Below are 56,750 nucleotides of genomic sequence, written 5' to 3' on the forward strand. Positions count from 1 at the left end.
CCCTCCCCTTCACCGAAGTGCTCCCCCTCTACGGTCGACTGAGCGCGGCCGACCAGCACCGCGTGTTCCGCCCGTCGACGACCGCCGGAACGCGCCGTCGCATCGTTCTCGCGACGAACGTCGCCGAGACGAGCCTCACCGTGCCCGGCATCCGCTACGTGATCGACGCGGGAACCGCGCGCATCTCGCGGTACAGCGTGCGGGCCAAAGTGCAGCGACTGCCGATCGAGGCGATCTCGCAGGCATCCGCCAACCAGCGGTCCGGGCGCTCGGGTCGCACGAGCGACGGCATCGCGATCCGGCTCTACTCCGAGGAGGACTTCGCGTCACGCCCCGAGTTCACCGAGCCCGAGATCCTGCGCACCAACCTCGCGGCGGTCATCCTGCAGATGATCTCGCTCGGGCTCGGAGACATCGCGGCGTTCCCCTTCTTGCAGCCGCCGGACTCCCGCGGCATCAAAGACGGCCTCGACCTGCTCACCGAGCTCGGCGCCGTGACCGCCGCGAAGGGAACGGACGAGCGCCGCATCACAGCGATCGGCAAGCAGCTCGCCCAGTTGCCCATCGACCCGCGACTGGGCCGCATGGTCATCGAGTCGAAGCAGCACGGCACGACACGCGAGGTCATGGCGATCGTCGCGGCGCTGAGCATCCAGGATCCGCGCGAGCGCCCACTCGAGAAGCGCACGCAGGCCGACCAGCAGCACGCGCGCTTCGTCGACCCGACGAGCGACTTCCTCGGCTTCGTCAACCTGTGGAACCACCTGCGCGAGAAGGAGGCCGAGCTCAGTAGCAGCGCCTTCCGGCGCCTGTGCAAAGCCGAATACCTCAACTACCTGCGCGTGCGCGAGTGGAACGACGTCTACCGCCAGCTGCAGAGGATGGCGAAGCCCCTCGGCCTCACGATCGGCGAGCCCCACGTCGACCCCGTCGGCATCCACAAGTCGCTTCTCGCGGGGCTCCTGAGCCAGATCGGAATCAAAGACCGCCAGAAGAAGGACTACGTCGGCGCACGCCAGGTGCGTTTTCTCGTTTTTCCGGGGTCGGCCCTCGCCAAGAAGCAGCCCGACGCGGTGATGAGCGCCGAGCTCGTGGAGACCAGCAGGCTCTTCGCGCGCGTCAACGCCGCGATCGACCCGGCCTGGGCCGAACCCCTCGCGAAAGACCTCGTCAAGCGCAGCTACAGCGAGCCGCGCTGGGAGAAGAAGCAGGGGGCCGTCGTCGCGTGGGAGAAGGTGACCCTCTACGGCGTGCCGATCGTCGAGAAACGACGCACCCAGTTCTGGCGCATCGACCCCTCGTATGCGCGCGACCTCTTCATCCGCAACGCCCTCGTCGAGGGCGACTGGGACATCGACCGCATCGACAAGCGCCTGTCGCAGTTCGATCGCGACAACCGGGTGCTGCGGAAAGAGCTGGCCGAGCTCGAGGAGCGCACGCGGCGCCGCGACATCCTCGTCGACGACGAAACCATCTTCGAGTTCTACCACCGCAGGATTCCCGCCGACATCTACTCGACCCGCGCGTTCGAGTCGTGGTGGCGCACAGCGCGCGCCGAGACGCCCGACCTCCTGACGATGACCGCCGAGAACCTCCTCGACGCCGAAGAGTCCGACGCGGGCATCGACGAGACGCGCTTTCCGAGCGAGTGGCGCCAGGGCGACCAGTCGCTCGGGCTGAGCTACCGGTTCGAGCCCGGAGCCGACGACGACGGCGTCACCGTGAAGGTTCCGCTCGCTCTCGTCGCGCGGCTCTCACCAGCCGGTTTCGACTGGCAGGTGCCGGGGCTGCGCGAAGAACTCGTCACGGCGCTCATCAAAAGCCTGCCGAAAGCGATCCGCCGCAACGTGGTTCCTGCGGCCGACTGGGCCAAGCGCCTACTCGAGAACGCGCACGGGCTCGAGACCGACGAGCTCGAAGAGACGAGCATCGTGGGCTACCTCGCCGAGATGATCCAGCGCAAGACCCACACCCCGGTGGATGTCGACGACTTCGAGCTCGAGAGAGTGCCCGCGCACTTGCGCGTGACGTTCTCCGTCGTCGACGACCGTGGCAGGGTCGTCGCGAGCTCGAAAGACCTCGAATCGCTGCGGCACAAGCTCAAGTCGCGGGCTCGCGACTCAGTCGCTCGCGTCGTCGCGGCCACCCCGCACGCGCTCGAGCGCCGCGGTCTCACATCGTGGGACTTCGAGGAGCTGCCGAAGGTCGTCGACACCCGCCAGGGGGGAACGGTCGTGCGGGGCTACCCCGCGCTCAGCGACGACGGTGCGAGCGTGTCGATCAGGATCATGAGCACACCGGCCGACCAGAGTGCGGCGATGGTGGGCGGCATCCGTCGGCTGCTGCTCCTCGCGATCCCGTCACCCCTCTCGTGGGTGCGCGACCACCTGAGCCAGAACGAGAAGCTCTTGCTCGCGACGAGCCCGTATCAGAACGTCAACGCGCTCTTCGACGACTGCTTGCTCGCGGTCGTCGACGCCGCGCTCCGGGAGCGCACCCCCGACGGACTGTTCTGGACCCGCGGAGAGTTCGACGCGGCGCGCACCGCCATCTCGGCCGGGCTCATCGACGCCCTCTACGAGACGGTGACGGCCGTGACGTCGGTGCTTGCGGCAGCGCGAGACGTCGAGCGCTCGATCAAGGCGACGACGAGCATGGCGCTGCTGCCCGTGCTCGCCGACGTTCGCACCCAGGTGGCCGGGTTGCTGTTCCCCGGTTTCGTGTCGGCGACGGGCGTCGAGCAGTTGCGCCACCTCCCCCGATATCTGCGCGCCATCGTCGCGCGGCTCGAGAGGCTGCCGACCGCGGTCGCGCAAGACCGCGTCGCACAGAACGAGGTGCATGCGGCGATCGGCCGGTTCGAGAACGCGGGAGGGCGCATCCCGCTGCCCGCCGACGCCGAGGCACGACTCACGCGCGTGCGGTGGCTGCTCGAAGAACTGCGGGTGAGCCTCTTCGCGCAGCAGCTGCGCACCGCGGAGCCCGTGTCGATGCAGCGCATCGTCAAGGCGCTCGCGGAGCGCTGACGCTCGCCGCGTACACTCGCGGCATGAACAGCGCTGTCATCGTCGACGCCGTGCGCACCCCGTCGGGCCGGGGCAAACCCGGGGGCACCCTCGCCCACTGGCACCCCGTCGACCTCCTCGCGACCACCCTCCGCGCACTCGTCGATCGCACCGGAATCGACCCGGCCCTCATCGACGACGTCATCGGCGGGTGCCTCGCCCAGGTCGGGTCGCAATCCGTCAACGTCACGCGCAACGCCGTGCTCGCCGCGGGGTTTCCGGAGTCGGTGCCGGGAACGACGATCGACCGGCAGTGCGGGTCGAGCCAGCAAGCGGCGACCTTCGCGGCTCAGGGGGTGATGGCGGGGTCGTACGACGTCGTCATCGCGTGCGGTGTCGAGCTCATGAGCGCGCATCCGATCGGGTCGGCGACCCTCGGAGACGACCCCTACGGGTCGGCCGTCGCCGCGCGATACCCCGAGGGCCTCGTCGGCCAGGGCGTCTCGGCCGAACTCGTCGCCGCGCGATGGAACCTCTCGCGACGCGACCTCGACGAGTTCGCCGCGCGATCGCACCGGCTCGCGGCATCCGCCGACTTCTCTCGGGAGACGATCCCGATCGACGGGCTCACGACCGACGAGACAGTGCGCCCCGGCACGACCGTCGAGGCTCTCGCGAGTCTGTCGCCGGCCTTCGTCGACGACGCGCTCGGCCGCCGCTTCCCCGAGATCGACTGGCGCATCACGGCGGGCAACTCCTCGCCGCTCACCGATGGGGCGTCTGCCGTGCTCATCATAAGCGAAGAACGCGCGGCGCTCCTCGACCTCACCCCCCGAGCCCGGTTCCGCGGGTTCGCCGTCACGGGTTCCGACCCCGTCGAGATGCTCACGGGCATCATGCCCGCCACACGGCGCGTGCTCTCTCGCACGGGCCTCGGGCTCGACGACATCGACGTCGCCGAGGTCAACGAGGCGTTCGCGAGCGTGCCGCTCGCGTGGCAGCGCGAGTTCGACGCCGACCCCGAGCGCATCAACCCGAAGGGCGGCGCGATCGCCCTCGGGCACGCCCTCGGCTCCTCGGGCACGCGACTGCTCACGACGCTGCTCGGCGCCCTCGAGGAGCGAGACGGCACCTTCGGGCTGCAGACGATGTGCGAGGGTGGCGGCATGGCCAACGCGACCGTGATCGAGAGGCTCTGATGGATGTCGCGGGGTCGGTCGCGCTCGTCACCGGCGGCGCCTCGGGGCTCGGGTTCGCCACCGCGCTCGCGCTGCGCGACTCCGGCGCGCGCGTCGTCATCGTCGACCTGGCCTCGTCGAACGGTGCGGACCTCGCGCGCGAGCACGGTCTGACCTGGGCTCCCGCCGATGTCGCCGACGAAGCGGCGGTGCGCGACGCCGTCGCGATCGCCGCGGCGCTCGGCGACCTCCGGCTCGTGGTCAACTGCGCGGGTATCGCGTCGCCGGGGCGGGTGGTCGGGCGCGACGGCCCGCATTCGCTCGAGGCGTTCGAACGAGTCGTCCGCGTCAACCTCGTCGGCACATTCAATGTCATCCGCCTCGCCGGAGCGGCGATGATCGAGGTCGCGATCGCGGGTGAGGAGCGCGGTGTGATCGTGTCGACGGCGTCGGTCGCCGCCTTCGACGGGCAGATCGGTCAGGCGTCGTACTCCGCATCCAAGGCCGGTGTCGCGGCCATGACGCTGCCGATGGCCCGCGAGTTCGCGGCGCACCGCATCCGCGTCATGACGATCGCTCCCGGGCTCTTCGAGACACCCATGCTCGCGGCCCTGCCGCAGAACGTCCGTGACTCGCTCGCCGCCCAGGTGCCTCACCCCGCGAGGCTCGGTGACCCCGCCGAGTTCGCTGCCCTCGTGCTCCACATCGCCGCGAACCCCCTGCTCAACGGCGAGACGATCCGTCTCGACGGCGCGGTGCGCATGGGGCCGAGGTAGCGGATCGCACTGCCCCCTGGCCGCAGACTGCAGGAGATCGCGGCATCCGGGGCACAGAATCTCCTGCGAGGCGCGCGCGATCAACAGCATCTCCGGCAATCCGCAACCGGGAACCCGAAACCCAGACCCCAGACCCCGGACTCCGGACTCCGGACTCCGAACCACAGACCCCGCGACCCTCAGCCCAGGCGCTTCTCGAAGCAGATCGAGTTGGTCACGGGCTTGTACGGGTCGTAGGTGGGGATGAGCTCGTAGCCGATCTTGCCGTACATCGCGACGGCGTCGGGCTGCCGGTCGCCCGTCTGCAGGATGACCGTCTCGGCACCGAGCCTCAGCGCCTCGGCCTCGATCGCCGCCATGAGGGTGAGGCCGACGCCCCGACCGCGCGCGTGCTGGGCGACGACGACGCGTTTGATCTCGAATCGCCCGTCGAGCGTGCGGAGGGCCGCGTGCCCGATGGCCTCACCCGCGTCGTCGAGCGCGAGCACGACGGCGAGGATGTCTGCGGGGTCGACCGCGAAGGCCACCGCGGCTTTCACGGCGAAGTCGGGGTCGTCGTCGTGCCGCCCCGTGTAGCGCTCGGTCATCTCGCGGTCCATCGCCGCGCGCAGCTCGACACCCCGGGCGTCGGCCCAGTCGACGACGACGGTGCGGATCGCGCCGGCGCTGAAGGGGGTGCTGGAGGGGGTACTGAAGGTGTCGCTCGACGTCATTCCTCCGACGATACCGCCACGCGTTGTTCCGGCCCCGCCAACGCCGGAGGGCGCCGACCGTGCGGTCGACGCCCTCCGGGGTGGTGCGGTGGTGCGGTGGTGCGGTGGTGCGGTGGTGCTGTGGTGCTTCGGCTCAGCGCGCCCCGACGGTCGCCGACGCGTTCGACTCGTACGACGTGTTGGTCGACTCGAAGAAGTTGACGAGCTGGAGCGTGTCGTTCGCCGCAGCCATCCACTTCGCCGGGTTCGTGACGTTGTACTCGGCGTCGAAGCCGAGCTCCTCGAGACGACGGTCGGCGAGGTACTTCACGTACTGGTTGATGTAGTTCGAGTTGAGGCCGAGGATGCCGCCGGGGAGGAGGTCGCGGTTGTACTCCTCCTCCATGGCGACGGCGTCGAGGATCATCTGCTTGATCTCGGCGGCGAACTCCTCGGTCTGCAGGTCGGGGTTCTCTTCGAGCACCGTGAGGATGAGGTTGATGCCGAACTTGAGGTGCAGGCTCTCATCGCGCACGACCCAGTCCATGAGCGAACCGAAGTTGCGCAGAAGGTTGCGCTGGCGGAAGCTCAGCGCGACCATGAAGCCCGAGTAGAACCAGATGCCCTCGAGCACGACGTTGTACGCCACGAGGTTGCGCACGAAGTCTTTCTTGCCCTCGGTCGTCGAGATGTCGAGCGTCTGCTCGGTCATCCGCTTGATGTACTTCATCTCGAACTCTTCTTTGCGTGCCATCGACGGGATGTCGACGTGCGAGTTGTACGCCGCCTCCCGGTCGATCGGGAAGGTCTCGAGAACGTACTCGAACGACATGCAGTGGTTCGCTTCCTCCCACATCTGCTTCGCGAGGTAGAGGCTGCACTCGGCCGCCGACACGTAGGGGTAGACGCCGAACGCGAGCGCCTTGTTCACGAGGAGCTCGTTCGGGTTGAAGTAGCTCATGAGGAACGTCACGGCGTGGCGCTCTTCGTCGGTCATCTTCTTGAAGTCGGCGATGTCTTCGCCGAGCTGGATCTCGTTGGGGAACCAGGTGTTGGCGACAGCCTGGTCGTAGAGGTCCATTGCCCACTGGTACTTGATCGGCTTGAGGAGGAGTCCGTCTTGCAAGCCGGTGCCGAGGATGCCCATTGTCTAGCTCTCTTTCGTGTGGTCGTGCGTCGTCGTGTTCGTTGTGGATGCCGCGGTGCCCGGAGGCGTCACTGGCAGCTGTCGCAGTGCAGGTCGTCCATCGGGTCGACCGGAACGTAGTAGTCGAAGCTCGTGTCGTTCTGCTGGGTGTCCATCAGTTGCTCGCCTTTCCGAAGCCGAAGCCCTTCTTGGGTGCCGAGGGAGCGGCGCTCTCGGCGGTCGCGGGAACAGCGGCGGACTCGGCCACCGCCGGTGCGACGGGTTCTGCCGCCGGGTGTGCCGAGACAGATGCCGGCGCCGTTCCTGCCGAGGCGCCGAAGCCCTTGCGGGCTCCCGAACCGATCTGCTCCGACTTGTTGACCTTGACCGTGGACTGCTCCGCGGTGTGGCGAGGCTTCATGTGCAGGTAGTACGTGGTCTTGACGCCACGCTCCCACGCCGACATGTAGATATCCATCATGTCGCCGATGTCGCGGGTCTCGAGGTACATGTTGCGGCTGATGGCCTGGTCGATCCACTTCTGAGCGCGAGCGGCGACCTCGAGGAAGGCGTACGGCGAGAGCTGGAAGCTCGTCTTGTATGTCGCCTTGATCTCGTCGGGGATCGCGTCGATGTTCTGGATGTCTCCCTGGCTGCGCAGGATCGTCTCACGCGTGGTGTCCCAGAGTCCGAGCTTCTGCAGGTCGGTCACGAGGTTGCGGTTGACCTCGAGGAACTTGCCGTTGGATGTCGCGCGGCTGAAGATCTGCGAGAACTGCGGGTCGAGACCGGGGGTCGTTCCCGCGACGAGTCCGATGGACGCCGTGGGCGCGATGGCCATGAGGGTCGCGTTGCGCATTCCGCCTTTGACCTTGGTGCGCAGGGCGTCCCAGTCGAGACGCGTGGTGCGGTTGACCTGGATCTCGCTTCCGCGGTCGGCTTCGGTGAGCGCGATGCTGTCGAGCGGCACGAGGCCCTGCGACCAGCGCGAGCCCTCGAAGTTGGGGTAGGCGCCGCGAACCTGGGCGAGATCGGCGCTCTCGTCGATCGCCGCGTAGGAGACGTGCTCCATGATCTCGTCGATGAGGGCGTAGGACTCTTCGCTCTCGTAGCTGATGCCGAGGCGCTCGATGATGTCGGTGAAGCCCATCACTCCGAGGCCGACCGCACGGTTCTGCTGGTTCGAGAAGTCGGCTTCCTGCACCGACGAGCGCGTGATGTCGATGAGGTTGTCGAGCTGACGCACCGCGAGGCGAGCGCTCTCGGCGATCTTCGCGAAGTCGACTCCGCCGGGGCGGCCGTCGACGTCGGGCAGGAGGTGACGCGAGAGGTTGATCGACGCGAGGTTGCACACCGACACGTTGTCTTCGTCTTGCGGGAGCGTGATCTCGGTGCAGAGGTTCGAGAGGTGGATCGTTCCCGAGTTGTTGTTAAGCGCACGGTTGTTGATCGTGTCTTTGAAGGTGAGCCACGGGTGCGACGTCGTCTGCAGCGAGATGAGGATCGACTTGAACTGCTCGCGCGCCTTGATGCGCTTGTGCATGCGCATCTGGCCGGCGTCGGCGAGGGCGACGTACTCGTTGTAGCGCTCCGAGAACGCCTTGCCGTAGAGCTCGTTGAGGTCGGAGACCTCGAGCGGGTCGAAGAGGTACCAGTCCTGGTCGTGCTGCACGCGCTTCATGAACTCGTCGCTGATCCACACGGCGGTGTTGGCCGTGCGGGTGCGGCGGTAGGGGTCGCCCGAGTTCTGGCGGAGGTCGAGGAACTCCGGGAAGTCGAGGTGCCAGTTCTCCATGTAGAAGCACAGGGCGCCGAACTTCTTGCCGCCCCGGCTCACCGCGCGCAGGATCGAGTCGATCGTGTGCATGAACGGGATCGGTCCCGTCGACGTGGTGTTGTTGGAGCGGATGGGCGAGCCCTGGGCGCGCAGCTTCGAGACCGAGAGGCCGATGCCGCCGGTTCCCTTGGTGAGCCACATGACGTCGCGCGTCGTCTTCGCGATGTGCTCCATGTCGTCTTGCATCTCCATGACGAAGCAGTTCGCGAGCTGCGGGTAGATCGTTCCGGCGTTCACGAGGGTCGAGCCTGCGGCGAGGTACTCGAGTTTCGCCATCTTCTCGTAGAACGCGATGGCCGTGCTCGTGGGGTCGGCCTCGTTGAGCGACAGGCCCATCGCGATGCGCATCCAGAAGTACTGCGGAACCTCGAGGGCGTCGCCGTTGCGGCCCTTGATGCCGTAGCGGTTGTTGAGGGTCACGACGCCGATGTATTTGAGGAGCTCGTCGTGGGCGGGCTCGAGCGCGGCGGCGAGGGTGTCGAGGTCGAACATGTCGACGAGGCGGGGGTCGAGGAGCTTCTCTTCGACGCCGCGCGTGATGTTGGCTCCGAAGTGAGCCGCGTGGAGCTGCTTGAGCTCCTCGGCGGTCGTGTAGTCGCCGAGCACGCGCTTGTAGATGGTCTTGAGCAGAAGCCGGGCGGCCACGGTGTCGAACGCCGGGTCGTCTTTGACGTTCTGCAGCGCCACCTGGATGACGGCTTCGTCGAGCTGCTGCGTCGTGATGCCGTCGAAGAGCGTGATCTCGAGTTCCGACGCGATCTGCGTGACCCACGCGATGTTGTCGTCGAGACCGGCACTCGCGTGCTCGATGGCGAGGTTGATCTTGTTGGCGTCGTATGGCTCCCGCTCGCCGTTGCGCTTAACTACCGTAATCTCCACGAAAATCTCCCTTGCGACCCCACGTTGTGTTGACCCCCGCGCCGCGCGTGATGTTCGCTCGCGGCGTGTGATCCGTCGGCTGGGTTAGATCACCAGCTCGGCGGTGTGATCACTATATAGCGGGCCTCCGACATCGGAAGAACCCTAGATGTAGTGGGCGTGTCATCCACAGATGTGCATAACTCGGCGGACTTCTCCACACCCTGTGGAACCGGATGACCCTGTTTTCGAGGCTGTTTCCCAGGGCTAGGCTGAGCCATTGTGAGTAGGTACGGCGATCTCTTGCGCGCCCCGGGGGTCGCGCGCATCATCAGCGCGCAATTGACCGCGCGTTTCCCCAACGGGATGCTCTCGCTCGCCTATCTGCTGCACATCGAGGGCATCACCGACTCCTACGGTTCCGCCGGGCTCGTGCTCGCGGCGACGAGCGTGGGGCAAGCCGTCGCCGGTCCGCTCACAAGCAGGTGGATGGGCATCTGGGGGATGCGCCGAGTGCTCACCCTCACCCTCATCGTGTGCACCCTCTCGATGGCGGGGATCGCGTTTCTCACCGTGCCCGTGTGGGCGTACATGCTCATTGGCCTCGTGGGCGGCCTCGCGACTCCCCCCGTGCAGCCCGCCGTGCGCACCATCTACCCGAAGATGGTCAACTCGCGGCAGCTGACGCCGCTCTTCTCGCTCGACGCCTCGGCGCAGGAGATCATCTGGATCGCGGCCCCCGTCGTCACGACGTTCATCGCGACCCAGGTGTCGACGGTCGCGGCGATCGTCGTCGCCATGGTCTTCCTCGTGGGCGGCGGGGCGTGGTTCATCGCGTGCCCCGAGGTCGGGCGCGTGCGCATCCCCCGCAGCCGGCGCCGCATGGGCCTCGTGCTCGCCCGGCGCCCCGTCCTGCTCGCGACGATCACCGGATTCCTCCTCGTGGGGGCGTGCGCCGCTGTCGAAGCCGCCGTCGTCTCGAGTTTCGGTGAGGGCTCGGCGCAATCCGGGTTCGTGCTCGCCATCTGGGCCGTCGCCTCGCTCATCGGCGGACTGTCGTTCGGGCACATCCCGGTGGGTCCGTGGGCGCTCGCCCGCCGCATGTTCGTCGTGTTCGTGGGCATGGCGCTCGCGATCTTCGCGTTCGACTTCTGGTCGCTCTCGGCCGCCCTCGTGGTCGCGGGCATCACTCTCGCGCCCGCCCTCGCGGTGATGTTCGCGATCGTGTCGGCGAGCGTGCGCTTCAGCGACACGGCCGAGGCCTACGGCTGGGTCGGCACGGGTCAACTCATCGGCGCCGCGCTCGGCTCCGCGGTCGCCGGGTTCCTCATCGACGCCCAGGGTTCCGTCGGGGGGTTCTGGGCGGCCGCCGCGTTCGCGGGCGTCGGGTTCATCGTGCCGACCGTCTTCCGGCGCTGGCATCCCGACTTGCGCGGGCGCGACGCGAGCCCGATTCCCGACACCGAGCCGATCGCCGTCCAGCCGAGCTGACACCGCAGGATGCGCGCCCCGCTTAGGCTGACGACATGAACTCCTCGAGCGCGAAGAATGCAGCGAAAGACGCTGGAGACAGCACCCAGGACGCCGCCCGCGATGTGAGTCGGAGCCGCGGTTTCCGGCTCGTCGCTCGCTCCGGTTATGCCGTCAACGGGATACTCCACGCCCTCATCGGGGGCATCGCGATCAGCATCGCGCTCGGCGAGGGCGGCAGCGCCGACCAGTCCGGCGCGCTCGCGGGGCTCGCAGCGACGCCCGGCGGGGTCTTCGTGCTGTGGTTCGCCGTCGTCGGGCTCGTCGGGCTCGGGGCGTGGCAGGTCGTGCAGGCGATCATCGTTCCGCCGCAAGACGAGAAACGCAAGTGGGCCGAGCGCGCGAAGGAGTTCGGCAAGGCCGTGGCCTATCTCGCGGTCGCGTCGACGGCCTTCACCTACGCGAGGGGCGGGTCGTCCGACTCGTCGAGCGACTCGACGAGCGTCACGGCGACGCTGCTCGAGTCTCCGGTGGGTGTGGCGCTCGTGGTCGCGCTCGGTCTCGCCGTGATCGCCATCGGGGGCTACTTCGTCTTCAAGGGCGCGACGAAGAAGTTCCACGAGGATGTCGCGATCCCGGGGGGCACCCTCGGGCGCGCCGTCGACGCCGCGGGTGTCGTCGGCTACATCGCCAAGGGGGTCGCCCTCGCGGTCGTCGGGATCCTCTTCATCGTCGCGGGTGTGACGCACGACGCGAGCGAAGCGACGGGCCTCGACGGCGCCCTCAAGTCGCTCACCGAGCTCCCCTTCGGCCAGGTCATCCTCTGGGTGGTCGGCGCCGGTCTCATCGCGTTCGGCGTGTACTGCTTCGCGCGCGCACGCTGGACCAAACTGTGAGACGCGACTCGTGACCGGTGCGTTCTCGCCGCTCCTCCCGCTCAGCGACGGCCACACCATTCCGCAGCTCGGCCTCGGGGTGTACAAGATCGACGACGCCGAGGCCGAGGCCGTCGTCGAGACCGCGATCTCGCTCGGCTACCGGCACATCGACACCGCGACCCTCTACGGCAACGAGCGCGGTGTCGGCGACGGCATGCGAGCGTCGGGGGTCGATCGCGACGACCTCTTCGTCACAACGAAGGTGTGGCAAGACGACCACGGTTTCGACGCGACACTGCGCGCCTTCGCCCGGTCTCTCGAGCGGCTCGCGCTCGACTACGTCGACCTCTACCTCATCCACTGGCCGGCCCCGCGGCAGGACCGCTACGTCGACACGTGGCGCGCGCTCGAACGGCTGAAGGCCGACGGCGTCGTGCGATCGATCGGCGTCTCCAACTTCCACCCTCATCACCTCGAGCGACTCCGGATCGAGACCGAGACCTCCCCCGTGATCAACCAGGTGGAACTGCACCCGTGGTTGCCCCAGCACGAGACGCGACGCTACGGCCGGGAGCACGGCATCCTCACCGAGGCGTGGTCGCCGCTCGCGCGGGGCCGCGTTCTCGACGATCCCGTGCTCGCCGGGCTCGGCGAGAAGCACGGGGTCTCGCCCGCTCGCGTCGTGCTGCGCTGGCACATCCAGCAGGGACTCGTCGTCATCCCCAAGTCGGTGTCGGCCGACCGCATCCGCGACAACGCCGACGTGTTCGGTTTCGAGCTCGACACCGACGACCTCGCCGCTATCGCGTCTCTCGAGAGCGGCGAGCGCACGGGACTCGACCCCGACGACAACGGCTGAGCGGCACCCCGGTTCACCAGCGGGGCGGGACGTCACGACACGTCACCAGCGAGGGTGCACGGCCTCACGGAAGTAGCGGTCGTAGATCTCTTTCACGGCGGCGGTGAACCCGTCGGAGAGAGGCGCGGCCTCACCCGCCGCGGCGTTCGATCGCGCTTGCTCGACCGAGCGCGCTCCGGGGATGACGGTGCTCACGCCGTCGAGCTGGGCGACCCACGCGAGCGCCGCTTGCGACGTCGAGAGGCCCGTGCCCGCAGCGAGTCGCGCGAACTCCTGGGCGGCGGCGACGCCCCGATCGAAGTCGACGCCCGAGAACGTCTCGCCGACGTCGAACGCCGACCCGTCGCGGTTGTAGTTGCGGTGGTCGTTCTCGGCGAACGTGGTCTCGGTCGTGTATTTTCCGCTCAGGAGCCCCGAGGCGAGCGGCACCCGCGCGATGATCCCGACGCCGGCCGCTTTCGCCGCGGGGAGCACCTCGTCGAGAGGCTTGAGCCGGAAGGCGTTGAGGATGATCTGCACCGTCGCGGTTCCGGGGCGCGCGATCGCGGCGAGCGCTTCGTCCGCGGTCTCGACGCTCACGCCGTACGCCGCGATGGCGTCGTTCTGAACGAGGGTGTCGAGGGCGTCGTAGACGGCGTCGGTCGAGAAGACGGCGGTCGGCGGGCAGTGCAACTGCACGAGGTCGAGCGTGTCGACCCCGAGGTTGAGCCTCGAGCGGTCCGTCCACTCGCGGAACCTCGCGAGCGTGAAGTTGGCGGGGTCCTGCGCGTCGCGGCGCCCCATCTTGGTCGCGACCGTGATGCCGTGGCCGGGGTTGTCGGCGAGGTAGGAGCCGATGAACTTCTCGCTGCGCCCGTCTCCGTAGACATCCGCCGTGTCGAAGAGGGTCACTCCCGACGAGACCGCGGTGTCGAGGATGTCGCGGGCCGCCGTGTCGTCGACGTCGCCCCAGTCCGCTCCGAGCTGCCAGGTGCCGAGTCCGATGGCCGAGACGGTGCGGCCCGTGCGTCCGAGTGTTCGAGTATCCATGCTTCGAGCGTACCCGCGCGGTAACGCGCGAAAGGCGGGGAAGGTTGGGTGGTGGCGCGCCGAGGCCCGTCGTTAGCGTGACGACCATGGCGATGACGGGCACGCGAACATCAGGCACAGCGAGATCAGGCACAGCGACGACTCGAGCGCGAGCGGTCGCAGTCGTGGTCGGCATCGTGGTTCTGCTCGCGGGGTGTTCGGCCCGCGACGCGTCCGACGAGCAGACGACGGGCGGGGCATTCAGCTCCGGGTCGAGTTCGGCGGAGGGCGAGGCGTTCGACCCCGCGTTCTCCGGCGGCGACGCGGTCGCCGCCGACGGAGAAGCGTCTCGCGACACCACCGGCGCCGCGCGGAGCGTCATCACCACGGGGTCGCTCGCGCTGACCGTCGCCGATCCCCTCGACGCCGCCGACGAGGTCGTGCGCATCGTCGAGGCTGCGGACGGCCGCATCGACGAGCGCACCGACAACCCGGTCGAGGCGCGTGAGGATTCGAGCGCGACCCTGACCGTGCGCATCCCCTCCGACGACCTCACGACGACGATCGACAGGGTCGAGGCTCTCGGCGTCGTGCGGTGGTCGACGCTCTCGAACACGGATGTCACGTCGACCGTGCGCGACCTCGACGCGCGCATCACGGCGCTCGCGAGGTCGACCGACCGCTTGCTCGACCTCCTCGACACCGCGACGGACACCGACGATCTCCTCTCGATCGAGCAGGCTCTCTCGCAGAGGCAAGCCGACCTCGAGAGTCTCGAGTCCGAACGACGCTCGATCGGCGACAGCGTCGATCTCGCCACGGTGACGATCGATCTCGCGTCGGAGGAGACCGCGCCCGCCGACTCGCCCGAGACGTTCCTCGGCGGCCTCGCCGTCGGCTGGGAGTCGATCATCACGGTCGCGAGCGGCGCCCTCGTGGCGCTGGGGGTTCTCCTCCCGTGGCTCGCGGTCGCCGCGATCGTCGCCGCGGTCGCCGTCGCAGCGGTGCGAGCGCGCGCCCGTCGGAGAGAATCGGCCCCGAGCGCAGACACGCGAAACGGCCCGACTCTCGATGCTTCGGGAGCATCGTCGGTGAGAATGGACGAATGACGTCGAAGAACTGGGCCGGAAACCTCACCTACCGCGCGACATCCCTCGTCGAGCCGACCTCGCTCGACGAGTTGCGCGACGTGATCGGCGCTCAGCGCTCGGTCACGGCGCTCGGCAGCAGGCACTCGTTCAACGACATCGCCGACACCGAGCACACCCAGGTCTCGGTGCGACGGATGCCCGCGGAGATGACGATCGACGCGAGCGCGCGCACCGTCACGGTCAACGCGGGTGCGCGCTACGGCGAGTTCGTCGAATCCCTCGACGCCGCGGGGTGGGCACTCCACAACCTCGCGTCGCTCCCCCACATCTCCGTCGCGGGCGCCATCGCCACCGGCACCCACGGCTCGGGTGACGGCAACGGGAGCCTCGCGAGCGCTGTCGCCGCGATGGACTTCGTGCTCGCCGACGGTTCGCTGCTCTCGGTGCGACGGGGTGAGACCGACTTCGAGGCGATGGTCGTCGCGCTCGGCGCGCTCGGTGTCGCCCACCGCGTGACCCTCGACATCTCGCCGGCATTCGAGATCCGCCAGTCGATCTGGGAGCGCCTCTCGTGGTCGTCGCTCGCCGACGACTTCGACGCCATCACCTCCGCCGCATACAGCGTGAGCCTCTTCACCGATTGGGGCGACGACGGCATCACGCAAGCGTGGCTCAAGTCGACGGCCGACGACCCCCGCGCCCTCGAGCGCGACGAGTTCTTCGGGGCGACCCCCGCATCCACACCCCTGCACCCGCTCCCCGACGTCGACCCGCAGTTCACGACCGACCAGCTCGGTGTCGCGGGTCGGTGGTGGAACCGCCTGCCGCACTTCAAGCTCGAGTTCACGCCGAGCAACGGGGAGGAGATGCAATCGGAGTACCTCGTGCCCCGCAGCCACGCCCTCGCCGCGATCGACGCCGTGCGACAGCTCGCGCCGCGCATCCGTCCCCACCTCTTCGTGTCGGAGATCCGCACGATCGCGCGCGACGACCTGTGGTTGAGCCCGAGCCACGGCGTCGACTGCGTCGCTCTGCACTTCACGTGGCAACCGCACATCGCCGAGGTCGACGCCCTCCTCCCCCACCTGGATGCCGCGCTCGCTCCGTTCGAGGCCCGACCGCACTGGGGAAAACTGTTCGCGACCGACCGTGACCGGTTGTCCGAGGTGTATCCGCGATTGCGCGCCTTCGACGCTCTCGCGTCGACCCTCGACCCCGAGGGGAAGTTCCGCAACGACTTCCTCGACCGCTGGATCTTCTCCCGCTGATCTCGGCGTGCCGTCCTACCGCATCACCGTTCCTCTCGGTCGGCTCGCGCCGGGAGTCGACCCTGCCGTCGTTTTGCCCGCCGTGGCCGATCGGGTCTCGCAGACGGCGACCGTCGAAGCGACCGATGTGAGCGTCGTGAGGTCGACGGCGCGCATCACCGTGCGCTTCGGAGCCGACGACGACGCCACGGCGGAGACGATCGCGCGATCGGCTCTCGCGCGATCGCTCGAGCTCGCCGCCGTCGCGGGATCGGCGACCCTGACGAGGCGGGTCCGGTCGGTCTGGGAGCCCGTCTGCGCGCTCTAGCGGCACCAGAACACTCCTTTTCTCCACCGCGCGCGTATACCCCCGAGTGGGGGTGACCGATAGGGGCTTGAGTGCCGAGGTCGGGGCGCGGAGGCTGACTCCTGACACGCGGAGAGCCGAGGACCGATCGGTTCTCACACACCGCATGGAAGGAATTCACATGACGAACACCTATCCCCCGACCGCGAGCGCACCGACCTCGGACGCACCGACCTCGAACGGCACCGTCGACTCGGCGAAGGAGCAGGCTGCGAACGTCGGCGGCTCGGCCGCGGACGCCGCGGGTCGCGTCGCCGGCGTCGCGAAAGACGAGGCGTCGAACGTCGCCCGCGAGGCGAAGAGCCAGATCTCGAACCTCGTGGGTGAAGCGCAGTCACAATTGCGAGACCAGGCGGGAACGCAGCAGACGCGCGTCGCCTCCGGGCTGCGCTCGATCGGCGACGAACTCACCGGAATGGCCGACTCCTCCGAGCAGAGCGGTGTCGCGACCGAGGTCGTGCGCCAGGTCGCCTCGCGCGCCGACGGCGTCGCGACGTGGCTCGACGACCGCGATCCCGGGTCGCTCCTCGACGAGGTCACGAGCTTCGCCCGTCGCCGCCCGGGCACGTTCATCGCCATCGCCGCCGTCGCCGGCATCCTCGCGGGGCGCCTGACGCGCTCCCTCAAGGCCGACGCGGCAGATTCGGCGAAGGCGGCCGAGACCGCGACTCCGACCGCACCCTCGACCTCGACCTCGACCTCGACAAGCACACCCGTCGCCGCCGAGCCGACGCCCAACCCGGCTTACTCGCCCGCTGCGACGGGAATCTACGACGACACCGTGCGCGGGTCGGGCGACCCCCTCGCCGACGCCATCGGCGAGCCGCGCTCATGACCGACACTCCGACTCCCTCGGAAGAGAGGGCGGCGACCACCTCGCTCGGCGAGTTGCTCGGTGACGTCACGCGCGACCTCTCGACGCTCATGCGTCAGGAGATCGAGCTCGCCAAAGCGGAGCTCACCGAGACCGGTAAGCGCGCGGGTAAAGGCGCGGGCCTCCTCGGCGGCGCGGGATACGCGGGCATCATGGCCGTGTTCTTCCTCTCCGTCGCCCTGTGGTGGGCGCTCGGCTACTGGTTCGACAACCTCGCCTGGGCCGCCGTGGTCGTCGCGGTGCTGTGGGGGATCATCGCGCTCGTGATGTTCCTCGTCGGCAAGAAGGAGCTGAAGCGCGTTCCCGGCGCACCCCGCACGGTCGACTCCGTGAAGAAGATCCCCGAAGCAGTGAAGAGGAATGAGGAGAACCGATGAGCAACCCCGATCAGATCCGCGCAGACATCGAGGCGACGAGGAACGAACTCGGCAGCGATGTCGACGCCCTCGCCGACAAGGTCACGCCCTCGAAGGTCGTGCACCGCCAGACAGACAAGGTCAAGAGCGCGATCGGCGGCGTGAAGGATCGCGTCATGGGCGCGGCACACGACGCGCAGGACTCCGTGCACGGATCCGCGTCCTCCGCGGGGGGCAGCGTGAGCGGTGCCTCCCAGCAGGCCGTCGACAAGGCGAAGGGCAACCCGCTCGCCGTCGGAATCGTCGCGTTCGGCGTCGGGCTGCTCGTCGCGTCGCTCATCCCCGCGAGCGCGAGGGAGAAGCACGCGGCGTCGTCGATCAAGGACGCCGCCGAGCCTCTCGTGACCGAGGTCAGCGACGCCGCCAAGGGTGTCGCCGAGAACCTCCGCGAACCGGCCCAGCACGCCGCCGAGCAGGTCAAGGATGCCGCGACAGACGCCGCCGAGCACGTCACGTCGGAGGGCCGCTCGGCCACCGGTGACGTCAAGAGCGACGTCGATGCGGCGAAGGACACCGTGCAGAGCTCTTAGTCGAGCTCGTCACGACGAGTACCATCGAGCACCAGACCGCTCCGGCGGCGCCGGGGCCGCACACGACCTGTTCGTGTGCGGCCTTCGGTGCGTCCCACCCCTCTCGAGAAAGACCGCACCATGGCCGACAAAGGCACCAGCCACGATCTCGCTGACGCACCGAACGTCGACGACCCCCGCAAACCCGACTCCCCTCGCGACGTGTCGAAGCCGTCGTGGAAGTACGTCTTGCGCAAGACCCTCCGCGAGTTCACCTCGGACCAGTGCACCGACATCGCCGCCGCGCTCACCTATTACGCTGTGCTCGCGATCTTCCCCGCACTCATCGCCCTCGTCTCACTCCTCGGCGTCTTCGGCCAGACCGCCGACGCGCTCCTCGAGATCCTCGAGGATTTCGCCCCGCAGTCCGCCGTCGAGGTTCTCCGCGGCCCCATCGAGCAGTTCAGCTCCTCGCCCGCGGCGGGCGTCGCGCTCGTCGTCGGAATCGCGCTCGCCATCTGGTCGGCGTCGGGTTACGTCGGCGCATTCAGCCGGGCGATGAACCGCATCTACGAGATCGACGAGGGGCGCACGTTCTTCGCCCTCAAGCCCGTGCAGTTGCTCGTGACCCTCGTCGGCATCGTGATGATCCTGCTCATGACGATCATGCTCGCGATCTCCGGGCCGGTGACGGATGCGATCGGCAGCACCCTCGGGCTCGGTGAGACCGTGCGCACCGTGTGGGACATCGCGAAATGGCCGGTGATCGCCCTCATCCTCGTGCTCATGATCGCGATCCTCTACTACGCGACCCCCAACGTGAAGCAGCCCAAGTTCCGCTGGTTGAGCACGGGGGCGCTCATCGCGCTCGTCGTGCTCGTGATCGCCTCGGTCGGGTTCGCGTTCTACGTCGCGACGTTCGCCAACTACGACAGCAACTACGGGTCGCTCGGTGGTGTCGTCGTCTTCCTCCTGTGGTTGTGGATCGCCAACATCGCCCTCCTCTTCGGCGCCGAGTTCGACGCCGAACTCGAGCGGGGGCGCCAGCTCCAGGGCGGCATCGCGGCGGAGGAGAACATCCAGTTGCCGCCTCGCGGCACGAAGAAGAGCGAGAAGGCCGCCGCGCTCGAGCGCAAAGACGTCGAGCTGGGTCGAGACATCCGGCGCAAGAGTGCCGCGGAGCAGTCGCTGCGCGAGACGGAGGCCGCGCGCGCGGCCGACGACGAACGCAAGCACTCGTGAGCGACACCGGCACGGCTGCTCCGGGCGCGTCAGCGGATGCGCCCACCGAGGGCGGCTCGACGCCGCTCCGCCGCGCCGTCACCGGTCCCCTCCTCTTCGTCTTCATCCTCGGCGACGTGCTCGGCGCAGGGATCTACGCGCTCATGGGCGTGCTGTCGGATCGCGTCGGGGGCGCCCTCTGGGTGCCGCTCGTCGTCGCCCTCGGCCTCTCCCTCCTCACCGCGGGGTCGTACGCCGAACTCGTGACGAAGTATCCGAAGGCCGGGGGCGCCGCGGTGTTCGCCGAGCGCGCGTTCAAGACGCCCGTCGTGGCGTTCGTCGTCGGGTTCAGCATGCTCGCCGCGGGCGTCGTGAGTTCGGCAGGCCTCGCCCTCGCATTCGCGGGGGACTATCTCGCGACCTTCATCGACGTTCCCCCGACGGCCGCAGCGATCGTGTTCCTCGGCCTCGTCGCCGCTCTCAACGCGCGCGGCATCCGCGAGTCCCTCATGAGCAACGTCGTCATGACGGTCATCGAGGTGAGCGGCCTCGTGATCGTCGTCGTCGTGGTCGCGATGCTCGTGGGCGGTGGGGGCGGCGACGTCTCGCGGGTCACCGAGTTTCCGAGCGACACGGCTCCCGCGGTCGCGACCCTCAGCGCCGCCGTCATCGCCTTCTACTCCTTCGTCGGATTCGAGACCTCGGCGAACCTCGCCGAGGAGGTGCGCGATCCGAGCCGCGTGTATCCGAAGGCGCTCTTCGGGTCGCTCGCCGTCGCGGGCGTCGTCTACGTGCTCGTGGCCGTCGCGAGTTCGATCGCGCTGCCGCCCGACGAGCTCTCGGACTCGAGCGGACCGCTCCTCGCGGTCGTCGCGGCGAGCGGCGCCGGAATCCCCCCGTGGGTGTTCAGTCTCATCGCACTCGTCGCCGTCGCGAACGGCGCTCTCCTCACCATGATCATGGCGAGTCGCGTGACCTACGGCATGGCCAAGCAGGGGCTCCTTCCGTCGGCCCTCGGCCGCGTGCTGCCCCGCCGGCGCACACCGTGGGTCGCCATCGTCGCGACGACCGGCGTCGCGATGGCGCTCACCCTCGTCTCCGACCTCGAGACCCTCGCGTCGACCGTCGTGCTCCTGCTCCTCGTGGTCTTCATCAGCACCAACGTGGCCGTGCTCGTTCTCAAGCGCGACACGGTCGAGCACGCGCACTTCCGGGTGTGGCCCGTCATCCCCGTGCTCGGGGTGCTCTCGTGCATCGGACTCATGACCCAGCAGCCGGGCCAGGTGTGGCTCTTCGCGGGCATCTTCGTCGCGATCGGTGTGGCGTTGCACTTCGTCGCACGGCTCGCCCGCCGCACACCGGGACGCAGCACCCGCGGCTGAGTGTGCCGCACGGTGACAAGACGAAAGCCCCGGCCATCCGGCCGGGGCTTTCTCGCGTGGACCCTAGGAGATTCGAACTCCTGACCTCCTCGATGCGAACGAGGCGCGCTACCAACTGCGCCAAGGGCCCGTGCGACTGTCCACGATATCAGGATTTCGGAGGCCCGATGTGCGCGGGCGCGACCTCAGAGCGCGACGGCTAGACAGCGCGGCGACGGCGGAGCGCCGCGTCGAGGTCGGGGGCCCGAGTGTCTCCCGCGTCGACGATGCCCATGCGCGCGAAGCGGCTGTCCGCCGCGCCGGGCTCGGTCTGACGGGCTGGCGCGGACTGCCGGATGGGCGTGACCTTCTCGGCCCGCTCGGCCGCGACGGCGGCTCGCTCCGCGCGCTCCGCCTCCTCGAGAGCTCGGGTGCGCTCGGCGATGACGCTCGCCTCGGAGACGATCGCCTGCGGTGCGGGCTTCGACAGGTAGAGGGGCTTCGGCAGGGGCACGGGAGTCCACGCGGCGGGTTCGTGCGGCGCGACGACCTCGGGTGCGACGGTGCGGGCGGCAACCGCGGGCGCGCTCACCGACGAGACACGGGCTGCCGCGAGCATCCGCTTGCGCGACACCGTGGCCATGACGACGAGCAGGGAGACAGCCGCGACGGCCCCGAGAGACGCGAGCACGACCACTGCCGACGCGACCCCCGCGAGAAGCGGAGTGAACGTCGCGGCGATCGTCGCGAGGCACAGCGCGAGGAAACCGGTGGTCAGGGCACGCGATCGCCTCAAGCGCGCGGCAGCGCGAGAGTGGGCGAGGATCTCGGTCGCCGGAACGGGCGTGAGGCTCGCGAGGGTCCTGGTCGCGGCGCGACTCATCGCGGCCGCTCGGGCACGCTCGACGGCGCGCTGACGCTCGAACTCCTGGCGCAAGACCCGCTGCTGCGCGGCGATGCTCTTCGCGGTCGACTCGACGTGGATGGGCTCGGGAACCTCAGCCGTCTCGGCGAGGATGCGCAGCGTCTGCTGCAGCCGCACCGCGTTGCGTTCCGTCGCGACGTACTCGCGTCGGCGGAACCAGGTCGGCATGAGATAGACGAGCCAGAGAACAGCAGCGAGAGCGATGACCACGCTCGATCCGACACCCTCGATCCCCATGCGTTCACGGTAGACCCCGCGCCGGCGCTAGCTCGCGATTGTGCGGGGTGTGTTCGGCGCGACGATCGCGTGTCGTCTCGTGCCCTCGGGTCAGAAGGTGCTGCCGAGCCGCATGGGCGACGCGGCGGCCGCTCGATCGGCGGCGGGGATCTCGGCGTTGCTCGCGGGCACGCGTCCGTCGCGCCACCGTCGGAGAACGCCCGTCGGCAGCTCTTCGACCACGAGCGCGAAACAGAAGTGGTCGCGCCAGTCGCCGTTGATGTGGATGTAGCGGCGCCGGAGCCCCTCGTAGCGGAACCCGAGTTTCTGCACGACCCGCAGCGACGCCTCGTTCTCGGGACGGATGCAGATCTCCATGCGGTGCAGCCCCGCCTGGAAGAAGCAGTAGTCGGTCGCGAGCGCGACCGCGGTGGGGGTGAGCCCCTTGCCCGCGAACCTCTCCGACACCCAGTAGCCGATTGTCGCCGACCCGAGCGACCCGTAGGTGATCGACGACACGTTGAGCTGACCCGCGAGCTCGCCCTCGTATTCGATGATGAACGGCAGACCGAAACCGCCGCGCGCGTTGGCCTGGAGCCCGCGGATGCTCGCGCGCGTGTCGAAACTGAGCGGACCGTGGGGGTTGGTCGCCTCCCACTTGCGCAACCAGCCTCGGTTGTCGAGGAGTTCGCGCTCGAGAAGTCGAGCGTCGCGGAGGCGGATGGGACGGATGGTCACGGCGCCGTCGCGCAACGTGGGGATCGCCGCGGGCATGGGCTCAGTCTAGGTCGCCGGCACACCCCGCCGGCATCGATGCGCGACGGCGGGGCGTGCGACGACCGGCCCGGTCGGGATCAGTCGAGACCGGCCGCGAAGTCTTTGAGCCACGGGCGCAGTCCGGCGCCGAGGTCTTCGCGATCGACCGCGAGTTGCACGATCGCCTTGATGTAGTCGAGACGGTCACCCGTGTCGTAGCGACGACCGCGGAATACGACACCGTAGACGCCACCGGTCCACTCGGGGGCCGCCGCCATCTTCTCGAGAGCGTCGGTGAGCTGGATCTCCCCGCCCTTGCCCGGCTCGGTGTGCTCGAGCACGTCGAAGACCTCGGGGCGCAGGATGTAGCGACCGATGATCGCGTAGTTCGAGGGTGCCGTGCCCGGTGCGGGCTTCTCGACGAGTCCCGTGATGCGCACGACCTCGTCGTCGTCGGTCTTCTCGACCGTCGCGACGCCGTACATGTGCGCGAGTTCGGGGTCGACCTCGAGCAGGGCGACGACGCTCGCGTTGCGCTTGCCCGCCTCCGCGATCATGCGCGTGAGGAGCACGTCGCGGTCGTCGATGATGTCGTCACCGAGCAGCACGGCGAACGGCTCGCGCCCGACGTGCATCTTGGCGCGCAGCACCGCGTGCCCGAGTCCCTTCGGGTCACCCTGGCGCACGTAGTGCATGTCGGCCAGATCGGTGGAGTAGTTGACCTTCTGCAGACGATCGGTGTCGCCCTTCTTGAGGAGGGTCGCTTCGAGCTCTCCCACGCGGTCGAAGTGGTTCTCGAGGGCGTTCTTGTTGCGGCCCGTGATCATGAGGACGTCGCGGAGTCCGGCGCCGACCGCTTCTTCGACGACGTACTGGATGGCCGGCTTGTCGACGACCGGAAGCATCTCCTTCGGCATCGCTTTGGTGGCGGGCAAGAAACGCGTACCGAGGCCTGCGGCCGGGATAACAGCTTTGGAGATAGAGAAGACCATGACCACAGGCTAGCCTCTGCGAGGTTTCGAGCGGGTGAACTGGCCCCGTTTAGAATTGCCGCATGACGGCCGATGTGAGCCACCAGAAACGCGCCCTCCGTGCCGAGTTGCGTCAGCGGCGCCGGCAGCTCGGCGAACGCGACCTCGCCGCAGCGACGGACGCACTGCTCGATCACCTCACCCGTCTGACGACCGAGCTGGGCGCGACATCCGTGGCCGCCTACCTCCCGGCGTCGGATGAGCCGGACGTGCGGCCATACATCGACTGGGCTCTCGCGCGAGGCATCCGCGTGCTCCTCCCGATCTCCCGCGACGACGGCCTGCTCGACTGGGCGGTCGCGACGGGGGGCGCCGAAGAGATCGGCCTGTTCGGCATGCCCGAACCGGTGGGCGACGTGCTCGGACCCATCGCGATCAACGACGTCGACCTCATCGTCGTGCCCGCCGCGAGCGTCGACCGCAGCGGCATGCGCATGGGGTGGGGGCGAGGATATTTCGACCGCACCCTCGGATCGATGGAACGGTGCCCCCCGGTCTATGCTGTGATCTTCGACACCGAGCTCGTCGACTCCGTGCCGACCGAAGTGCACGACAAGCGAGTGGACGGCGTCGTCACCCCCAGCGCCGTCGTCACCTTCTGACCCGGCCGCGCCGTTCGCTCCTCCGGAGGACCCCGTGCCCACCTACTCCTATCGCTGCACCGAGTGCGACAACGCCTTCGACATCCACCAGGCGTTCACCGACGACTCGCTCACCGTGTGCCCCGTGTGCTCGGGCAAGCTGCGCAAAGTGTTCACCGCGATCGGCGTGAGCTTCACCGGATCGGGGTTCTACCGCAACGATTCGCGCGAGGCATCCGGTTCGGGCGGCGCGAAATCCGGAGCCTCGACGTCGTCGAGCGACTCGTCGAGCACGACAGAGAAATCGTCGACCCCCGCGAAGACCGAACCGAGCGCGGCGAAGTCGGACTCCGGCTCCGGCTCCGGCTCCGGCTCCAGCTCCAGCTCGAGCCCGGCCGCATCGAGCCCATCGTCGAGCAGCTCTCCGTCCAGTTCCGCTTCCTCTTAACCCATTGACCCGGCCCTCGACCTCGACCACCAGGAGACCACCATGTTCACCGGCTTCAAAGAATTCATCCTGCGCGGCAACGTCATCGACCTCGCGGTCGCCGTCGTCATCGGGGCCGCCTTCACGTCGATCGTCAACGCCCTCGTCACGAGCATCTTCAACCCGGCGATCGGTGCGCTCTTCAACGCCGCGAGCCTCAACGAGGCACTCCCCGTCTACATCCCGACGACGAGCGGCGGCACCGCCACCCTCGCGTTCGGCGCGGTCATCGCCGCCGTCATCCAGTTTCTGCTCGTCGCGTTCGTCGTCTACTTCGTGCTCGTCGTGCCGATCAACCGGCTCAAGCGCGTGGCCTTCCTGAACCAGAAGAACGAGGAGGAGGCGTCGCCCGTCGACGTGCCCCCCACCGAGACCGAGCTGCTCATCGAGATCCGCGACCTCCTCGCGGGCCGCCCCTCCCCCGAGGGCAACCACACGCTCCCCGGCGCGATCGCCACGGACGGCACCTCGCCGCGGCACTGAGCCGCGCGCTCACCCCCAGTGCGGCGGCTTGTCGGCCTTCAGTCGCTCGTCGTTCTCGCGCCCGGTGTGGCGCTCGGGCTCGGGTTGGGGCGACGGATCCGACCCTGCGACCGGGTCGGTCGTGACCCGGCGGCCACGACGGCGGACGCCGGGCGGTGTTCCGGCGCCCGCATCCCCGGCGCTCGTCTCCCCGGCGCCAGTCTCCCCCTCGCCCGGGTGGCCGGTCACGAGGGGATGACGGCGATCGGCTCGGTGCGCGGGTGCGCCGGGGCGAGACCGAGCATCGTCGCGATGCGGTCGGCGACGGCATCCGGCTCGCTGAAGAGCTCGAACGAGTGCACGCGCAAGTAGTGCCACCCGAGGCGGCGCAGCATCTCGGGGCGCAGGCGCAGCGACTCGCGGAGGCTCGTCGGTTCACCGGCGACGCTCGAAAGCATCGTGTCGGTCTCGATCGTGAGGCACATGCCGCCGTTGGCGACCACGAGTCCGAGCTTTCCGCGGTGCCCGAGCGCCACACGCAGCCCGCGCGACCGCAACCGGCGCGCGAGGTCGACGAGCATGGGGTCGCCGTGATCCTCGGTCGCGTCGGCCGGCGGTGTGCGCGCGGCATCCGTGAGAATCTCCGAGAGCGCGACGGCGCCGTAGTTCATGCGCGACTCGTCGATGTCCGCCGCCTCGAAGCACGTGACGATGACCATCGATCGGCGCGCTCGCGTCATCGCGACGGCGAGCAAGCGCTCACCCCCGGGGGCTCCGAGCGCACCGAAGTCGCTCAGCACTCGACCGTGCGGGGTGCGCCCGTATCCGATGGAGAAGATCACGCGGTCGCGGCTCTCGGCGACGGCCTGGTCGAGAGTGAGAACCGTGAAGGGTTCGGGGCGGTCGCTCAGGATGAACTCGTTGAGTTCGGGCCGCGTCGCGACCGCAGTGAGCACCGCTTGCTGCACGCGCACGACGTGCTTGGCGCTCGCGGTGATGACCATGAGGGATTCGCGCGGCCTCGTCGCGGCGTGATCGAGCACGAGCTCGACGACCCTCGCGACCTCGGCGTCGACACTCTCGACGGCTCCCGAGACGGGGTCGGGCATGCCGTGGCCGCCGCGCACGTGGTCGAGACGCAGGCTCGGGTGACCGAGGAAGGTTCCGGCCCACGGGAGTGACTGGATCTTGCCCGCGTAGAAGCGACGGTTCACGAGCTCGGCGAGGTCTTCGCCGCCGGCACGGTAGCTGCGGGTGAGCGCGAGGGTTGGCAGGAGGGTGCCGAGTCTCGCGAGAGCGGAGTCCGCGTGGATCTGCTCGAGTTCGGCGTCGATGAGCGGCCGGTCGCGCTTCTCGAAGTCGTCGGCGATCGCGATCGTGAAGTCGGCGGGGGTCTGCGTCACCGGGTCGCCGAACGCGACGGTCTGCTTGGCGCGACGGATGGCGCCGACGCTCTCGGCGAGCGTCATGGCGCCCGCGTCGACGAGAACGACGGCGTCGATCTGCATCGAATCGGTGATCGTGTCGATCTCGTAAGGCGAGGCGAGCCACACGGGCGCGACGGCGCGCGAGAGGTGCGGCGCGGCACGCTGCAGCTCGGCCGAGGTGATTGTCGCCCGACGCAGCGCGGTTTTGAGGGCGACGGCCTCGTCCGGCCAGTCGACGAGCCCGATGTTCCAGTTCTCGGCGAGCTGCCACCCGAGCAATTGCGCGCTCCCGGCGGCGTGCGCCTCGTCGACGAGGCGGAAGTCGGCCTCGAGCCGGTCGAGCACGGCGGTGTTGGCGTTGAGGAGGGCGCGATCGTCGTCGAGGAGCGCCTCGAGGGCGGACTGCCACCATCCGAGTTCGAGTTCCGACGCGACGAGCTCGGCCGGGACGTGCCTCGAGGCGAGGTCGGCGATGAGGCCGTCGAGCTCGAGGGTGCGGAGCATCTGACGGATCTCGGCGCGCTCCTGCAGGTTGTGCAGCACGTCGGACTCCTCGGCGAGGGCCGCGACCCTCTCGCCGAGCTCGGCGATCGGGAGGTTCACGAGCTGCTCACTGAACTCGACGGTGTTGAGCGGGCGGTCGAGGGTCGTGAGGTCCTGATCGACCCGCTGCCACGCGGCCTGCAGGTCGGCGATGCCGACGGGGATCTCGGGCGGCGCGCCCGCGGCGACGAAACGCTGCCAGAGGATGCGCTGCTGCTGGATGCGCGCGAGGCTGTCGTGCAGGTCGGAGACGTGCACCCCGGGGCGCACGTACTCGCGCGCGAGCCTCTTGAGTCGGCGACGGTTCGCCCCCGACATCTCCGGCGAGTCGCGGCGCGATGCGGTCGCCGCGACGAGTTCGCCGAGCGAGCGGTCGAAGACCACGGGGAGGAACTTGTCGAGGGTGTCGCGGATGTCGGTGAGTAGACGCAGATAGACGCCGAGCTGCGTGATGCTCTCGAACGGGCGCATGTGGGTCGCGCCGATGACCTCGCCCGCACGCACGAGGAGGTGCGGGAGGTCGGTCTCGTGGAGGCGCTTGGCGAGAGCGTGGGCATCCGTCGCCTCCTCGCTCGTCGCGAAGGTCGCGCCGTACCAGGGGGAGTCGCCCGGGCCGTACTTGAACTCTCCGAGGGTCGCCGCTTGCACCATGGCGTCGGCGGCCTGCTCGCGCGAGTCGGCGAGGGCAGCGAGCGACGAGCGCGTCAACCGCACGGTCGTCGACGGCGGGGTCGGCAGGAGGGCGAGCCGCGAGAGCTCGGTGAGGCAGTCGAGCACCGAGATGCCGAGGTCGCCGTCGACTCGCGCGATCGCCGTGCGGTAGTCGAGCAGCACGCGGCGCAAGCGCACGAGAGCCTCGTCGACCTCGCCGACGTGGGGCTGTTTGGCCTTCTCGTTGCGGGCGATCGAGCGGATGAGGTCGCGGCGGAGCGTCGAGGGTGAGACCGCGAAGCCCGCGAGGCCGATGTCGCCGAGTCGTGTCGCGATGCCCGTGAGGGTCGCGCGGCGGGGGCTCACGACGAGCACCCTCTTGTTCTGCGCGACGAGGCAGCCGACCGCGTTGACGATGGTCTGCGTTCCGCCCGTTCCCGGCAGCGTCTTGACGACGACCGAGTTGCCCGCGGCGATCTGCGCGACGACGTTCTCCTGCTCGGCGTCGGCGTCGAGCAGGAGGGTGTCGGTCTCGGGCGAACGCGCGTCCTGATGCTGGGGTTCGACGGGCGCGAACCCCTCCTCCACCGCCCACTTGGCGTTCGCGTTGCCGGCGAGGGCGTCGAGGATGGGGTGATCGAGGTTGGCGGCATCGGCGGCGAGCCGCGTGCCGACATCCGCGAACGACGAGACGACGAGTCGCGGCTGCACGTTGAACCAGTCGAGGTGCGACGTGAGCCCGCGGAGGCGATCGATCACGGGGTTGGGCTTGAACGAGCCGTCGGATTCGGCGAGCGCCGCGAACGACGCGCTGTCGAGCTCGATCGAGAACTGCTCGCGCAAGGCGCGCGCGAGCTCGGGGTTGAGGTAGGCGGCCCCGCGCAGACGGATCTCGAAGTCGCGGCCGTAGCGACGGATCGCGAGAGGGCGGAGCAGGATGGGAGCGCAGAAGTCCTCGTCGCCGAACTGCCATTCGGCGAGACCGATTCCGAGGTGCACCGAGTCGATGCCGCGCGCGGTGGCGAGCTCGACACCCTTCGACGCGATCTCCCCCGCGGCCGTCTTCGCGGCGCGCAGAGCGAGGTCGTCGCGGATGAGGCTCGAGAGCAGCGTCGTCTTGCCCGTGATGAAGCGGGCGAGGCCACCGGGGTGCGTCGTGCTCAACTCGATGCGCGTGCGCGGCGCGTCGACGAAGTGCAGGAGGGGGGAACGCCCGCCGAGAGTGGCGAGCTCGGCCCGCCACCCCTGCCAGGTCGGTTCGGCGACATTGCCGAGCCGGTAGCTCGGGTCACCGAGGCTGAGCGCGTGCGGAGCCGTCACTTGATGCTCCGCTCGCGCGGGGGTCTCTTCGGAAGTCGACGGGAAATCCACCGTCTCTTCTCGTCTGTCTGCACGCCACACACCGTCACCTTAAGCGGATATGCGCGCGTATCCGGGGACCAGGCGTGGAGTTTCGCCCGAACGACGCTCGGTAATATCGCGACCATGTCACTCGCGTCCTCTCTCGTCGTCGTGGCCGTGACGGTCGGAATCGTCGTCGCCGGAGCGCTCATCCTCGGTTTCGTGTTGCTCGTGCGCCGCGGACGGGGCGACACGACAGCGCGTGGCGTGACTGTCGATGATCGCGACACCCGCGCACGCGTCGCGCTCGTGCGCCTCGACGACGAGGTGCAGGAGGCGGCAGACGAGCTCGCGTTCGCCGTCGCGCAGTTCGGCGAGGAACGGTCGCGCGCCCTCTCCGACGCTCTCACCGCCGCCCGACTGTCGCTCGCGGAGTCGTTCGCGCTGCAGCAGAAGCTCGACGATGCGACCCCAGACACGGCGACGCAGCAGCGCGAGTGGCGCGCTCGCATCCTCTCCCGGTGCGAGACGGCGAGCTCCACTCTCGCCCGCGAGCGGCGGCAACTGGACGACGCGCGTCGTCTCGAGCGCCGAGCGCCCGACGAGATCGACCGACTCACGGCCGAACTCGAGGCCATCGAAGGTCGGGTGGGCGAGGCCGACCGTGCCCTCGCCCGGCTCGTCGAGTCGTTCGCGCCCGCCGCCGTCGCCCCCGTCGTCACGAAGCCCCACGAGGCGCGCACTCGGCTCTCCGACGCCCGCGCGCGGCTCGAGGATGCCCGCGCGAGAGCCGACGCGGGCGGAGCGAGCTCGATCTCCGGCGCGGTCGCCGACGCGGAACGGATGCTGCGCGCCGCCGATCGGGCCGTGAGCGAGGTCCACGAACTCGACGCATCCCTCGCGCGGTCGACCGAGCACCTCGCGACGGTGCTCGCGGAGGCTCCCGCGATGATCACCTCGGCGTCGACCGTGCGCGACTCCCCACCCGACCCCGAGACGGGTGCGCGTGTCGGCGAGGCCGTCATCGCCCTCGAGAGCGTTCTCGCGCGCGACCCGCGATCCACTCGCCGTGACCCCGATGCGGCGACGGCCGACCTCGAGTCCGCGCTCGCGGAACTCGACGCCGCCGTCTCGCGTGCCCGCTCGGAACAGCAGCGGCTCGACCACGCGCGCGCGGCTCTCGCGGGGGCGCTGCTCACGGCGCGGAGTCAGATCGCCACGACGGCGGCGTACATCGGCCATCGCCGCGGCACGGTCGGCGGCGAGGCGCGCACCCGTCTCGCCGAGGCCGAGCGCCTACTCTCGATCGCCGAAGCGGAAGCCGACCCCGTCGTCGCGCTCGACACCGCGCGGAGTTCGGCGACCTACTCCCGCGATGCCGACGCCCTCGCGCGCTACGACCTCGGCCGCTGAGGTCGCTGAGACGGGCGAGCGCGGCGACGGAGCGTCACGACGACCGGAATCTCCGCAACCGCAGACTGTTGGTGACGACGAACACCGACGAGAACGCCATCGCCGCTCCCGCGATGAGCGGGTTGAGCAGCCCGGACACGGCGAGCGGGATCGCCGCGACGTTGTAGGCGAAGGCCCAGAAGAGGTTGCTCTTGATGGTCGCGAGGGTTCGTCGCGCGAGCCGCACGGCATCGGAGACGACCACGAGATCGCCGCTCATCACGGTGACGTCGCTCGCGGCGATCGCCGCATCCGTTCCCGCGCCCATCGCGATGCCGAGGTCGGCGGCAGCGAGGGCCGCGGCGTCGTTGACACCGTCTCCGACCATCGCGACGACTCGACCGCTCGCCTGCAACTCGCGGATGACGTCGAGCTTGCCGCGAGGGGTGACACGCGAGCGGATGTCGTCGATGCCGACCGCGGAGCCGACGGCAGCCGCCGCCCCGGCGTTGTCTCCCGTGAGCAGCACGGGCGTGAGCCCGAGTGCGCGCAACCGCGTGACACCCTCGGCGCTCGACGGTTTGACCGTGTCGACGACCGTGACGACACCGCGGGTGACCCCGCCCCATGCGACGACCATCGCGGTCTCGCCGCGCGCCTCGGCGACGCGCACGGCCTCGGCGAGGTCGTCGCCGAGGGCGCTCGCACCAGACTCCCGCACCCACTCGGCCCGACCGACGAGCACACTCTCCCCGTCGACGGTCGCACTCACCCCGTTGCCGTGCGACGCCGCGAAGCTCTCGGCCGGCGGCACGGCACTCCTCGCAGCGTCACCGCGCGCGCTCGCCGCCTCGACGATCGCGCGCGCGACCGGGTGCTCCGACCCGTGCTCGACGGCCGCGGCACGCGACAGAACGGTCGCCGCGCTCACGCCCGACGCGGCCGTGACGGTGCCGAGCGACATCCGCCCGGTCGTGACCGTTCCCGTCTTGTCGAGCACGACGGTGTCGACGCGCCTGGTCTGCTCAAGCACCTGCGGGCCCCGGATGAGGATGCCGAGTTGCGACCCCCGGCCGGTTCCGACGAGGAGGGCGGTCGGAGTCGCGAGACCGAGAGCGCACGGGCACGCGACGACGAGGGTCGCGACCGCGGCGGTCAGCGCGATCTCGATCGACCCGCCGACGAAGGTCCACACGAGGAAGGTCACGAGGGCGATCACGAGCACGACGGGCACGAAGACGCTCGAGACGCGGTCGGCGAGTCGCTGCACGTCGGCTTTGCCCGCTTGGGCGTCTTCGACGAGGCGGCCGAGTCGCGCGAGTTCGGTGTCGGCTCCGACACGGGTGACCTCGACGACGATCCGTCCGCCGACGTTGATCGTCGCACCGACGACGCGATCGGAGGGCGAGACATCCACCGGAACCGACTCGCCCGTGAGCAGGCTCGTGTCGACCGACGACGAGCCCTCGACGATGATCCCGTCGGTCGCGATCTTCTCCCCCGGGCGCACGACGAACAGGTCACCCACGGCGAGGCTCGCCACCGGGATGGCGCTCTCGACCCCGTCGCGGATGACGACGGCTTCTTTCGCCCCGAGCTCCAGCAGTGCGCGGAGCGCAGCGCTCGAATCGCGTTTGGCCCGAGCCTCGATGTAGCGCCCCGCGAGCAGGAAGAGCGTGACCGCCGTCGCGACCTCGAGGTAGATCTCGTGGGCTCCCCCGCCGGGCTCGGTGATGAAGTCGAACGACATCGTCATGCCGGGCATCCCCGCCATCCCGAAGAAGAGCGCGTAGAGCGACCACCCGAAGGCCGCGATGACGCCGATGCTCACGAGGGTGTCCATCGTGGTTCCGCCGTGCCGTGCCGCCGACCACGCCGCACGGTGGAACGGCAGCGCCGACCACACGACGACGGGCGCCGCGAGCGTGAGCACGAGCCACTGCCAGTTGAGGAACTGCAGCGGAGGCACCATCGAGAGCACGACGACGGGAAGGGTGAGGATGGCGGTGACGATGAGGCGCTGCCGCAATCGCGCGGTCTCGGTCGTCGCGGCGGCAGCGCCCCCACCGGAGTTCGCTGACTCCGCCGACCCCGGCACCTCGGGCGCACGCCGGAGCGTGCCCGTGTATCCCGCGGCGGCGACGGCCGCGAGCAGCTGCTCGGTCGTGATCGAGTGGGGCGCGGTGATCGTCGCCTTCTCGGTCGCGTAGTTGACGCTCGCGTCGACGCCCTCGAGCCTGTTGAGCCCTCGCTCGACCCGGTTGGCACACGAGGCGCACGTCATGCCCCCGATGTCGAGTTCGACCCCGGCCGTCGCGCCCACCCCCGTCGTCGTCGTCGTCATCGGCTCACGAGCGCGGGGCGTCGAGGGTGTAGCCCGCTTCGTCGATCGCCGCGCGCACCTGGTCGATGTCGAGGGGCTCGGCGCTCTGCACCGTCACGGTCGAGGGTGCCCCGACCACGAGATCGACCGTGATGTCGGTCACGCCGTCGAGGGCGCCGACCTCTTCGGTCACGCTCGAGACGCAGTGGGCGCAGGTCATTCCGTTGACGGAATAGTCGGTCGTGGTCATGCGGGGAGTCCTTTCACGGAGTGAGTGGAGTGAGTGGAGTGAGTGGAGTGAGCGCCGGTGCCGGTCACGAGCGCACGAGTCGCGCGATCGCCGCGGAAGCCTCGCGGATCTTCTCGTCCGCGACCTCGCCGCCCTCGCGGCTCGCCTCGGCGACGCAGTGGGTCAGGTGGTCGTTGAGCAGGGCGAGGGCGACGTTCTCGAGTGCTTTCGTCGCGGCGGACACTTGCGTGAGCACGTCGATGCAATAGGTGTCGTCCTCGATCATCCGATGGATGCCGCGCACTTGCCCCTCTGCTCGCCGCAACCGCTTGAGCAGATCCTCTTTGTCGTCGACGTATCCGACCATGCTTCCTCCAATACCCCTCATGGGTATCAGCAAGCATACCCCCTTGGGGTACCGAGGTGGTCGATGCGTCGGCGACGCCCTACTTCTCGACCTGCACGATCTCTCCCGACGCGATCTTGGCCCGGTAGCCGAAGATCTCCTTGCGGATGACGCGGGCCAAGAAGTAGAGCCCGAGGATGTTGGGAAGAGACATCGCGAAGATCATCGAGTCGGAGAAGTCGATCACCGGCTGCAGGGAGAGCGAAGCCCCCACCACGGTGAAGACGCAGAAGACGATCTTGAAGACGAGCTCGGCTCGAGCACTGTCGTTGAAGAGGTATCCCGTGGCCTTCATGCCGTAGTACGACCACGAGATCATCGTCGAGAAGGCGAAGAGGATGACCGCGACCGCGAGCAGGGTGGGGAACCACGGCGCGACCGTGGCGAACGCCGCCGACGTGGTCTCCACTCCCGGCTCGCTCGAGGTGTCGGCCCACGTGCCCGTGATCACGATCGCGAGAGCGGTCATCGTGCAGATCACGACGGTGTCGATGAACGGCTCGAGCAGGGCGACGAAACCCTCGGTCGCGGGCTCCTTGGTCTTGACCGCGGAGTGCGCGATCGCCGCGGAACCGACCCCGGCCTCATTCGAGAACGCGGCCCGACGGAACCCCTGGATGAGCACACCGACGATGCCGCCCGTGATCCCCTCCGGGTTGAAGGCGCCGACGAAGATCTCCCCGATCGCGCCGGGAACGGCTCCGAGGTTGAGGAAGATCACGGCGAGACATCCGGCGACGTAGATGATCGCCATGAACGGCACGATCTTCTCGGTCACCTTCGCGATCGACTTGATCCCCCCGATGATCACGGCACCGACGGCGACCGCGAAGACGAGGCCGATCACGAACCGCCAGTCGGCGAGGAAACCGTCTTCGCCACCCGTGACGTTGATGATCTGGCTCGTCGCCTGGTTGGCCTGGAACATGTTCCCGCCGCCGATCGCGCCGCCCATGCAGCAGATCGCGAAGAACACGGCGAGCACCTTGCCGAGACGACGGTGGCCGATCTCGGCGAGACCGTCGCGCAAGTAGTACATCGGGCCGCCCGACACGGATCCGTCGGGGCGCTCGCGCCGGTACTTCACCCCGAGCATGCACTCGGCCATCTTCGTGCTCATGCCGAGGAAGCCCGCGAGGATCATCCAGAAGGTCGCGCCCGGACCGCCGAGCGAGACGGCGACAGCGACACCCGCGATGTTGCCGAGACCCACGGTTCCCGAGACGGCGGTCGTGAGCGCCTGGAAATGCGACACCTCCCCCGCATCCTTCGGGTCGGAGTACTTGCCTCGCACGAGGTCGATCGCGTGCTTGAAACCGCGGATGTTCTGGAAACCGAGGTAGAGCGTGAAGAACGCGGCCGCGACGATGAGCCACACGACGATGATCGGCACCTCGACGAAGTTCTCACTCTCGGGGTCACCGAACGGGATCGAGTAGAAGATGATCCCGCTGATGAGGGTCGCGACGGGGCCGACGGCATCCGCGATCGCATCGTCGACGCTCGATGCACGCACCGCATCCGTGGCGCCCGCGGCCGTTGCTGCGAGGGCGGTGAGGGCGCTCACGGGATCACCGTCACAGGGGTCGCGGCGATCTGGATCAGTTTGGCCGGGGTACTCCCGAAGAGCACTTGCTTGAGCTTGGAGTCACCCGTGCGGCCCACGATGATGTGGGCGCCGTTGAGGCGGGCGGCCATCGACACGAGGACCTCGGCCGAACTCCCGTGCACGACCTCGGTCGCGGGGGTGACCTCGAACTCGCTCGCCGCCGCGAGGGCGGGCGAGATGATCTGCGATTGCGCCGCCTCGAGCTCCAGGGTTCTGCTCACCGAGCGATGCTCGTTCTCCGCGGGGGTCGTGAACGAGTACGGCGACCACGGGATGACGTGCACGAGGGTGAGCGTCGCATCCGACTCCGACGCGAGGCGAGCGGCGAACGCCACCGCCCGGCGACTGGATGAGCTTCGATCGACCCCGACGAGTAGTGACGACACTGTCTTTCCTCTCTTTTGGGCCCGCCCCTCCGGGGGAGCTCGACCCGCTGGCCTCGAGTGAATGCGTTCACCCTACGTCGCGACGGGGGCCCGGACGAAGACGTAACCGGCAGTTAACGTGCGGTGGGCGAGCGGCAGGAGCACCCACCGAGCACGCACCGGGCAGGCAATAAGATCTCTCCCGTCGTCACGACAGCATCGGTCGCGGTGCGGGAGCGGAATAGAGGTGGGCGTGGGGTCGAGCAGTCGCGTCGCGCGCACCGTGCGCGGTATCGCCGCCGCCGTCATCGCGACCCTCGTCGCCGGGGTGTTCCACGCGGCGGGTGGCGGCGCCTTCCCCCCGGCACCGATCCTCGCTCTCGCTCTCGCGTTCGCGGTGCTCCTGTGCATCGCCCTCGCCGGGCGTCGCGTCTCGAGCTGGCGACTCGTGCCCGCGGTCGTGGGGTCTCAAGCCCTCTTCCACCTCGTCTTCTCGATCGGCTCCCCCGCGTCGAGCGCCGGCCACACGGCGACCCCCGGCGACGCGGTCAGCCACGGTCACGCCGGGCACGCGCTCGAGACCACCCTTCCGACGAGCGCCCTCGCCGATGCCGGCGCGACGACGGCTCTCTCGCTCGATGCCGTGATGACCCTCGCCCACCTCGCGGCCGTCGTCGTCACGGTGCTCGCCGTGCGCTTCGGTGAGGCGGCATTCTGGTCGCTCGTCGACACGGCTCGCCTCGTGGTCGCGCCGCTCGTGCGCGTCGCGTCGGCGGCCATCGCCCTCGCGGTCGCGCCGGACATCCGCCCGCGGGGCACGCGGATCGACTCGCGCGGCTTCGTTCCCGTCGCCCGCGCCGACGACCTCTCGGCGCTCGGACTCCGTGGCCCGCCGTCGGTCGCCGTCTTCTAGAACTCCGGGCATCCGCCCTCGCGACGTCTCAGCTCGATCATCGATCGTGCGCGTCGCACCCCGACGACGGTCTCGTCGTCGACCATTTCTCGTGCCGCCTCGAGCGCGGCCGACAGCACGCAAGGAACACCATGAACACTCGCACCATCACCCGTTTGTCCGTCGCCGGCACCGCCGGTCTTCTCCTCGCCGTCGCGAGCCCCCTCGCGGCGAGCGCGCACGTGACCATCGACCCGGCGAGCGCCGAACCGGGCAGCTACACCGTCATCACCGTCAAGGTGCCGAACGAATCGGCTACCGCCGAAACCGAGAGCGTGGAGATCGCGTTGCCGACCGACACCCCGTTCTCGAGCGTGCGCTACGTGCCCGTCGCCGGGTGGACGACCGAACTCGTGCGCACCACCCTGCCCGAACCGGTCGAGGTCGAGGCGGGCGAGATCACCGAGGCCGTGACGTCGGTGGTCTTCACCGCCGAGCCGGGGTCGGAGATCGCCGACGGCGAGCTCCAGCAGTTCGAGCTCTCCCTCGGCCCGGTGCCCGACACGGGGTCGATCGTGCTGCCCGCGACGCAGACGTACACCGACGGCGACGTCGTGTCGTGGTCGGAGACCGAAGCCGACGCGCAGTACCCCGCGCCCGTGCTCTACATCACCGACGAGCCTGCCGGTGACGACCACGGCGCGCACTCCTCCGGCGACAGCGCGGACTCGGACACGGATGCGGCCGACTCGGCGAGCAGCGGGTCGACCGACGCAGGATCGACCGAGACATCCGCAGCGACCGACGTCGTCGCACGCGTGATCGGTGTCGTCGGTTTCGCCGTCGGCGCGATCGGAGTCGTGCTCGCCCTGCTCGCGCGTCGCAAGACGGCGAACTAGCGCGCGACCTCGCGGCCCGCACCGCTCCGGTGCGGGCCGCCCTCCCGCCGCAGGCCGCCGGTGTGGGCCGCGAGTAGGACCCCACCCGCGCCACGCCGCACCCATCGCGCCGAACCCCGCGCGCCGGCCGACGACTCCTACCCCGCGCACGAACCGCGCTAGTCACAGCCACACACGGCAGGATGAGCGCATGACCTCCCCCACCGTTCTCGTTGTCGGCGCCGGTATCTCGGGACTCGCGTGCGCTCGCGCCCTCCGCGACGCGGGGGCGACGGTGCGGGTCGTCGATCGGGGTCGCGCGCCGGGGGGCCGGATGTCGGGACGCCGGGTCGACGGTCGGGCGATCGATCTCGGCGCGTCCTACTTCACGGCCGAACCGGACAGCCGGTTCGAGGCGGTCGTGCACGACTGGCTCGCGCGCGGGCTCGCTCGCGAGTGGACCGATACGTTCCGCACGGCGGGCCCCGACGGCATCCGTGATTCGCGGTCGGGTCCGATGCGGTTCGCGTCACCCACGGGTCTGCGCGATCTCGTGATCGACCTCGCCGAGGGGCTCGACGTCGTGGCCGGGGAGACGGTCGAGGAGGTCACGCCGGCCACGGGTGACACCGCGTCGGTGTCGGTTTCGTTCACCGGCTCGACCGGCGCCGAGGGTTTCGACCACGTGGTGCTCGCGATGCCCGACCCTCAAGCGCGGCGGTTGCTCGCACCGGGGTCCCGCGCGCTCGACGTACTGCACGGCGCAGACGGGTGGCATCCGACGATCGCCGTCGCTCTGACCTTCGCCGAGCACGAGTGGGCGTCCGACCTCCACGGCGCTTTCGTCAACGACTCCCCCAAGCTCTCGTTCGTCGCCGACGACGGCGATCGCCGCGGTGACGGGGCGCCCGTGCTCGTCGCGCACTCGAGTGCTGAACTCGCCCACGCCCACCTCGACGACCCCGATGGGGCGATCGCCCCGATCACCGAGGCCGTCTCGCGGATGCTCGCCCTCACCGCCGCGCCCGTCGACGCGTTCGCGCACCGCTGGACTTTCGCGCGCCCGGCAGCACCCCACGACGACCCGTTTCTGCTCGACGACCGCGTCGGCGTGTGCGGCGACGCGTGGGGCGGCAAGGCGTCGGTCGCCGCGGCGTGGACCTCGGGCGACGCTCTCGGGCGCGCGATCGCTCGGGCGAGCGCGTTCCCGGGCTGACTCCGACCTGAGCGCCGCGAGCGCGATCATCGCGCGATGTCGAACACCGTCACGTTCGCGGCGTTCGCCCCGATCAGATCGGCGACGTCGAGGTGCACGGGATCGGGCAGGTAGGCGTCGCGGGCGTCGACGGTCGTGAAGCGCACGATGAACCCGTAGTCGTGAGCCCGTTCGAGGCCTTCCGTGCTCACGCTCGGACCCTCTGTCACCGAGTCGACCCCGGCGATCGTGGTCACGAAATCACGGACCTTCGCCCGCACCTCGTCTCGCGCTGCGATCGTCGCGGACTCGGCCCACTGGACGAGGACGATGTGGTCGATGGCGGTCACTGTCGGGGCTCCGATGCTGGAGCGCTCTCGGTGAGAGCGCGGATGAGGGATCGTGCGTCGTACGGTCCATGATGCCTCTCTCCGTTGATGAAGAAGGTCGGCACGGACGTGATGTCCATCGCCTCCGCATCGAGCACGTCATCGCGGACGCGCGCCGCGACCTCGGGCGAGTTGAGGTCGCGCTCGAACCTCTCGACATCGAGGCCGAGCTCCGCGGCCCGGCGCACGATGTCCGACGGCAACTGGTTCTCCTGGTCGGCGAAGAGGCTGCGCTCGTACTCGAAGAACCTGCCCTGGAGCGCCGCCGCCTCCGAGGCTTCGGCGGCGGCGACCGCGTTCGGGTGATAGCTCGCGAGCGGCGCATGACGCCACACGTAGCGCACGCGGTCGCCGAGTTCCCGGCGCACCTCCTCGACCGCCCCGGTGGCCTTGAGGCAGAAGCCGCACGGGAAGTCGCCGTACTCGACGATCTCGAACGGCGCGTCGTCGGAGCCGAAGATGTGGTCACGCGACCGATCGACGGGCCGCACGAGCGTGTGCCCGACCGACTCGGCCGGCCGCGCGGCATCCGCGATCCTGAAGATCACGGCCGCGATCACGAAGGCGATGATCGACGCGGAGAGCACCCCCACGCGCGCTTCGTTGCGCACCGCGCCGGTGATGCCGACGAATTCGCCGATCACGAGCGCCGCGATGATGCCCCACGTGACGGGTGAGACGAGTGCCGCGGCGAGGATCCCGCCGCTCAACTGGACCCGGCCATACGGCACTCCTCGCGAGGGCGAAATGGCGGGGGTGCCCCCATCCTGCTCCTCGCGGGGGCGCAGTCACATCGTTTTCGTTCCGGTCTGAGCGAACATCGTCAGCGCCCGACGTAGGCCGCGAGGTGCTCCCCGGTGAGCGTCGACGAGGCCGCGACGAGGTCGGCGGGGGTGCCCTCGAACACGATCCGGCCGCCGTCGTGACCCGCCCCGGGTCCGAGGTCGATGATCCAGTCGGCGTGAGCCATGACCGCCTGGTGATGCTCGATGACGATGACCGACTTGCCGGAGTCGACGATGCGGTCGAGCAGACCGAGCAACTGCTCGACGTCGGCGAGGTGGAGGCCGGTCGTCGGCTCGTCGAGCACGAGAACGTCGCCCTTCTCCGCCATGTGGATCGCGAGCTTGAGTCGCTGCCGCTCGCCCCCCGACAGGGTCGTGAGCGGTTGCCCGAGGCTCAGGTAGCCGAGCCCGACATCGACGAGGCGGTCGAGAACCGCTTTCGCCGCGGGTGTGCGCGCCTCCCCCGTGCCGAAGAACTCGGCGGCGTCGGTGATCGGCATCGCGAGCACCTCGCTGATGTCGCGACCGCCGAGCAGGTGCTGCAGAACGGATGCCTGGAACCTCTTGCCCTCGCACACCTCGCACGTCGTGGCGACCGTCGCCATCATGCCGAGGTCGGTGTAGATCACCCCGTTGCCGTTGCACGTGGGGCACGCGCCCTCCGAGTTCGAGCTGAAGAGCGCCGGTTTCACCCCGTTGGCTTTCGCGAACGCCTTGCGGATCGGCTCGAGCACTCCCGTGTAGGTCGCGGGGTTGCTGCGCCGCGAGCCGCGGATGGCACCCTGATCGATCGAGACGACGCCGGGGCGTCGAGCGACCGAATCGTGGATGAGCGAGCTCTTGCCCGATCCGGCGACCCCCGTCACGACGACGAGCACGCCGAGAGGGATGTCGACGTCGACATCCCGCAGGTTGTGGGCCGTCGCCCCGCGGATCTGCAGCTCTCCCGTCGCGGGGCGGATCGTCTCTTTGAGGGCCGCGCGATCGTCGAGGTGCTGCCCCGTGAGGGTGTCGCTCGCCCGCAGACCCTCGACGGTGCCTTCGAAGCGGATCGTGCCCCCGTCGGTTCCCGCGCGCGGTCCGAGGTCGACGACGTGGTCGGCGATCGCGATCATCTCGGGTTTGTGCTCGACGACGAGCACGGTGTTGCCCTTGTCTCTGAGCCTCACGAGGAGCGAGTTCATCCGCTGGATGTCGTGGGGGTGGAGCCCGATCGTCGGCTCGTCGAAGACGTAGGTGACGTCGGTGAGCGACGACCCGAGGTGGCGGATCATCTTGGTGCGCTGGGCTTCGCCACCCGAGAGGCTCCCCGCAGAACGGTCGAGCGAGAGGTAGCCGAGGCCGATCTCGACGAAGGAGTCGAGCAAGTGCCGGAGTGCCGCGAGCAGGGGCGCCATGGTCGGCTCGTCGAGGGTCTGCACCCACGCCGCGAGGTCGCTGATCTGCATCGCGCACGCGTCGGCGATGGAGATGCCGCCGACCTTCGAGGAACGCGCCCCCTCGTTGAGTCGCGTGCCCCCGCAGTCGGGGCACGCCGTGAACGTGACGGCCCGGTCGACGAACTCGCGGATGTGAGGCTGCATCGCCTCCCGGTCTTTCGACAGGAACGATTTCTGGATCTTGGGGATGAGCCCCTCGTAGGTCATGTTCATCGACTGGAGCGACACCTTCGTCGGCTCTCTGTAGAGGAAGTCGGCGAGCTCGGTCTCGGTGTAGTCGCGGATGGGCTTCGCCGGGTCGAGGAAGCCCGACTCCGTGAAGATGCGCACCATCCAGCCCTCGGCGTTGTAACCGGGGATCGTGAGGGCGCCGTCGGCGAGCGACTTGGCGTCGTCGTAGAGCTGCGTGAGGTCGATGTCGCTGACCTTGCCCATGCCTTCGCAGCGCGGACACATGCCCCCGGTGATGGTGAATTCGCGTCGCTCCTTGACGGTTGCGCCGCCCTTCTCGAGCGTCACCGCGCCCGCGCCGGAGATCGACGCGACGTTGAACGAGAAAGCCTGGGGTGATCCGACGTGCGGGTCGCCGAGGCGACTGAAGACGATGCGCAGGAGCGCGTTGGCGTCGGTGGCCGTGCCGACGGTCGAGCGCGAGTTGGCCCCCATCCGCTCCTGGTCGACGATGATCGCTGTCGTGAGGCCCTCGAGCACGTCGACGTCTGGCCGGGCGAGCGACGGCATGAACCCCTGCAGGAACGCGCTGTAGGTCTCGTTGATCATGCGTTGCGACTCGGCCGCGATCGTGCCGAACACGAGCGAGCTCTTGCCCGAGCCCGAGACCCCGGTGAAGACCGTGAGACGGCGCTTCGGGATGTCGACGCTCACGTTCTTCAGATTGTTCTCGCGTGCACCCTGCACCCTGATGATGTCGTGGGTGTCGGCGACGTGCGGCGAAATCGAGCTCATCGGGTCTCCTCCGGTGCGGGCGGTGCTTGATTCAAGCAGGTGCACCCGACATCGGGAAAGGGCACGGCCAGCGGTGTCTAGGCTTGCGGCAATGGCTACAGTCATCCTCGTGCGGCACGGTCGCACCACAGCAAACGCGTCGGGACTTCTCGCGGGCCGCACCCCCGGTGTCCGACTCGACTCCGTCGGGCTCGAGCAGGCGGCGCGCACGGCCGAGCGATTGAGCGCGGTTCCGCTCGCCGCCGTCGTGTCGAGCCCCCTCGAGCGGTGCCTCCAGACCGCGGGGATCATCCTCGATCGCCAACCCGGCACGACCGGCACGACCGGCTCCCCGGCGGTGACGACCGACGACGCCATCACCGAGTGCGACTACGGCGAGTGGCAGGGGCGCACCCTCGCCGAGCTCGCGAAGGAACCGCTGTGGTCGGTCGTGCAGAACCACCCGTCGGCGGCGGTGTTCCCGGGGGGCGAGTCGCTGCAGGCCATGCAAGCGCGATCGGTCGCCGCCATCCGTCGCACGGATGCCGTGATCGAAGCCGAGCACGGGCCCGAAGCCGTGTGGGTCGCGGTGAGTCACGGCGACATCATCAAATCGGTGCTCGCCGACGCTCTCGGCATGCACCTCGACCTGTTCCAGCGCATCGGCGTCAACCCGGCCTCGGTGTCGATCGTGCGCTACGGCACCGCGAGGCCCGAGGTCATCGCGACCAACACCGACTCGGGCGACCTCGCGTGGCTGCGCGCGGCGGCGCCGACTGTCGATGCCGCCGTCGGAGGCGGAGCGGGCCCTCAGCCATCTGCTGGCTGACGCTCCTAAGCTGACGTCATGGCCACACTCGTGCACGAATTAGTCTGGCCCGACCGCGTCGTGGTCGGCACCGTCGGGAGCCCGGGCTCGCGATCGTTCTACCTGCAAGCCCGCAGCGGACGCAGGCTCGTCTCGGTCGCTCTCGAGAAGGAGCAGTCGGCTCTGCTCGCCGAGAAGATCGACGAGATCCTCGACCACCTCATGACGACCGACGGCAACCCGTTCAGCGTGCCGTCGTCGACGCCGATCGAACTCGTCGACAACGAGCCGCTCGAGCAACCGGTCGAGCAGCAGTTCCGCACGGGGACCATGAGCCTCGGCTGGGACCCGTCGACCGTGCAGCTCGTGATCGAGATGTTCCCGATCGTGGAGGCCGATGCAGACGACCGCGACCCGTTCGACGACGCCGACGAGGAGCGCGACGAGCGCGACGACACCGTCGAGCCGTCGGAGATGGTCGTCGTCAAGATCCCCGTCGGCACGGCCAGGGCCTTCGCCAAGCGCACTCGCGAGGTCGTCGGGGCCGGCAGGCCGCTGTGCCCGTTCTGCGCGACCCCCATCGACCCCGAGGGTCACACGTGCGTTCTGCCTGACGGTTTCTGAGGGTGGCCGATGTCGGCGCCGACCTGCTGAGCGGCGACCTCGCGCTCAGCGGCCGCATCACGACAGCCTCGAACGCGACGTTCCTCGGAACCGTCGGCGACACCGTCGTGGTCTACAAGCCGATCGCGGGAGAGAAGCCGCTGTGGGACTTCCCCGACGGTGACCTCGCGCACCGGGAGGTCGCGGCCCACCTCGTCTCCGAGGCGTTCGGCTGGAACATCGTGCCGCGCACGTGGTTGCGCGACGGCCCCCTCGGCGAGGGGATGGTGCAGCTCTGGCAGGAGCTCGACCCCGAGCAGGATGCCGTCGACCTCGTGCCTTCCGGCGCGATGCCCGAGAGCGGCTGGCGTCACGTCTTCGACGGCACCGACGAAGACGACCGGGCCGTCGCGCTGGTCCACGAAGACACCGCAGCCCTGCGACGGATGGCGGTGTTCGACATCGTCGTGAACAACGCCGATCGCAAGGGCGCGCACATCCTGCCGATGGCCGACGGTCACCGCTACGGCGTCGATCACGGCCTCACGCTGCACTCGGAGCACAAGCTGCGCACGGTGCTGTGGGGGTGGATCGGCGAGGAGCTCTCGACCGACGAGCGCGAGGGTGTCGAGCGCGTGCGCGAACAGCTCGACTCGGGCCTCGGCGAGAGGCTCGGCAGCATGATCACCGACTACGAGGTCGAGGCCCTCAGACGACGCTGTGAGCGGTTGCTCACCCGCGGCGCGTTCCCGCCGCCGCGCGGCCAGATGCCCGCGGTGCCCTGGCCGCTGTTCTGACCCGAGCCTGCCTTCCGATCCTCAGAACAACCCCGCCGCGCCTCCCCAGTCGTCTCCGGAGGTGCCGCCGCCCCGGCGTGACCCGAGGTAGGCCCCCACGACCGCGGCCCCGAGATCATCCGTCTCCGGTGCCACGACCGACCCTCCCACGCGCCTCGCCATCGAGTCGATGAAACGCGCGAGGCCGCGATCGTCGCCGAGCCTGAAGAACGTCGTGTGCGCGCCGAGCCTCATCGAGTTGTCGAGCTCGCGCACCGCGACCGCGATCGTGAGCGGCGCGGGCGGGTAGTCGAAGAACACCTCTCCCCCCGGCTCGAGGTGCGAGGTCGGTTCACCGTCGGTCACGATGAGCAACACGGGCTGCGCATTCGGATGCTTGCGGAAATGCCTGTTCGCGAGAAGCAGCGCGTGGTGCAGGTTGGTGCCCTTCTCCCACTGCGCGTCGAGGCCCACGAGCTCGTCGATCTGCATGACCGAGGCGGTGCGGCCAAACTGGATGAGCTGCAGATCGTCGCCGCGGAACCGGCTCGTGATGAGGGTGTGCAGGGCGAGTGCCGTGCGTTTCATGGGCACCCAGCGGCCGTCCATCGCCATCGAGAACGACGTGTCGACGAGCAGCGCGACGGCGGCCTGAGTGCGGGCCTCGGTCTCTTGGATCTCGATGTCGCCGACCTCGATGCGCACGCCGGAGCCGGTCGAACCACCCTCGCCCGCGGTGCGCGTCACCGCGTTGGTGATGGTGCGGGTGACATCCCACGGCTCGGTGTCACCGAACGCCCACTCGCGAGTGGCCCCCGAACGATCACCCGCCGCTCCCGCCTGCCGGAGGTCGCGCTGACCCTGCCTGCCCGAGAGCTTCTGCGCGACGTCGCGCAGGAGCGACTTGCCGAGCTGCCGCATCGCCTTCGGGGTCATCGTGAGCTGACCGTCGCTGCCGCGCTTGACCGTTCCGGAGTCGCGCAGTGCCTTCTCGAGCTGCTGGAGGGTGCGCGCATCCACGGCCGCGTCGGAGCCGAGCTGCTTGCTGAGAGTGTCGAGGTCGATGTCGTCGATGCTCGACCCGCTGTAGCTCTGTGCGAGCTGCTCGGCGAGCTCGTCGAGGTCGGCGATGTCCTGGAAGACCCCGGTGCCGTCGCCGAGCCCGAGACCCTGCTCGCCGTCCATGCGCTCGGAACCTCCCCAGTTCTCGCCGGGCCGCAACTGGCGGAGCGTGTCGTCGAGTTGCCCGAGAGACGACATCAAGTCGGGAGACCCGAAGGCCTGCTCGGCGAGAGCGTCGAGTTCGGCGCGCTGCTCGGGGGTCATCGAGTTGCGCATGCGCTGTGCTGCGGCGGCCCGCTGAGCGAGCGCATCGAGGAGCTCGTCGATCGACTCGGGACCCTCGGGAAAGAACTCGCCGTGCTTCTGCATGAAGTCGTCGAACTGCTCGGGAGTGTCGTCGCCGCGCTGGTGCGCGGCGAGCAGCTCGTTGAGGTCGTCGAGCATCGCCGTGATCGCCGCCCGGTCGGCGTCGGTCGCGTTCTCGAGAGCGTTCTTCATTCCCGCGAAACGCTGCTCGAGCATCTCGCGCCCGAGGAGATCTTTGATCCTCTCGAAGTCCTCGCGCGCGGCGGGGCTCGTCCAGTCGTAGCCGCCGAGTTCGCTCACGGCGGCGGCCGGGGAAGCGGGGAGGTTGTCGAGCTGCATCTCGGCGAGCGCGCGGTCGCCGTCATCCATCGCGGTGTCGCGCGCGAGCTGCCCCCTCTCGGCGAGAACCGCACGATCGAGGAGCTGTTTGACCTCCTGGAGCGTGCCGTCGAGGTTGTGCTTGCGGGCGAGGTCGCGCCGCTTCTCGGCGACACGCTGCGCGAGGTCGTCGAGGCCCGTGAGGTCACGGCCCCCGCGGCGGAGGAACTCGCGCAGCGCCTGCTCGGGCGAATACCCCGCCATCACGTCGTCGCCGATGGCGCCGAGCGCCTCGGTCAGGTCGACGGGCGGAGCGAGAGGGTCGGGGCCGTCGACGTAGTGGCCGTAGCGGATGTCGCGCGTGAGCCGGCGATTCGCTCTAGCCATAGATCGTCTCGCCTCCCCCGCTCTCCTTGCTCACGCGACGGCCGAGGTAGAGGCCTTCGAGCGCGAGCTCGATCGCGCCCGCGCGCTCGCCGTCGTTCGCGGCGCCGAGTCGCTCGCAGATCTGGTCGTAGAGCTGCGACTCCCCGAGCGCGGGGAGACCCGCGAGGAAGTCGCGAGCGGCGACCTGCTCGCCCGTCGTGACCATGACGCCGCCCTCGATCGCGTCGACGAGCACGCCGAAGTCGAGGCCGCGGAAGTGCGCGCGCACCGTCTCGGCGGTCGCGGTGCGCAAGAGGTGGTCGAGGATCTCGTCTTCGCGCCCCTCCTCGCCAGACTCGAACTCGATCTTGCCGCCGAGCACATCGACGGCGGTCTCGAGGTCGACGGGCCGCGCGACCGCGTCGTCTTCGCCCTGGCGCGTGGCGCGGTGGATCGCGGCCGCCGCGATCGTCTCGGCCCCCGCGATGGAGAAGCGAGCGCTCACGCCGCTGCGCTGGTCGACCGATCCCGACCCGCGCAGCGCCCTCGTGAATCGCGCGAGGATCTCGACCAGGTAGTCGGGCACCTCGGCCACGAGCTGGGCCTCCTGGCGGATGACGGCGACCTCGTCGTCGAGCTCGGTCGGGTAGTGGGTGCGGATCTCCGCGCCGAATCGGTCTTTGAGCGGCGTGATGATGCGGCCGCGGTTCGTGTAGTCCTCGGGGTTGGCGCTCGCGACGACGAGCACGTCGAGAGGCAGCCGCAGAACGTACCCGCGGATCTGGATGTCGCGCTCCTCCATGACGTTGAGCATCGCCACCTGGATGCGCTCGGCGAGGTCGGGCAGTTCGTTGATCGCGACGATGCCGCGGTGGCTGCGCGGGATGAGGCCGAAGTGGATGGTCTCGGGGTCGCCGAGACTCAGGCCGCCCGCGACCTTCATGGGGTCGACGTCGCCGATGAGGTCGGCGACGCTCGTGTCGGGTGTCGCGAGCTTCTCGACGTATCTCTCGTCTCGACTGCGCCACGAGACGGGCAGATCGTCGCCGAGTTCGGCCGCCCTCCGGATGCTCTCGACGGTGATGGGCTCGAACGGGTGCTCGCCGAGCTCCGACCCCTCGATGACGGGAGACCACTCGTCGAGCAGCCCTGCGAGGGTGCGGAGGATGCGCGTCTTGCCCTGGCCGCGTTCGCCGAGCAGAACGATGTCGTGGCCGGCGATGAGCGCGCGCTCGAGCTGCGGGATGACGGTCGACTCGAATCCGTGGAGTCCGGGCCACGGATCCCGACCGTCGCGGAGGGCCGCGAGGAGGTTGCCGCGGATCTCTTCGCGGAGGGACGTGGCCACGTGGCCGGAGGCGCGCAATTCGCCGAGTGTGGCGATGGTGGGGCGGGTCATGGCGTCAGGCTACGCCTGCTTTTCTGGAGCGGACCCTGAGCGTCGTGCGGCGGAGTGTACGCGCGGTTTCCCGCACGGCGGTGCCGTCGATTCCCTCACCACGAGTTTCGTCGCGAGCTCGATGTGCATCGACTCGACCGGTTCGTCGCGCGTGAGTCTGAGCACTGTCCGCAGGGCCGTCGCACCGATCTCGAAGAGGGGTTGGGCGACCGAGGTGAGGCGCGGAACGGTCTGATCGACGAGCGGTGTGCCATCGAAGCCCACGACGCTCAGGTCGTCGGGCACCCTGATCCCCCGACGGTGCGCCTCGGTCATGACGCCGATCGCGATCGAGTCGCTCGCTGCGAAGATCGCGGTCGGCAGGTCTCCCGTGTCGCACAGCGCGGCGAGCCCCTCGGTTCCCGTCGCGCTCTCGAAGGGCCCGTGGCGGATGACCGCGGGGTCGGCCGCGATACCGGCGTCGGCGAGCGCGGCGTGGTAACCGTGCAGTCGAGCGCTCGCGCAATCCGCACCGAGCGGCCCACCGAGGTAGCCGATGCGTCGGTGGCCGAGCGAGATGAGGTGGTCGACGGCCGCCCGACCGCCGGCCCAGTTGGTCGACCCGAGGGTCACGACGTCGTCTTGCGGCGTGCTGAACGGGTCGATGAGAACGACCGAGATGCCGTGCGCGCGCAGCTCATCGAGTTGGGTCGCGTCGACCTCGCTCGCGACGAGGATGAGGCCGCGCCTGCCTGCGGCGCTCAGCCGCTGCGCCCACACCGCGCCGTCGGTCGACGGTGCCTGCCGGGAACTGAGCGTGCTGATGACGACCTCGACGCCCTCTGACGCGGCGACGTCGACGATGCCCCGCATGACCTCGACCGAGTACGCGGAGGTGAGCAGGTCGGTCACGAGGTCGACGAGCGCCGGCGCGGTCGCGGCTCTCCGGCGCTGCTGGGGAGACGCGTATCCCCGCGCGCGGATCGCGCTCGTGACCCGGCGGCGCGTGCTCTCGGCGACGTCGGCCCGACCGTTGAGCACTTTCGAGACCGTCGGCACCGAGACGCCGGCGTCGGCAGCGATCTGCCGCAGGGTGAGCTTGGGTGTGTTCGTGGCCACAGCTCAGGGTAGCGAACATCCGAAACTTTTCGCTCGGTGTCGGCGAACTCGGCGCGCTTGACCGCCGTCATCGCACTGGGTAGCGTCGTGGATGTCGGCTCCGCTTGCGAAAAGTTTCTGCCGACACGTTCAGCCACTGCGATATCGGGCTGCTTCGACGGCGAAGCGGTGAGTTGACACCCACGCCCACCCTCGAAAGACGAGAACACCATGACACCCAGCCTCAAACGCGCCCTCATCGTTCGAGGGGGGTGGGATGGCCACCAGCCCGTCGAGGCGACGGAGATGTTCATCCCCCACCTCGAGGCCCACGGTTTCGAGGTGAGCGTGCACGAGTCGACCGCCGTCTACGCCGACGCGACGGTCATGGCCGACGTCGACCTGGTGGTGCAGTGCAACACCATGACGACGATCGAGAAGGAGGAGATCGCGGGGCTCCGTGCCGCGATCGAGGCGGGCACCGGGATGGCCGGATGGCACGGCGGCATCGCCGACTCCTACCGCAACACCGCGGACTACCTGCAGCTCATCGGCGGACAGTTCGCCCACCACCCCGGAGTGCACCCGAGCGAGGCGAAGGGTGAGCAGGCCGACAACTACCTGCCCTACCGCATCGACGTTCTCGAGTCGGCGGCCGACCACCCGATCACGCGCGGCATCGAGAGCTTCGACGTCGTGACCGAGCAGTACTGGGTGCTGAGCGACGACTACAACGACGTGCTCGCGACCACGACCCTCCCGGCTCGCGAGTGGGATGCCTGGAACCGCCCCATCACGTGCCCCGCCGTCTGGACCCGGCAGTGGGGCGCCGGTCGCATCTTCGTGAGCACCGCGGGCCACAACGTCGCCGTTCTCGAGAACGAGACCGTGCGCACCATCATCGAGAGGGGACTCCTGTGGGCGAGCCGTTGAACGTCGGGATCATCGGGTGCGGGAAGATCATCGCGCAGTACCTCGAGACCTTTGCGCGACTCGACGACGTGCGCCTCGTCGCCGTCGCCGACCTCGACCTCTCGAGGGCACAGGAGGTCGCCGACGCGACCCCCGGAACCGAAGCCCTGAGCGCCGACGAGCTGCTCGCCGACGACCGCATCCGAGTCGTCGTCAACCTCACCATTCCGGCCGCGCACGCCGAGGTGTCTCACCGCATCATCACGGCGGGCAAATCGGTCTACGTCGAGAAGCCCATCACCGCGACGACCGACGAGGCCCGCTCGGTTCTCGCCGCGGCGGAGGCCGCGGGCGTGAGAATCGGCAGCGCCCCCGACACGGTGCTCGGCTCGGGCGTGCAGACGGCCCGCAAAGCCATCGACGACGGGCTCATCGGATCCCCCATCTCGGCGACCGCGACCATGGTGACGCCGGGCCACGAGCGCTGGCACCCCAACCCCGACTTCTACTACGTGCCCGGCGGCGGGCCGCTCCTCGACATGGGGCCGTACTACGTCACCGCCCTCGTGACGCTGCTCGGTCCGGTCGCTCGCGTCGTCGGGGCCGCGAGTGCCACGAGGTCGACGCGCACCATCCGGTCCGGTGAGCGCGAGGGAGAGGTCATCCCCGTCTCGACGCCGACGCACGTCACGGGCCTGCTCGTGCACGAGTCCGGCGCGATCTCGACCCTCGTCACGAGCTTCGACGCGGTCGCGACGACGGCGTCGAACATCGAGGTGCACGGCGAGAGGGGCACCCTCGGAGTGCCCGACCCCAACCACTTCGCGGGAGACGTGCGGCTCTGGTCGCTCGGAGACACCGAGTGGACCACGCTCCCCGTCTCCGCGGGCTACACGCGGGCGGCCCGGGGCTACGGTGTCGCCGACATGGCGTGGGGGGCGGATGCCTCGGGCCCGGGGGAATCGCGAGCGAGCGGCACCCTCGCCTTCCACGTTCTCGAGGTCATGGAGTCGCTCCTCGTCTCGGCGCAGACCCTCGAGTACGTCACCATCACGACCACGGTCGAGAGGCCCGAGGCGGTGCCGCGGACCGACAAGTGACGCTGACCGAGAAGTGACGCTGACCGACCGGTGATCGCCGAGCCCCGCCCGATCAGCGCAGCAGGGTGGTTCCGAGGGCGGCGAGAACGCCGAAGGCGACACCCCAGATGATGATCGAGATGGTCTGCCAGAGGATCACCGCGTTCTTCGACGCCCCGAACGAGACCATGGCGGCCGAGGTGATCTGGCTCGGCAGGATGGTCTGACCGAGGAGGCTCACTCCGGGGACCCCGAAGCGATCGAAGCGCTGGCGGAGTTTCTCGCGCCGCGGCGACAGCTCCTTGGGTTGGGTCACCTTCGAGCGCACACCGTGGGCACTGAGGACGAACACGACCATCGAGATGACGTTGCCGACGACCGCGGCGACGATCGCGACGACCGGGTTGATGCCGGCGAGCACGCCGATGACCGCACCACCGTAGGACTCGATGAAGGGGATGGCGGAGGCGAGCATGACCCCGAGCCACTGCAGCACGGGCGGGAGCGAGGCGGTGAAGTCTTGCAGGGAGTCGATCACGGGGTGCCTTTCGTCGGGGTGCGCCAGCAGACGAATTCGCGCTGGCTCGGTGGTTCCGCTATCGAGTCTCGCGGGCGGGGGTGCCCGGGTGAAGTGTCGCGACGTCACCTCGGTGCAGGCGTTCTCGCACGGGTGACCGTGACAAATGTCACTGGCCTAGCCTGTGGGGATGGACGCTGACCGCACCCGACCCCGCCCCGCACCGGGGCGCGGCGTGCAGGCGACGTGGACATACACTCTCGGGTCGATCGTGTTCATCTTCGTCGCGCTCGACGCCGTTCTGCTCCTCGCGACGCTCGCGGGTTTCTCGATCACCCGGTCGCCGGTCGACGCGATCCTCGTCGCGCTCATCCTCGTCTCGGGTGCGCTCCACGTGAGGTACACCTGGTTCTTGAGGGTGGGGCTCCGGGGCGGGCTCCCGCGCACGGTGTGGACCGTCGCCCTTGTGGTGCCCGCCGCGCTCACCGCCCTCGTCGGGCTCGCGGCCCCGGGGGCGGCCCTGATCTCGGGTGTCCCCCTCTGGATCGCGGTCAACCTGGTCGCCGCTCTCGTCGACAAGCGCCCGCGAAACCTGCTGATCGCCGCGGGCGCCGTCGTCGTCGCGGCCCACGGCGCCGTCGTCACGGCGACCGAGGGTTCCCTCCCCCCGAGCGAGACGCCCGGTTTCTGGATGCTCCTCGTCTACTCGGTGCTCCTGCCGCCCATCCTCCTCAGCAGCCTGTGGTGGTGGGACGTCGTGCGCACTCTCGACCGGCACCGCTCGATGGCCGGGGAACTCGCGGTCGCGCAAGAACGCCTGCGGTTCGCATCCGATCTGCACGACATCCAGGGGCACCACCTGCAGGTCATCGCCCTCAAGACGGAGCTCGCCGAGCGGATGCTGTCGGTCGACGTCGAAGCCGCGCGCGAGCACGTGCACGCGAGCCGCCTCATCGCGAAGCAGGCCCTCGAGGAGACCCGCTCGCTCATCGCCGGCTATCGCGAGGTCGACCTCGAGCAGGAGCTCGAGAACGCCCGGGAAGTGCTGACAGCCGCGGGCGCCGCGTGCAGCCTCGACGTCGCCGAGCTCCCCCGCGACCCCGAAGCCCAGCGCACCCTCGCGCTCGTCGTGCGCGAGGCGACGACGAACATCCTGCGCCACAGCGGGGCGACGAAGGCCTCGATCCGCATCGCCCCGTCAGATGACGGCTCGAGTCTCGTCGTGAGCAACAACGTCCTCGCCGACTCGGCGACGCCGGGGCAGGCCGCGAGCACCGGCCTCGACGGCCTGCGGGCTCGACTGGCCGCGCTCGGCGGCACCCTCGACGTCGAGGCGGATGCCGCGGCCGACCTCTTCGAGCTGCGCGCGTGGGTGCCGGCTCGCGCGGAGGTGACCACGTGAGCGAGACCGGAGCGCCGGGCGCGGAGCACGCGGGCCCGGTCATCCGCTTGCTCGTCGCCGACGACGAGCACCTCATCCGCGGGGCCATGTGCGCCCTGCTCGGGCTCGAGGTCGACATCGAGGTCGTCGCCGACGTCGACAACGGACTGTCGGCGATCGACCGCGCGGTCGAGACCCGGCCGGACGTGTGCCTCCTCGACCTCGAGATGCCCGGAGCCGACGGTCTCGAGGCGGCGTCACGCATTCTCGCCCTCGTGCCGACGCGAGTGATCATCGTCACCCGTCACGCGCGACCCGGAGTGCTGAGGCGCGCCCTCGCGGCGAAGGTGTCGGGTTTCGTGCCCAAGTCGACCCCCGCCGAAGACCTCGCCGACGTGATCCGCGCCGTCGCGGCCGGCAAGCGCTACATCGATCAGGAGATCGCCGCGACCGCCCTCGCGGCCGAGCGCTGCCCGCTCACCGACCGCGAACTCGACGCGCTGCGCGTGAGCCAGTCGACGCGCAGCGTGCAGGAGATCGCCGACCGCCTGCACCTCGCACCGGGAACCGTGCGCAACTACCTGTCGGCGGCCATGACGAAGCTCGATGCGAGCTCACGTCACGAAGCCGCCGACATCGCGTGGCAGCACGGCTGGATCTGACGACGTCGGCCCCGATCAGCGCCGCACGGCGTCGATCTTGAGCATGCGTGCGATGACGCTGTCGAGCTGGCTGTCGTCGAAGATCTTCTTCCAGTCATCTTTCACGATCGACTCGCGCCCGTAGTCCATGGCGATGTGGCAGGCGTCCGAGAACGGGTTGGAGCCGCGCAGACCGTTGGTGAGGGCGATCCAGGTGTGGCCGTAGAGCATCGCGCGAGCCGCTTCGTACGGCACGCCGACGCCGTCGACGGTCTCCTCGAGCGCCTCCTTGAGGAAGGCGCCGATCATGCACGCGATCGTCTCGACGAGGGTCGGCTCGAGCACGGCGAGCTGTTTGACGGTCACGTAGTGCACCGCGATGACGGGGGCGTAGATCGTCGAGATCACGCCGGTCGCGAGTTCGCGCACGGGCGACGACTCGTCGACGCCCTCGAGGGCCGCGATGACCTCCTGGGGTGCCGCCACTCCCCCGAACGTGTCGGCCCACTCCTCTTTCGTTGTGCGCTCGAGGAAGACCGAGGGGTGGCACGGGTGCGCGACCGCGTAGTGGATGTCGTCGCGGCTCGCGAGGAGCCCGGCGTAGGCGGCGGCGGGGTCGAGGGTGAGGATGATCGCGCCGCTCTTCATCGCGGGCACGACGCTCTCCGAGACCCGTCCGAGCACGACGTCGGGAACGGCGAGGATCACGACGTCGGCGTTCGCGACGGCCTCCTCGGTCGGCGTGACCGTGCGCCCGAGCGACTCGATGAGCTCGACGCCCGCGGGCGACGCTTCGCTGTAGAGGGCGGTGTACGAGCTCTTCGCGAGGTTGTTCGAGACGCGCTGGCCCATCTTCCCGCCCGCGCCGATCACGGCGACGGTGATGTCGGCCGATCCCTGACCGTCGGCGTAGGTCACGCTGGTCTCGGGTGCGGTGGTCTCGGTTGCGCTGCTGTCATTCGCACTGTGCAGGGTGTCAGTCATTGTTCTTCCTCCTGAGGTGTTCGATGGTCTTCGTTGTCCACTCGGCTTCCAACCGGCTGGTGGTCTCGGGGTCGCCCTGCCAGGGCAACCAGTGCTCGACGATCTGGTTCACCGACGTCGTGCCGCCGTCGCGGGCGTCGAGGGCCGAGCGGATGCCGTCGTAGTCGAGGCGCCCCTGACCGAGAGGCGTGCTCGTGAGTGCGAAGCCGACCCAGCCGTCTTTGCGCGAGAACGCGAAGTCTTTGACGTGCCAATTGGCCACGTGGGGCAGGCACCGAGCCGTGACGTCGGCCGGGTGCTCGAGGTTCGCGACGGTGTTCGCGGGGTCGAGCACGATTTTGAGGCGGGGGCTCGCGATGGCCTCGACGAGCGCCACGAGGTCGCTCGACGTCACCTGCTCGTAGGTCTCGAGCGCGAGGGTGACCCCGGCCGCCTCGAACTGCGGGAGCACTTCCCGCAGTCGCCGCTCGACCTCGACGGCGTCCGGGCGATCGTCGCCCGCCGTCCACATCGTGCGCACGAGGGTCGCCCCGAGAATGCCGGCGATGTGCAGATAGCGCTGCAGAGCCTCGGGGTCGGTTCCGCGAGTGCCCACCTCGAGCGTGACACCGAGGTCGTCGGCGAGCGAACGCACGTCGGCGAGCTCCCCGTCGCTCAGGTGTGCGAGAGGGGCGTGGTCACAGATCTGGAACAGACGGATGCCGAGGGCCGCGGTGTCACGGATGGCGTCGTCGAGCGTCATCGCTTCGGGGTTCGCCTCCGGGTTCGCCGCAGACATCCGCCAGAGGTAGGCGTAGGTGCTGAGCCCGATCACGAGTCGCCGTCGACGGTCGCGGGTGCAGCGGGTGCAGTGGGTGCAGTGGGTGCAGCAGGTGCCGCCGAGCCGTCGTAGGAGCAGATCGCGGCGACCTTCTCGGCCGACGCGCTCGAGGTGTCGAAACGGTAGGTGAGCCACTCGGCCGCGAGTCGGCGCATGAGCTCGACACCGATCACCCGCTGGCCCATGCAGAGCACCTGGGCGTCGTTCGAGAGCACACTGCGCTCGACCGAGTAGGAATCGTGGGCGGTGACCGCGCGCACTCCCGGAACCTTGTTGGCCGCGATCGCGACGCCGAGCCCGGTGCCGCAGATGAGGATGGCGCGGTCGGCTTCGCCGGCCGCGACCATGCGAGCGGCCTCGACGGCGATGTGAGGGTAGGCCGTGTGCGACTCGGCGTCGACACCGACGTCGACGATGCTCGCGACCCCGGTGTTCGCCGCGAGATCGGCCTTGAGGATCTCTTTGTAGTCGAAACCCGCGTCGTCGGACCCGAGGATTATGCGCAACTGGTCGGTCATGATGATGCCCTTTCGGTGGAACTGAGGTCGGTCGGCGAGTCACGGTCGGCTGCGGCGGCGAGCACGCCCGCGACCGTGCGGGCGATGAGGGCGAGGGAGGTCGCGCCGGCGTCGGGCGTGCCGAGGCTGCGTTCGGCGTGGGGGCGGGCACGGCCCATCTTCGGCAGGAGGTGAGCGGTCGCCGCAGCCGCGTCGTCGGCGACGGCCGCGGCGACGGCCCACGCGGTCGCGAGGTCTGCGCCCGCCTCCACCTCGGCCGTGAGCGCGCTCTCGAACGGCACGAGCACGTCGACCATCGTCTTGTCGCCCGGCACGGCACCGAACTCGAGGATCGCGCGCGTCGCGGCAGCGATTCCCGCGGCGACGGAGTGACGGTCGGGCGCCGCACCGTCGGTCACGGTCGCCCCGATCGTCTCGAGTGCGGCCCCCCAGAGCGCACCCGAGGTGCCACCAGCACGATCCGACCAGGCGTCGCCGGCGATCGCCAGCACGGTTCCCGCCCCGGCCCCCGCGTCGGCGGCCGTGCGCGCGGCGGCGAGCGCTGCCGTCACTCCGCGCTGCATGCCGATGCCGTGGTCGCCGTCACCGGCGACCGCGTCGATGCGTCCGAGTTCGTCTGCGTGGTCGTCGATCGTCTCGGCGATCGCCTCGAGGGCGGTCACGACGGTGCGCGCGGCCGCGGCGGACTCCGCACTCGCGACGGGGATGTCTGCGACCGCGAGAATGGGCGCGTCGAGGTCGTCGACCCGCTCCGCCGCATCCACCGACCCCTTCTTGTATGCGGGGGCGTCCGCGGGCGCCGCCCACAGCGACTCGAGTTCGTCGTCGAGCCAGAAGAGCGTCAGCGAGACTCCTGCCATGTCGAAGCTCGTGACGAGTTCGCCGACCTCGGGTTCGACGACGTCGACCCCGGCCGCCGCGAGGAGCGCGTCGACCTTCGCGTAGACGACGAAGAGCTCTTCGTACTTGACCGACCCGAGCCCGTTGAGGATGACCGCGACGCGGCGCCCGGCCACCTCGGTGACACCCTCGGGCAGTTCGGCGAGGAGGGAGTCGACGAGGAGCGCCGCGAGTCCGTCGGCCGTCGGCACGTCGGCCTCGGCGATCCCCGGTTCGCCGTGGATGCCCATGCCGATGGCCATG

52 protein-coding genes and 1 tRNA gene (2 of these 53 running past the window's edge) are annotated in these 56,750 nt (G+C 69.4%); 28 read left to right on the plus strand and 25 right to left on the minus strand.

What is annotated here, in order from left to right; all coding sequences use genetic code 11:
- The 3 genes in view from hrpA to ACLHG5_RS07820 are tightly spaced (at most 23 nt apart) and all read left to right on the plus strand, a layout consistent with a single transcriptional unit that may run on beyond the window.
- On the plus strand, positions 1-3,026 hold the 3' portion of the coding sequence (hrpA, locus tag ACLHG5_RS07810) for an ATP-dependent RNA helicase HrpA (RefSeq protein ID WP_411318336.1). It extends 796 nt beyond the left edge of the window; the window shows 3,026 of its 3,822 coding nt (coding positions 797-3,822); its start codon lies off the left edge, out of view; it ends in the stop codon at positions 3,024-3,026.
- Positions 3,027-3,049: 23 nt separating this feature from the next.
- A complete protein-coding gene (locus tag ACLHG5_RS07815; protein ID WP_411318337.1) occupies positions 3,050-4,204 on the plus strand; it encodes a thiolase family protein in 1,155 nt (384 codons plus the stop codon).
- Positions 4,204-4,959 (plus strand): SDR family NAD(P)-dependent oxidoreductase, encoded by a 756-nt coding sequence (locus ACLHG5_RS07820; RefSeq protein WP_411318338.1) that lies wholly within the window; start codon positions 4,204-4,206, stop codon positions 4,957-4,959. Before ACLHG5_RS07815 ends, ACLHG5_RS07820 begins: the two co-directional genes overlap by 1 nt.
- 179 nt (positions 4,960-5,138) lie before the next feature.
- On the opposite strand, the gene ACLHG5_RS07825 is transcribed toward ACLHG5_RS07820, so the two are convergent.
- The 3 genes from ACLHG5_RS07825 to ACLHG5_RS07835 form a co-directional block, all read right to left on the minus strand.
- Entirely contained in the window at positions 5,139-5,672 is a 534-nt protein-coding gene (locus tag ACLHG5_RS07825; RefSeq protein WP_411318339.1) for a GNAT family N-acetyltransferase, read from the minus strand.
- 133 nt (positions 5,673-5,805) lie between these two features.
- Entirely contained in the window at positions 5,806-6,798 is a 993-nt protein-coding gene (locus tag ACLHG5_RS07830) for a ribonucleotide-diphosphate reductase subunit beta (protein WP_411314745.1), read from the minus strand.
- 154 nt (positions 6,799-6,952) lie between these two features.
- Positions 6,953-9,493, minus strand: a complete 2,541-nt coding sequence (locus tag ACLHG5_RS07835; protein ID WP_411314744.1) for a ribonucleoside-diphosphate reductase subunit alpha — start codon at positions 9,491-9,493, stop codon at positions 6,953-6,955.
- A gap of 261 nt (positions 9,494-9,754) precedes the next feature.
- Here ACLHG5_RS07835 and ACLHG5_RS07840 point away from each other — a divergent pair, with 261 nt between their 5' ends.
- Genes ACLHG5_RS07840 through ACLHG5_RS07850 form a run of 3 tightly spaced genes read left to right on the plus strand, consistent with a single transcriptional unit; the run spans position 9,755 to position 12,679 of the window.
- Complete coding sequence (locus tag ACLHG5_RS07840) at positions 9,755-10,963, plus strand: MFS transporter (RefSeq protein ID WP_411318340.1); 1,209 nt, start codon at positions 9,755-9,757, stop codon at positions 10,961-10,963.
- A 35-nt stretch (positions 10,964-10,998) separates the two neighbouring features.
- The gene (locus ACLHG5_RS07845) at positions 10,999-11,838 is read left to right on the plus strand and encodes a DUF1206 domain-containing protein (RefSeq protein ID WP_411314742.1); all 840 of its coding nucleotides are present in this window, start codon (positions 10,999-11,001) and stop codon (positions 11,836-11,838) included.
- Between the two features lie 10 nt (positions 11,839-11,848).
- The gene (locus tag ACLHG5_RS07850; RefSeq protein WP_411314741.1) at positions 11,849-12,679 is read left to right on the plus strand and encodes an aldo/keto reductase; all 831 of its coding nucleotides are present in this window, start codon (positions 11,849-11,851) and stop codon (positions 12,677-12,679) included.
- Positions 12,680-12,721: 42 nt separating this feature from the next.
- Here the strand turns inward: ACLHG5_RS07850 and ACLHG5_RS07855 are convergent, their stop codons facing one another.
- Entirely contained in the window at positions 12,722-13,708 is a 987-nt protein-coding gene (locus tag ACLHG5_RS07855; RefSeq protein WP_411318341.1) for an aldo/keto reductase, read from the minus strand.
- 164 nt (positions 13,709-13,872) lie between these two features.
- Between ACLHG5_RS07855 and ACLHG5_RS07860 the strand changes: the two genes are divergently transcribed.
- The 8 genes from ACLHG5_RS07860 to ACLHG5_RS07895 all read left to right on the plus strand — a co-directional run bounded on the left by ACLHG5_RS07860 (position 13,873) and on the right by ACLHG5_RS07895 (position 20,794).
- Positions 13,873-14,796, plus strand: a complete 924-nt coding sequence (locus ACLHG5_RS07860) for a DUF4349 domain-containing protein (protein ID WP_411318342.1) — start codon at positions 13,873-13,875, stop codon at positions 14,794-14,796.
- On the plus strand, positions 14,793-16,046 hold the full coding sequence (locus ACLHG5_RS07865) for an FAD-binding protein (RefSeq protein WP_411318343.1): 1,254 nt from the start codon (positions 14,793-14,795) through the stop codon (positions 16,044-16,046). Before ACLHG5_RS07860 ends, ACLHG5_RS07865 begins: the two co-directional genes overlap by 4 nt.
- A gap of 7 nt (positions 16,047-16,053) precedes the next feature.
- Complete coding sequence (locus ACLHG5_RS07870; protein WP_411318344.1) at positions 16,054-16,353, plus strand: hypothetical protein; 300 nt, start codon at positions 16,054-16,056, stop codon at positions 16,351-16,353.
- 160 nt (positions 16,354-16,513) lie between these two features.
- Positions 16,514-17,227 carry a hypothetical protein gene (locus ACLHG5_RS07875; protein WP_411318345.1) on the plus strand — a complete coding sequence of 238 codons (714 nt, stop codon included), beginning with the start codon at positions 16,514-16,516 and terminating at the stop codon, positions 17,225-17,227.
- Positions 17,224-17,643 (plus strand): phage holin family protein, encoded by a 420-nt coding sequence (locus tag ACLHG5_RS07880; RefSeq protein WP_411314735.1) that lies wholly within the window; start codon positions 17,224-17,226, stop codon positions 17,641-17,643. The genes ACLHG5_RS07875 and ACLHG5_RS07880 overlap by 4 nt, the downstream gene beginning before the upstream one ends.
- Positions 17,640-18,212, plus strand: coding sequence for a DUF3618 domain-containing protein (locus ACLHG5_RS07885; RefSeq protein WP_411314734.1), 573 nt, complete (start codon positions 17,640-17,642; stop codon positions 18,210-18,212). Before ACLHG5_RS07880 ends, ACLHG5_RS07885 begins: the two co-directional genes overlap by 4 nt.
- Positions 18,213-18,332: 120 nt before the next feature.
- On the plus strand, positions 18,333-19,433 hold the full coding sequence (locus ACLHG5_RS07890) for a YihY/virulence factor BrkB family protein (protein ID WP_411318346.1): 1,101 nt from the start codon (positions 18,333-18,335) through the stop codon (positions 19,431-19,433).
- Entirely contained in the window at positions 19,430-20,794 is a 1,365-nt protein-coding gene (locus tag ACLHG5_RS07895; RefSeq protein WP_411318347.1) for an APC family permease, read from the plus strand. The genes ACLHG5_RS07890 and ACLHG5_RS07895 overlap by 4 nt, the downstream gene beginning before the upstream one ends.
- Positions 20,795-20,851: 57 nt before the next feature.
- On the opposite strand, the gene ACLHG5_RS07900 is transcribed toward ACLHG5_RS07895, so the two are convergent.
- From ACLHG5_RS07900 to galU, 4 genes are all read right to left on the minus strand, one after another.
- A tRNA-Ala gene (locus ACLHG5_RS07900) sits at positions 20,852-20,924 on the minus strand.
- Positions 20,925-20,993: 69 nt separating this feature from the next.
- Positions 20,994-21,935, minus strand: a complete 942-nt coding sequence (locus ACLHG5_RS07905) for a hypothetical protein (protein ID WP_411318348.1) — start codon at positions 21,933-21,935, stop codon at positions 20,994-20,996.
- Between the two features lie 90 nt (positions 21,936-22,025).
- Positions 22,026-22,688, minus strand: a complete 663-nt coding sequence (locus ACLHG5_RS07910; protein ID WP_411314730.1) for a GNAT family N-acetyltransferase — start codon at positions 22,686-22,688, stop codon at positions 22,026-22,028.
- An 80-nt stretch (positions 22,689-22,768) separates the two neighbouring features.
- Positions 22,769-23,662 (minus strand): UTP--glucose-1-phosphate uridylyltransferase GalU, encoded by an 894-nt coding sequence (gene galU, locus ACLHG5_RS07915; protein WP_411314729.1) that lies wholly within the window; start codon positions 23,660-23,662, stop codon positions 22,769-22,771.
- Between the two features lie 62 nt (positions 23,663-23,724).
- On the opposite strand from galU, the gene ACLHG5_RS07920 reads away from it, so the two are divergent.
- From ACLHG5_RS07920 to mscL, 3 genes are read left to right on the plus strand one after another with little or no spacing between them, the layout of a single operon-like run.
- Positions 23,725-24,303, plus strand: a complete 579-nt coding sequence (locus ACLHG5_RS07920; protein ID WP_411314728.1) for a 5-formyltetrahydrofolate cyclo-ligase — start codon at positions 23,725-23,727, stop codon at positions 24,301-24,303.
- A 34-nt stretch (positions 24,304-24,337) separates the two neighbouring features.
- The gene (locus tag ACLHG5_RS07925; RefSeq protein ID WP_411318349.1) at positions 24,338-24,730 is read left to right on the plus strand and encodes an FmdB family zinc ribbon protein; all 393 of its coding nucleotides are present in this window, start codon (positions 24,338-24,340) and stop codon (positions 24,728-24,730) included.
- Positions 24,731-24,772: 42 nt separating this feature from the next.
- Positions 24,773-25,252 carry a large conductance mechanosensitive channel protein MscL gene (mscL, locus tag ACLHG5_RS07930; protein ID WP_411314726.1) on the plus strand — a complete coding sequence of 160 codons (480 nt, stop codon included), beginning with the start codon at positions 24,773-24,775 and terminating at the stop codon, positions 25,250-25,252.
- Between the two features lie 224 nt (positions 25,253-25,476).
- Here the strand turns inward: mscL and ACLHG5_RS07935 are convergent, their stop codons facing one another.
- Complete coding sequence (locus ACLHG5_RS07935) at positions 25,477-29,253, minus strand: AAA family ATPase (RefSeq protein ID WP_411314725.1); 3,777 nt, start codon at positions 29,251-29,253, stop codon at positions 25,477-25,479.
- An 84-nt stretch (positions 29,254-29,337) separates the two neighbouring features.
- On the opposite strand from ACLHG5_RS07935, the gene ACLHG5_RS07940 reads away from it, so the two are divergent.
- Positions 29,338-30,606, plus strand: coding sequence for a hypothetical protein (locus ACLHG5_RS07940; RefSeq protein WP_411318350.1), 1,269 nt, complete (start codon positions 29,338-29,340; stop codon positions 30,604-30,606).
- A 34-nt stretch (positions 30,607-30,640) separates the two neighbouring features.
- On the opposite strand, the gene ACLHG5_RS07945 is transcribed toward ACLHG5_RS07940, so the two are convergent.
- From ACLHG5_RS07945 to ACLHG5_RS07965, 5 genes are all read right to left on the minus strand, one after another.
- Entirely contained in the window at positions 30,641-32,929 is a 2,289-nt protein-coding gene (locus ACLHG5_RS07945; RefSeq protein WP_411318351.1) for a heavy metal translocating P-type ATPase, read from the minus strand.
- A gap of 4 nt (positions 32,930-32,933) precedes the next feature.
- Positions 32,934-33,158, minus strand: coding sequence for a heavy-metal-associated domain-containing protein (locus ACLHG5_RS07950; RefSeq protein ID WP_411318352.1), 225 nt, complete (start codon positions 33,156-33,158; stop codon positions 32,934-32,936).
- 64 nt (positions 33,159-33,222) lie between these two features.
- Entirely contained in the window at positions 33,223-33,504 is a 282-nt protein-coding gene (locus tag ACLHG5_RS07955; protein WP_411314721.1) for a metal-sensitive transcriptional regulator, read from the minus strand.
- Positions 33,505-33,583: 79 nt separating this feature from the next.
- Entirely contained in the window at positions 33,584-35,110 is a 1,527-nt protein-coding gene (locus tag ACLHG5_RS07960) for an alanine/glycine:cation symporter family protein (protein WP_411314720.1), read from the minus strand.
- Positions 35,107-35,487, minus strand: a complete 381-nt coding sequence (locus tag ACLHG5_RS07965; RefSeq protein WP_411314719.1) for a universal stress protein — start codon at positions 35,485-35,487, stop codon at positions 35,107-35,109. The genes ACLHG5_RS07960 and ACLHG5_RS07965 overlap by 4 nt, the downstream gene beginning before the upstream one ends.
- Positions 35,488-35,770: 283 nt before the next feature.
- Between ACLHG5_RS07965 and ACLHG5_RS07970 the strand changes: the two genes are divergently transcribed.
- The 3 genes from ACLHG5_RS07970 to ACLHG5_RS07980 all read left to right on the plus strand — a co-directional run bounded on the left by ACLHG5_RS07970 (position 35,771) and on the right by ACLHG5_RS07980 (position 38,503).
- Positions 35,771-36,430, plus strand: coding sequence for a hypothetical protein (locus ACLHG5_RS07970; protein WP_411318353.1), 660 nt, complete (start codon positions 35,771-35,773; stop codon positions 36,428-36,430).
- Between the two features lie 131 nt (positions 36,431-36,561).
- Positions 36,562-37,308: a YcnI family protein gene (locus tag ACLHG5_RS07975; RefSeq protein WP_411318354.1), complete on the plus strand. Its 747-nt coding sequence runs from the start codon at positions 36,562-36,564 to the stop codon at positions 37,306-37,308.
- A gap of 190 nt (positions 37,309-37,498) precedes the next feature.
- Positions 37,499-38,503: an NAD(P)/FAD-dependent oxidoreductase gene (locus tag ACLHG5_RS07980; protein ID WP_411318355.1), complete on the plus strand. Its 1,005-nt coding sequence runs from the start codon at positions 37,499-37,501 to the stop codon at positions 38,501-38,503.
- Between the two features lie 26 nt (positions 38,504-38,529).
- Here ACLHG5_RS07980 and ACLHG5_RS07985 read toward each other — a convergent pair whose 3' ends face one another.
- The 3 genes from ACLHG5_RS07985 to ACLHG5_RS07995 all read right to left on the minus strand — a co-directional run bounded on the left by ACLHG5_RS07985 (position 38,530) and on the right by ACLHG5_RS07995 (position 42,061).
- The gene (locus ACLHG5_RS07985; RefSeq protein WP_411314715.1) at positions 38,530-38,832 is read right to left on the minus strand and encodes a Dabb family protein; all 303 of its coding nucleotides are present in this window, start codon (positions 38,830-38,832) and stop codon (positions 38,530-38,532) included.
- On the minus strand, positions 38,829-39,581 hold the full coding sequence (locus ACLHG5_RS07990; RefSeq protein WP_411318356.1) for a thioredoxin domain-containing protein: 753 nt from the start codon (positions 39,579-39,581) through the stop codon (positions 38,829-38,831). Before ACLHG5_RS07990 ends, ACLHG5_RS07985 begins: the two co-directional genes overlap by 4 nt.
- 113 nt (positions 39,582-39,694) lie before the next feature.
- Positions 39,695-42,061 (minus strand): ATP-binding cassette domain-containing protein, encoded by a 2,367-nt coding sequence (locus tag ACLHG5_RS07995; protein ID WP_411314713.1) that lies wholly within the window; start codon positions 42,059-42,061, stop codon positions 39,695-39,697.
- A 91-nt stretch (positions 42,062-42,152) separates the two neighbouring features.
- Between ACLHG5_RS07995 and ACLHG5_RS08000 the strand changes: the two genes are divergently transcribed.
- The 3 genes from ACLHG5_RS08000 to ACLHG5_RS08010 are packed head-to-tail and all read left to right on the plus strand — an operon-like array spanning position 42,153 to position 44,248.
- Positions 42,153-42,869: a histidine phosphatase family protein gene (locus ACLHG5_RS08000; protein ID WP_411318357.1), complete on the plus strand. Its 717-nt coding sequence runs from the start codon at positions 42,153-42,155 to the stop codon at positions 42,867-42,869.
- An 18-nt stretch (positions 42,870-42,887) separates the two neighbouring features.
- On the plus strand, positions 42,888-43,472 hold the full coding sequence (locus ACLHG5_RS08005) for a DUF3090 domain-containing protein (RefSeq protein WP_411318358.1): 585 nt from the start codon (positions 42,888-42,890) through the stop codon (positions 43,470-43,472).
- Positions 43,469-44,248 (plus strand): SCO1664 family protein, encoded by a 780-nt coding sequence (locus ACLHG5_RS08010; protein ID WP_411318430.1) that lies wholly within the window; start codon positions 43,469-43,471, stop codon positions 44,246-44,248. Before ACLHG5_RS08005 ends, ACLHG5_RS08010 begins: the two co-directional genes overlap by 4 nt.
- 21 nt (positions 44,249-44,269) lie before the next feature.
- Here the strand turns inward: ACLHG5_RS08010 and ACLHG5_RS08015 are convergent, their stop codons facing one another.
- Genes ACLHG5_RS08015 through ACLHG5_RS08025 form a run of 3 tightly spaced genes read right to left on the minus strand, consistent with a single transcriptional unit; the run spans position 44,270 to position 48,776 of the window.
- On the minus strand, positions 44,270-46,300 hold the full coding sequence (locus ACLHG5_RS08015) for a vWA domain-containing protein (protein ID WP_411318359.1): 2,031 nt from the start codon (positions 46,298-46,300) through the stop codon (positions 44,270-44,272).
- The gene (locus ACLHG5_RS08020) at positions 46,293-47,678 is read right to left on the minus strand and encodes a magnesium chelatase (RefSeq protein ID WP_411318360.1); all 1,386 of its coding nucleotides are present in this window, start codon (positions 47,676-47,678) and stop codon (positions 46,293-46,295) included. The genes ACLHG5_RS08015 and ACLHG5_RS08020 overlap by 8 nt, the downstream gene beginning before the upstream one ends.
- A 9-nt stretch (positions 47,679-47,687) precedes the next feature.
- Entirely contained in the window at positions 47,688-48,776 is a 1,089-nt protein-coding gene (locus ACLHG5_RS08025; RefSeq protein WP_411318361.1) for a LacI family DNA-binding transcriptional regulator, read from the minus strand.
- 210 nt (positions 48,777-48,986) lie between these two features.
- On the opposite strand from ACLHG5_RS08025, the gene ACLHG5_RS08030 reads away from it, so the two are divergent.
- Both ACLHG5_RS08030 and ACLHG5_RS08035 read left to right on the plus strand, forming a co-directional pair.
- Positions 48,987-49,688 (plus strand): ThuA domain-containing protein, encoded by a 702-nt coding sequence (locus ACLHG5_RS08030; protein ID WP_411318362.1) that lies wholly within the window; start codon positions 48,987-48,989, stop codon positions 49,686-49,688.
- Positions 49,673-50,767, plus strand: a complete 1,095-nt coding sequence (locus tag ACLHG5_RS08035; protein ID WP_411318363.1) for a Gfo/Idh/MocA family protein — start codon at positions 49,673-49,675, stop codon at positions 50,765-50,767. Before ACLHG5_RS08030 ends, ACLHG5_RS08035 begins: the two co-directional genes overlap by 16 nt.
- Positions 50,768-50,819: 52 nt before the next feature.
- On the opposite strand, the gene ACLHG5_RS08040 is transcribed toward ACLHG5_RS08035, so the two are convergent.
- Positions 50,820-51,284 (minus strand): hypothetical protein, encoded by a 465-nt coding sequence (locus ACLHG5_RS08040; protein WP_411314705.1) that lies wholly within the window; start codon positions 51,282-51,284, stop codon positions 50,820-50,822.
- Positions 51,285-51,453: 169 nt separating this feature from the next.
- On the opposite strand from ACLHG5_RS08040, the gene ACLHG5_RS08045 reads away from it, so the two are divergent.
- The gene (locus ACLHG5_RS08045; RefSeq protein WP_411314704.1) at positions 51,454-52,665 is read left to right on the plus strand and encodes a sensor histidine kinase; all 1,212 of its coding nucleotides are present in this window, start codon (positions 51,454-51,456) and stop codon (positions 52,663-52,665) included.
- Positions 52,662-53,306: a DNA-binding response regulator gene (locus ACLHG5_RS08050; RefSeq protein WP_411314703.1), complete on the plus strand. Its 645-nt coding sequence runs from the start codon at positions 52,662-52,664 to the stop codon at positions 53,304-53,306. Before ACLHG5_RS08045 ends, ACLHG5_RS08050 begins: the two co-directional genes overlap by 4 nt.
- Before the next feature lie 15 nt (positions 53,307-53,321).
- Here ACLHG5_RS08050 and ACLHG5_RS08055 read toward each other — a convergent pair whose 3' ends face one another.
- The 4 genes in view from ACLHG5_RS08055 to ACLHG5_RS08070 are tightly spaced (each overlapping or abutting the next) and all read right to left on the minus strand, a layout consistent with a single transcriptional unit that may run on beyond the window.
- Positions 53,322-54,269: a phosphogluconate dehydrogenase C-terminal domain-containing protein gene (locus ACLHG5_RS08055; RefSeq protein WP_411318364.1), complete on the minus strand. Its 948-nt coding sequence runs from the start codon at positions 54,267-54,269 to the stop codon at positions 53,322-53,324.
- Entirely contained in the window at positions 54,262-55,083 is an 822-nt protein-coding gene (locus ACLHG5_RS08060) for a sugar phosphate isomerase/epimerase family protein (protein ID WP_411318365.1), read from the minus strand. The genes ACLHG5_RS08055 and ACLHG5_RS08060 overlap by 8 nt, the downstream gene beginning before the upstream one ends.
- Complete coding sequence (locus tag ACLHG5_RS08065) at positions 55,080-55,607, minus strand: ribose-5-phosphate isomerase (protein ID WP_411318366.1); 528 nt, start codon at positions 55,605-55,607, stop codon at positions 55,080-55,082. The genes ACLHG5_RS08060 and ACLHG5_RS08065 overlap by 4 nt, the downstream gene beginning before the upstream one ends.
- Positions 55,604-56,750, minus strand: partial view of a dihydroxyacetone kinase family protein gene (locus tag ACLHG5_RS08070; protein WP_411318367.1) — the 3' portion only. 626 nt of this gene lie beyond the right edge of the window; 1,147 of the gene's 1,773 nt are visible here — the last part of the coding sequence; the start codon falls outside the window, past its right edge — the gene reads right to left on this strand; the stop codon is at positions 55,604-55,606. Before ACLHG5_RS08070 ends, ACLHG5_RS08065 begins: the two co-directional genes overlap by 4 nt.

Source organism: Marisediminicola sp. LYQ85, from assembly GCF_046600695.1.
Taxonomy (GTDB): Bacteria; Actinomycetota; Actinomycetes; order Actinomycetales; family Microbacteriaceae; genus Marisediminicola.

Excerpts from the sequence above, each read along its gene's own strand:
- ACLHG5_RS07815 (WP_411318337.1), top strand. The coding sequence starts at position 3,050 with ATGAACAGCGCTGTCATCGTCGACGCCGTGCGCACCCCGTCGGGCCGG.
- ACLHG5_RS07820 (WP_411318338.1), top strand. The coding sequence starts at position 4,204 with ATGGATGTCGCGGGGTCGGTCGCGCTCGTCACCGGCGGCGCCTCGGGG.
- ACLHG5_RS07825 (WP_411318339.1), bottom strand. The coding sequence starts at position 5,672 with ATGACGTCGAGCGACACCTTCAGTACCCCCTCCAGCACCCCCTTCAGC.
- ACLHG5_RS07830 (WP_411314745.1), bottom strand. The coding sequence starts at position 6,798 with ATGGGCATCCTCGGCACCGGCTTGCAAGACGGACTCCTCCTCAAGCCG.
- ACLHG5_RS07845 (WP_411314742.1), top strand. The coding sequence starts at position 10,999 with ATGAACTCCTCGAGCGCGAAGAATGCAGCGAAAGACGCTGGAGACAGC.
- ACLHG5_RS07855 (WP_411318341.1), bottom strand. The coding sequence starts at position 13,708 with ATGGATACTCGAACACTCGGACGCACGGGCCGCACCGTCTCGGCCATC.
- ACLHG5_RS07865 (WP_411318343.1), top strand. The coding sequence starts at position 14,793 with ATGACGTCGAAGAACTGGGCCGGAAACCTCACCTACCGCGCGACATCC.
- ACLHG5_RS07875 (WP_411318345.1), top strand. The coding sequence starts at position 16,514 with ATGACGAACACCTATCCCCCGACCGCGAGCGCACCGACCTCGGACGCA.
- ACLHG5_RS07880 (WP_411314735.1), top strand. The coding sequence starts at position 17,224 with ATGACCGACACTCCGACTCCCTCGGAAGAGAGGGCGGCGACCACCTCG.
- ACLHG5_RS07885 (WP_411314734.1), top strand. The coding sequence starts at position 17,640 with ATGAGCAACCCCGATCAGATCCGCGCAGACATCGAGGCGACGAGGAAC.
- ACLHG5_RS07890 (WP_411318346.1), top strand. The coding sequence starts at position 18,333 with ATGGCCGACAAAGGCACCAGCCACGATCTCGCTGACGCACCGAACGTC.
- ACLHG5_RS07905 (WP_411318348.1), bottom strand. The coding sequence starts at position 21,935 with ATGGGGATCGAGGGTGTCGGATCGAGCGTGGTCATCGCTCTCGCTGCT.
- ACLHG5_RS07910 (WP_411314730.1), bottom strand. The coding sequence starts at position 22,688 with ATGCCCGCGGCGATCCCCACGTTGCGCGACGGCGCCGTGACCATCCGT.
- galU (WP_411314729.1), bottom strand. The coding sequence starts at position 23,662 with ATGGTCTTCTCTATCTCCAAAGCTGTTATCCCGGCCGCAGGCCTCGGT.
- ACLHG5_RS07920 (WP_411314728.1), top strand. The coding sequence starts at position 23,725 with ATGACGGCCGATGTGAGCCACCAGAAACGCGCCCTCCGTGCCGAGTTG.
- mscL (WP_411314726.1), top strand. The coding sequence starts at position 24,773 with ATGTTCACCGGCTTCAAAGAATTCATCCTGCGCGGCAACGTCATCGAC.
- ACLHG5_RS07940 (WP_411318350.1), top strand. The coding sequence starts at position 29,338 with ATGTCACTCGCGTCCTCTCTCGTCGTCGTGGCCGTGACGGTCGGAATC.
- ACLHG5_RS07945 (WP_411318351.1), bottom strand. The coding sequence starts at position 32,929 with ATGACGACGACGACGACGGGGGTGGGCGCGACGGCCGGGGTCGAACTC.
- ACLHG5_RS07950 (WP_411318352.1), bottom strand. The coding sequence starts at position 33,158 with ATGACCACGACCGACTATTCCGTCAACGGAATGACCTGCGCCCACTGC.
- ACLHG5_RS07955 (WP_411314721.1), bottom strand. The coding sequence starts at position 33,504 with ATGGTCGGATACGTCGACGACAAAGAGGATCTGCTCAAGCGGTTGCGG.
- ACLHG5_RS07975 (WP_411318354.1), top strand. The coding sequence starts at position 36,562 with ATGAACACTCGCACCATCACCCGTTTGTCCGTCGCCGGCACCGCCGGT.
- ACLHG5_RS07980 (WP_411318355.1), top strand. The coding sequence starts at position 37,499 with ATGACCTCCCCCACCGTTCTCGTTGTCGGCGCCGGTATCTCGGGACTC.
- ACLHG5_RS07995 (WP_411314713.1), bottom strand. The coding sequence starts at position 42,061 with ATGAGCTCGATTTCGCCGCACGTCGCCGACACCCACGACATCATCAGG.
- ACLHG5_RS08000 (WP_411318357.1), top strand. The coding sequence starts at position 42,153 with ATGGCTACAGTCATCCTCGTGCGGCACGGTCGCACCACAGCAAACGCG.
- ACLHG5_RS08005 (WP_411318358.1), top strand. The coding sequence starts at position 42,888 with ATGGCCACACTCGTGCACGAATTAGTCTGGCCCGACCGCGTCGTGGTC.
- ACLHG5_RS08015 (WP_411318359.1), bottom strand. The coding sequence starts at position 46,300 with ATGGCTAGAGCGAATCGCCGGCTCACGCGCGACATCCGCTACGGCCAC.
- ACLHG5_RS08020 (WP_411318360.1), bottom strand. The coding sequence starts at position 47,678 with ATGACCCGCCCCACCATCGCCACACTCGGCGAATTGCGCGCCTCCGGC.
- ACLHG5_RS08030 (WP_411318362.1), top strand. The coding sequence starts at position 48,987 with ATGACACCCAGCCTCAAACGCGCCCTCATCGTTCGAGGGGGGTGGGAT.
- ACLHG5_RS08045 (WP_411314704.1), top strand. The coding sequence starts at position 51,454 with ATGGACGCTGACCGCACCCGACCCCGCCCCGCACCGGGGCGCGGCGTG.
- ACLHG5_RS08055 (WP_411318364.1), bottom strand. The coding sequence starts at position 54,269 with ATGACTGACACCCTGCACAGTGCGAATGACAGCAGCGCAACCGAGACC.
- ACLHG5_RS08065 (WP_411318366.1), bottom strand. The coding sequence starts at position 55,607 with ATGACCGACCAGTTGCGCATAATCCTCGGGTCCGACGACGCGGGTTTC.